This is a genomic window from Allochromatium humboldtianum, assembly GCF_013385175.1.
Lineage (GTDB): Bacteria > Pseudomonadota > Gammaproteobacteria > Chromatiales > Chromatiaceae > Thermochromatium > Thermochromatium humboldtianum.
Map to the genome: position 1 here is coordinate 113,893 of NZ_JABZEO010000004.1, position 56,508 is coordinate 170,400.

The following is a 56,508-nucleotide window of genomic DNA, read 5'->3' on the forward strand; positions in this document are numbered from 1 at the left end:
GCCGGCACGGGGGCCGGTGTGACTTGAGCCGCCTGGGTGCTGCCGGCGGCGACCGGCGCGGGTTGGCCGGCGGGCGGCGTGCCGGAGTCCTCCCAGGCATCCCGCCAGCCCTCGGCGGGTGGCGTGGCGCGCGCCAGACGCTCACGATCGCGAATCCAGCGCTCACGCAGTGAGTCGAGCGACTGCATGAGCGGGTCGCGGAACTGATCGGTGTAATCGATGCGCTCGGCCGGACGTCCGGCATAGGCCGGCGTGACCACCTGGGCCAGAGTGGCGACCTCGATACCGCCGCCATAGTTCTTGAGCAGGGTCGTGACCTCGAGCATGGAGCCGGGCACGGCCGCCATGCCCGGCGCGGCCAGCGCCAGCACCGAGGCATCCGCCGGGCGCTCGACGACCAGACGCTCATCGGTCAGATCGACGTTTTTGACCGTCCAGCCGCGACTGCGCGCCGCGCCCAGGGCCAGGGATCTGACCTCGGCGGTAGTCGCCCCCGGCAGCATCAGGCGTGGCAGATAGGTGGTGTCGATCGGTGCGGGACCGTTCGATTGCATCGACTCCTCGGCGACCCTGGGGTTGCTCGCGCAAGCCGAGAGCAACAGGGACGACATCGCGATGCAGCAGGCAATGGCCTTCAAGCGCGGATTCACTTCGAGCCTCATGGATCCTCGGCCGGTGTCGGCCCGGATAGTCTAAAAAAATGGAGATGGATGTGCAGGGAGGTGTTCGGGACAGGAGTCGCCGCCACGAAGGCGGGAAACCCGATGAATATATAACGATTCGAGATGGGCTTACAATGGGCCGAACGAACGCCGGTCGGGCCAGTGCGTCGATAGTGCTCCGTATTTGCGGCCGCTGTGGTTATCATTGGCGCCATTGTCGATCGAGTCGAGAACTCCTCATAGTGCGGGCACTGATCAAATTCTTCGTCGAACTCTGTCTGCTGCGCCGTCCGCCCCAGGATCTGCCGGCCTCCGAGATGTTGCTGGGACTGGTGCTGGCGGCCGATCTGGTGGTCGGTGTCCTGGTCGGGATCACGGCGGGACTCTCCTGGCTGACGAGCCTGCTCCAGGGCGTCGCCGAGCTCCTGCTGATGCTGCTGGCGCTCTATGCGGCCCTGACGCAGCTCAAGCTGCGCGCCCGCTTCCTGCAGGCGGCCACGGCCCTGCTCGGCAGTGGCGCGGTGCTCGGTCTGGTGGCGATCCCGCCGCTGAGTCTCAACCCGACCGGCAGTCAGGAGAACGATCTGGCCGCGCTCGGCGCCTTCCTGCTGCTGGGCCTGGTGATCTGGGGCATCCTGGTCACGGGGCATATCCTGAGACACACCTTCTCCATCACACTCGGTCAGGGGTCGGCGATCGCGGTCGCCTTCCAGATCGTGGCGGTCACGCTCGTCACCAGTCTATTCAGCGGTCTTTGACGCGCTCGACGCCCTGGCGTCTCCAGCGTACCGATCTTCCCGGAAGCCATTCATGCATCTACACATCCTTGGAATCTGCGGCACCTTCATGGGCGGGATCGCGCTGCTGGCGCGCGCGCTGGGCCATCGGGTCACGGGGTCGGACGCCAATGTCTATCCGCCCATGAGCACCCAGCTGGAGGCGGCCGGGATCGAGCTCATGGAAGGCTATGACGCCGCGCATCTGGACCCGCCTCCCGACGTGGTGGTGGTCGGCAATGCCATGAAGCGCGGTATCCCGGCCGTCGAGGCCATGCTCGATCGCGACATGCGCTACTGCTCCGGCCCCGAGTGGCTGCGCGAGAACCTGCTGCGCGAGCGCTGGGTGCTGGCCGTGTCCGGCACGCACGGCAAGACGACCACGGCCAGTATGCTGGCCTGGGTGCTGGAGGACGCGGGTCTGGACCCGGGGTTCCTGATCGGCGGGGTGCCGCTCGACTTCGGCGTCTCGGCGCGTCTGGGATCGGCGCCCTTCTTCGTCGTCGAGGCCGACGAGTACGACACGGCCTTCTTCGACAAGCGCTCGAAGTTCGTCCACTACGGGCCGCGCACGCTCATCCTCAACAATCTGGAGTTCGATCACGCCGACATCTTCGATGATCTGGGGCAGATCCAGCGCCAGTTCCATCATCTGATCCGCACGGTTCCGGGCAGCGGGCTGATCGTGCATCCGGCCGGGGCGCCGGCGGTGGATACCGTCATCGGTCTGGGCTGCTGGACTCCGCGCGAGACCTTCGGCAACGCGGGCGATTGGCGCGCCGAGCTGATCGAGCCGGACGGTTCGTGCTTCCGGGTCCGGCTGCACGGCGCCGAGGCCGGTGTCGTCGACTGGGGACAGAGCGGATTGCACAATGTCGAGAACGCGCTCGCGGTCCTGGCCGCCGCGCGTCACGCCGGGGTGCCGGTCGGTGCGGCGGTCGAGGCGCTCGGGCGCTTCCAGGGCGTGAAGCGGCGACTGGAGTTGCGCGGCGAGGTCGCCGGCATCCGGGTCTTCGACGACTTCGCCCATCACCCGACCGCGATCGCCACTACGCTCGATGGACTGCGCCGTCGGGTCGGCGCCGAACAGCGGATTCTCGCGGTGCTGGAGCCGCGTTCCAACACCATGCGTCTGGGAACGCACAATGCTGAGCTGGCCGGTTCGCTGACGGCGGCGGATCGGGTCTATGTCCATGCGCCGAGCGATCTCGGCTGGGACGCGGCGGCGGTGCTCACCAGCTTGGGTGAGCGGCTGGCGGTGCATGACGCCATCGAACCGATCGTGACCCAGGTGATCGCCGACAGCCGGCCGGGCGATCATATCCTGGTCATGAGCAACGGCGGATTCGGCGGCATCCATCAACGGCTGCTGGAGGCGCTGCGTCTCAAACATGGCGCTTGAGTCGAAGTCCGTGGCCGATGCAAAGCGGGACTGGCCGCGCACGATCACGCTCGCCTTCACCGGGGCCTCCGGGGCGCACTATGGTCTGCGGCTGCTCGAATGTCTGATCCGCGCCGAGGTTCGGGTCTATCTGCTGATCTCGCAGGCGGCGCAGGTCGTCATCAAGATGGAGACCGGCTTGGATCTGCCGGCACGCTCCGGCGAGGCCGAGTCATTTCTGAGCGAGCGCTTCCAGGCCGCGCCGGGTCAGTTGCGGGTGTTCGGACGTCAGGAATGGACGGCGCCCGTCGCCAGCGGCAGTCATCCGGCCGAGGCGATGGTGGTCTGTCCCTGTACCGCCGGGACGCTGGGCCGTCTGGCCGCCGGGTTGTCGAGCTGTCTGATCGAGCGCGCGGCGGACGTCTCGCTCAAGGAGCGTCGCCCGCTGATCCTGGTCGTGCGCGAGACGCCGTTCTCGACCATCCATCTGGAGAACATGCTGCGGCTGGCTCAGGCCGGAGCGACCATCATGCCGGCCAATCCCGGCTTCTACGGCAACCCGAGCCGGATCGAGGACATCGTGGATTTCATGGTCGCCCGTGTCCTGGATCACCTGGGTGTGACGCACACGCTTGTAAAACGCTGGGGCGATCAAATTTGATTTGAGTTGTTGACAAGCCTCTCAGTACATAAGAAACTGTTGATGTACTGAAGCACTTGGCTCCAGTACACTCCTCCATCCTCCTTTGGTGGTAATTTTTCGAGCGCGACGCAACCCGTCGCGCTTTTTTTATGGTCGGATGGCCGGAAGGCGAGCGAAGAGTCGGCCGCACACTTGGCGGAGTCGCTCCAGCAGCGCCTCCCGGCCACGGGCTGCAAAACGTCGCGCCAGTCCGGTGAGCGGGTGATATTGCAGCACGGCCGCGACCAGCAGGGCGGACTCGCGTCGATCGATCCGCCCGGTTCTCAGGGCATCGGCCAGATGCCGACGTGTCAGGACCGACAGCAGCGGCAGACTGGCTTCCAGCGTTCGATGTCCCGCGACGAAGGACTCCAGCTCGAAGCGCCAGCCGTCCGAATCGGCGTGCGTTGCGCACTCGGCCGAGTCCGGCACGGGCAGGGCGCCGATGAGCATCGCGGCGATCTCGGGATCGAGTTCGCGCAGTGGACCGGCGAGCCAGACCGGCAGACTGGACGCGAGCCGTCGGTTGGCGTCTTCGAGCAGGCGCTCGCCCGCGTCCGAGATCGCCCGGAGCACGACCACGGCATGTTCGCCGCTGGCGGCATTGCGACTGGCGCCGATCTGAGCCGGCAGGAAACCGCAGGCCTGCCAGAATTCCAGTAGCTCGGTCGTGGCCCCGAAGCTGGCGCCCAAAAGGTCGATTCGCTCGGTTCGGGCCGCAGGCTCCAACTCGGCCAGCAGACGCCGCCCCAGCCCACGCCCCGTCAGAGCCGGGTGCACGACGATCCGGATCACGCGCCAATAGCGATGGACCGGCGCCTCCGGCAGACCGGCATGGGCCGAGAGCGTCTGGGGCAGGAGATGGCCGCGTGGGCGACGCCGTCCGCAGAAGATGGCCGCACGCAGTTCCGGGTCGAGCATCCCGCCTTCCTCGGCGACCAGCAGGGTGCCGACCAGATGTCCAGCCTGTCGCAGCACCAGAAGACGCACATTGGGGCCGTCGAGCAGCATTCGCAGATCCAGCGGACGGGTCTGATAGTGGGCGAGCACCAGCAGGCCGAAGAGTTCGCGCAATGTCGGCTCGTCCCGGAGCAGGGCGTCGCGGTCCAGCCACTGGGCGTTCAAGCCGGTTGGATCGACGGTGGCGGCCTCCAGGACGGCTTCGCGTGCAGCCGGTGCGGCATCGAGCAGAAGGGCGCGAAAGACCAGACATTCGAGTGGATCGTCGGCTGCCCAGCGGATCGGGGTGTCCAGGCCGATGGCACGCCAGTCGGGTGTCAGGCGCTCCAGGGTGTCGCGGAAGCGGATCTCGAAGCCGCGCCCGGTGCCCTCGTAGCCGTGCACGGTGCTGGCGAAGACGATGCGGCCATAGCGTTCGAGCAGGGCCGTCAGCAGTGGGGCCGGGATGCCGGCCGCCTCGTCGACCAGGAGCAGATCGGCTTCGGGCTGGTGTTCGAGGAGTTCGGCCGGTGCGTGGAAGACGAGCGACTGGAGTCCTGTCGAGACGTCACAGGTTCGTCCGGTGCTCCGTTCGGCCGCGCTCAATACCGCCTCGGCATGACGGTAGAGCGTCTCGACCGCCTCGCGCCTGGGCGCCGTCACCACCAGACGCCGTCCACCCTCGATCAGGAGACGACCGGCGGCCAGTCCGAGCGCGGCGCTCTTGCCGCGTCCGCGATGCGCGGTCAGGACCAGCGGGCGTCGCGCGCGACCATGCGCGGTCTTGAGGATGGCCGCGACGACTTGGGCCTGATCGGGTGTGGAGGGACAGGCCAGGTCATCGGGCATCGAGCGCTGGAGCCGGTCATGGGCAGATGCGCTCGGAACCGAACCTGTAGGGGCGGCGATCGACTCCAGGCCGCCCTGGTCGAGGCGCACGACATCCGGATCGGACTCCAGCACGGCGATGAGACGCGCGATGAAGCGCCGGCTCAATCCCGCCGGGTCGAATGGCCAGACCGCAATCCGCTCGGCCTGCGGGTCGGGCAGGCGCGACCACTCGGCCACGGGCGGCGTCAGGAGCACCAGGAGTCCGCCGCCGCGAATCGCTCCCGTGGCGGCGCCGAACCCATCGGGGTCGAATCCGCCATGCACGTCGAGAATCAATAGATCCAGATCCGAGCCCAGCAGACGTGTCGCCGAACGTAGCGGTCGGCTCGGTTCGGCGAGGATCGGACGCTCCGCGAGACAGATCCGATCGAGTTCGGGCAGGGCGGCGACGATCCGGCGCGCACCGTCCGCCGTCCATTCGGGCGATCCGCGCAACCAAAGAGTCAGACGATGACCACGGGCGCACGCCGATGCGTGCCGATCGCGCAACCAGCGAGCATCGGGGACGCTCGCCAAGCGCCGATGTTCCGTTTCAGACCTCGGCGAAATGCTCAAGGCTCCATCGCACCCGTGACCGGCACGAAACGCACCGGCAGCAGATCGCGCCGCACCAGCTCACCGCCTTCGTCGCGCGTGAAGACCGCCAGCCATTGCACGCGATCGGGCGCCCCCATGGGGATCACCAGCCGCCCATCGGGCGCGAGCTGCTCGACCAACCGACGCGGAATGTGCGGCGCCGCCGCCGTGACGATGATGGCGTCGAAGGGCGCGGCCTCCGGCCAGCCGAGCCAGCCGTCCCCGGCGCGCACCCGGACCCGGTCGTAGCCCAGCGACTCCAGCGTCCTCGCCGCCCGCTCGGCCAGCTCGGGCACGATCTCGACCGTATAGACCTCGACGTCCATGGCCGCCAGCACGGCGGCCTGATAACCCGACCCCGTGCCCAGTTCATAGACCCGATCGCCCGGGCCGACGTCGAGCAACTGACTCATGATGGCGACGATATAGGGTTGAGAGATGGTCTGTCCCTCGCCGATCGGCAGCGGCGAATCGAGATAGGCCAGCGCCCGCTCGGACTCAGGGACGAAGCGCTCACGCGGCACCGTGCGCAGTGCCTGCTCGACCCGTGGATCGAGTCGATCGAAACCCAGTTCGCCGGCCGTGGCGCGCACCCCGGCCTGAATCTGCTCCACCAGCTGATGACGTCGTTCAGCCATGACCGCCTCCTCCGATTCCGTCGCCTGGGCCGGAATGAACAACACGCCGAGACCGAGGATCGAGCAGGCGCGCGTGATCCGCTGCAATCGCTTTTGACGTGGCATGTGATGAACCTCCCGCCGGTATCGATCCACCGGATCGTTCGGCACAGAGGATAGCGCACAATGAAAAAGGGGCCATCCGGCCCCTTGAAGTCGAGATCCGGGGATCTCGCGTTCTCGTGCTTATCCGAAGGTATCGTGCACGATGTTGTTGTACCAGCTATAGGCGTACTGCACCTCGCGCTCCAGCACCCAGTCCGGCGCATCGACCGGGGTGACGCCGCCCGAATCCGGCACCGATTCGATGGCCGAACCGTCTGCGGCCGGTCGATAGACGGCCGCGACCGAGATCCCATAGGCCGGCGCCAGGATCGAGTAACAGGTGTTGATATAAGACGGCGTGCCCGGCTCCTCGCCCTTGAGCAGCGCCACCACGGCAGCGGCGGCGACCTTGCCCTGGCTGTTGGCCGAATAGCCCGACTTGGGCATGGCGGCGGCGATACAGGCGTCGCCGATCACGTGGATGCCGGCGTGGATCTTGGATTCGAAGGTTTTGATGTCGACCGGGCACCAGCCGGAGTCGTTGGTCAGCCCGGCGATCTGCGCGATCTTGCCCGCGCGCTGCGGCGGAATGAGGTTGATGACATCGGCCTTGAATTCGTCGCCGAAGGAGGTCTCGACCATCATCTCACCGCCGTCGACCTTGACCACGGCGGAGTCCGGTCCCGGATGCCACTCGATCAGGGCGTTCTCGGTGCCGAAACCATAGAGCCGCTCCCAACCCTTGGTGAATTGAGCCTGCTTGGAGAAGGCTTGACTGCTGTCGAGGATGATGACCTTTGACTTGGGCTTGTGGGCCTTGAGGTAATGCGCGACCTGACTGGCGCGCTCATAGGGTCCGGGCGGGCAGCGGAAGGGCGCGGCCGGGGGCGCGATGATCACGGTGCCGCCGTCCTTCATGTCTTCGAGCTGCTTGCGCAGGATGGCCGTCTGCTCGCCGGCTTTCCAGGCGTGAGGCAGCGTGGCGGCGGCCTCCTCGCTGTAGCCCTCGATCTTGTCGTAGATCAGCTCGATGCCGGGGGCGACCACGCAGCGGTCATAGCCGAACTCAGCCCCGCCGGCGGTTTTGACCAGCTTCTTGTCCGGATCGATGCCGGTGGCGCTGTCGTGCACCACCTGGATGCCGTGCGCCCGCAGTCCGTCATAGCCGTGCCTGATCGATTCGAGCTTGCGGTCGCCGCCGATGACCTCGTTGCTCAGATAGCAGGTGTAGTAGTTCTCGTTGGGCTCGATCAGGGTGACTTCGATGCTGGGATCGGCGAGCTTGATGTACTTGGCCGCCGTCGCTCCGCCCGTACCTCCGCCGATGACAACCACCTTGCGCCCGGCGCCGAAGGCCAGGTGCGGGAAACCCAGGATGCCGACCGCCGCCGCGGCCGCACCCGAGGTCTTGATGAAATCGCGTCTGTTAAACGTCATGTCCGTCTCCCCCGATCATTGCTGGCTGGCGTAGAAGGCATAGAGTGCGTCGAGTCCTTCATCGCCCTCGGCCTTGAGCAGTTCCCTGAGCTTGCTCGCCATCTTCTTTTCCATCGGCCGGCGCTCCTCGCGGAAGTCCGACATGGCGTACTGGAGATAGGGCGTCCACTGGCCGGCGAGGATGTGGTAGTCCTCCTCGTCGACGAGCGGCTTGCCGCCCTCGACATGGCACTTCTCGCAGTACTTGTCGTGCAGCTTGGCGCCTGTGTCGGCGAGCGCCGTGTCGAAGGACTGCTTGGCCGGTTGGTAGGTCTGCTGCTTGAAGTAGCCGGCCATTTTCTCGAAGTCCGCCGTCGAGTAGCCCTTGGCGATGCGGCCCATGATGGTCGAGGCGATCTCGCCGCTCTTGAAGCCTTCCATTACCTCGACGAAGACGATCGGGTCCATCTGAGCGATGGAGGGCGAGGCGGGACCGACGCTGTTGCCGTGGGTGCCGTGGCAGCCGGCGCAGTTGTTGGCCAGCATCTCGGCGGTGGGCTCGGCGCCGGCGTTGGACGCCAGTCCAAGCGCCAGCACACTGGCCGCGAGCATGAGTCTCGGGGTGCTTGGGGTCATGGTGTTGCTCCTCTCCTTCTTGGTTTGATTCAGTGATTCAACCGCTTTTTTTATGAGGTTATGGGTTGAATACAACGTGCTGCGTGAACCTGTTGGTCACCCGCGCACGACACGGGCGTGCCTTCAGGCCGGTCAGGCTCAAGGCGTCTTGGAAGCCTTGGGCGTCAGGCGCGCGATCGCCTGCCGATGGCCGAGTTGGACGGCGATATCGGCCGCCGTGCGACCGGCGTCGTCCTTGAGATCGGTTCGGGCGCCGGCCGCGATGAGCCGGTCGATGAGTTCGGCATGGTCGGTGGCGACGGCCTCCATCAGGGCGGTCGTGCCCTCCCGGTCCTGCCGGTTGGGATCGGCGCCCATGGCGAGCAGGCGCTCGACCATGGCGACATGGCCATGCCCGACGGCCAGGATGAGCGCGGTCGAGCCGAGCGCATCGACCGCGTCGAGTTGGGCGCCCAGCCCGGCGAGCGTCTCGACGGCGCCGACATGCCCCTGATCGGCGGCGATGAGCAGCGCCGTGGCGCCCTCCTTGTCGCGCGCCTCCAGATCCGCGCCGCCCCCGGCCAGCAGCGGCAGCACTCCGGTCTCGCCCTTGGACGCCGCCTGCATCAGCGCCGTGCGGCCTTCGCGATCGGCGGCCTTGGGATCGGCGCCCTTGAACAGCAGCTGCTCGACCATGTCGGTGATGCCGTGACGCGAGGCGATCATGAGCGCGTCCCAGCCGGAGCGGGTACGATCGTGGACATGGGCGCCGCGCTCCAGGAGCAGGGCGCTGATACCGATGTGCCCGGCCTCGGCGGCGAAGGTCAGCGGGGTGCAGCCGGCGACGGTGCGGGCGTTGACGTCGGCCCCTCGGGTCAGGAGCAGGGCGACGGTCTCCAGATCATCACCCTCGACGGCGAACATGAGCGCGGTCTTGCCGAACTGATTGGGCGCGTCGACGCGCACGCCCTGGTCGAGCAAGTCGGCGGCGGTCTCGGCGTCGCCGATCATGACGGTCAGCCGCAGTTCGGTCTCCAGATCCGTCTCGGCGGCCCAAACGACCGGAGCGGCCAGGAGCAGGGCGGAGACGAGCAGCGGGGCGCAAAGGCGGAATGTGCGATGTGGGTCCATGGCGGCCTCTTGGCTTGGGCGATGCCTCCCGGATCAGGAAGCGTCGTCGTCCGGCTCGGTTGGCTCGTGATGGGCCACGCCCTTGTGGCACTCGATACAGGTCTGGCCCTTGTCCTGGGCGGACGAATGGCGACTGCGCGCCGAGCGACTCTGCTCGGAGAGATCCATGTCGGCGTAATCGTGACAGCTACGGCATTCGCGCGAGTCGCTCGCCTCCATCCGTTTCCAGACCTGATTGGCCAGATACCAGCGACGGGCCTCGAACTTCTCGGGCGTGTCGATGGTGCCCATGATCTCGTGATAGACGTCCTTGGCGGCCACGATCTTGGTGACGAGCTTGGGGCCGAGTTCCTTGGGCACATGGCAGTCGGCACAGGTGGCCTGGACGCCCGATGTGTTCTTGTAGTGGAGCGATTCCTTGTACTCCTCGAAGTTCGTCTGCATCGTGTGGCAGGAGGTGCAGAATTCGAGGGTATTGGTGGTCTTGATGCCGAAGTCGACGGCCCAGACGAAGGCGATGCCTCCGACGAACATCAACCCCAGAGCAAGCAGTGAAAAGCGCTTGGCCGAAGAAGCCTCGGGCTTCGACATGCGAACGTCCTCCAAACGGCTGGCGGCTGTTGTTGGCGCCGCTCTGATCGGCCGTTCGAGGAGGCACTCGGCTCATCGAACGGCTCGTTGATTGACAATTGTCATGGATCTTAAAGCAAAGCTGGTCGGGATGTATAGTGTTCGATCGATCGCACGAGGCCGTCGCGGCCCGGCCTCGTGCGGGGGAGATCAGGTGCGTGCCGGCCGCCCGATGCCGCGTTCGCGGGCGAAGTCGAGCATACGCTGGATGGAGACGACGGCACGCTCGCGGATGGCCGGGTCGATGCGGATCTCCTGATCGCCGGTCAGCAGCACCTGCTCCAGATTCTGGAGCGCGTTCATCGCCATCCAGGGACAGTGGGCGCAGCTCTCGCAGGTCGCGCCCTCGCCGGCGGTGGGGGCGGGGATGAGGATCTTGTCCGGGGCGATCTGGCGCATCTTCCAGAAGATGCCGGCATCTGTGGCGACGATGAACTCGCGGTTCGGCAGTTCAGCCACTGCGCGGATCAACTGAGTGGTCGAGCCGACCACGTCGGCCTGATCGACCACCTCGTCGGGCGATTCGGGATGCACCAGCACGGCCGCGTCCGGATGCAGCTTGCGCACCCGCTCCAGGGCGAACGACTTGAACTCCTCGTGCACCACGCAGGCGCCGTTCCACAGCAGCATCTCGGCCCCGGTCACGCGCTCGATGTAGTGCCCGAGATGCTTGTCGGGCGCCCAGAGGATCTTCTCGCCGCGCGCGGCCAGATGCTCGACCACCGGCAGGGCGATGCTGGAGGTCACGACCCAGTCGGCGCGCGCCTTGACCGCCGCGCTGGTGTTGGCATAGACGACGACGGTGTGATCCGGATGGGCGTCGCAGAAGGCGGTGAACTCATCCGCCGGACAGCCCTCGTCGAGCGAGCAGGTCGCGCGCAGATCCGGCATCAGCACCCGCTTCTCGGGATTGAGGATCTTGGCCGTCTCGCCCATGAAGCGCACGCCGCAGACGACTAGGGTCTCGGCGTCGGTCTCGGTGCCGAAGCGCGCCATCTCCAGCGAATCGGCGACGTATCCTCCTGTTTCTTCAGCCAGCGACTGGAGCTCGGGGTCGGTGTAGTAATGCGCCACCAGAACCGCGTTTTGCGCCTGGAGCAACCGGCGGATGCGCGATCGGAGCTGGGTGCGCTCGTCGTCGCTCAACGTCGGCCACTGAGGATGCGGCGGAACCTCGATCGAACGGATCGGCAGCGTCTCGGATGAGGGATTGGCCATGCGCGTGCTCCGCCTTCAACCCTTCGAGCGGTTGGGATTGGTGAACCGCTCGTTCAGGGTCTGGATATAACTCTCACAGCTCTGCAAGACCTCGTCGAGTTCGGTGCGCGTCTTGCGGCCCCAGCCGAACGGACGACCCAGGATCACGGGTCGCCAGAAGCGGGTGTTGTTCTTGAAGGCGGCGACGACGTTGCCGGGCGGATTGATTTTCTCGACCCGCTTGCGCAGCCAGTGCATCAGACTGAGCGCGGCCAGATGCCGAATCGCGAAGTGGATCAGGATCGCCAGCACCAGCAGGGCGCCTTCCAGGCCCATCACACCCCAGGGGATGCTCTTGACCAGTTCCAGCCATTCGGCGTGATAGGTCATGCCCTGCCAGTGGTTGGCCTGGAGGCTCCAGGTCATGAAGCCGGCGACGGCGCCGATCAGCAGCACGGATTCTGTGACCAGGGTCCGCCGGCGCCAGCGGCGCATCGTCTCCTGGAGCAGGGGCACGGAATCCCGGGTGAATTCGGTCACGCTCTTGCGCAGCGCGGCGATGATGCGATAGGCGCGCTCGACCTCGACATGCTCCATGCGCCGATAGATGTCGTTGAGATCCTCGTCGCGCTTCTTCTCGAAGCGCTTGCGCCGGTGCTCGTCGGCGATGTGGATCGCGACCTCGGGGCAGTAGATGGTGTAGAAGCGTCCGGCGGTCAGACCCGCCTCGCCGATCGAGCGCAGCCAGGCGGCGACCACGTCTTCCGGATTGTCCTCGCCGGCGGCCGAGTCGAGCTGGTTGAGGATGTAGAGGAACTTGCCGGCGTCGGCGCGCTTGATGGTGTCCGAGACCAGATGCTTGAGGGTGTCGCGCATGGCGCCCGGCTCGGGATGGCGCGCGTCGAAGAACACCAGCACCAGGTCCGAGAGGTCGATCATGTGATCCGTGATGCGCAGCACGCCGGTGCGCTGGGCGTCGGCGTCGAATCCGGGCGAGTCGATGATGATCTTGCCGCGCAGACGCTCACTGTTGCAGGTCTTGAGCTGGAGATAGGTGTCGATGCGGCTGCCCTCGCCGCCGGCGACCTCCTCGATGGCGTGCGACATGCGGAAGAAGGGGAAGCGCGGGTCGGAGTCGAGCGCCACGCCGGGCAGGGTATGGCTGATGTCCTCGGGGCTGTAGACGATGACGGTGAAGCGGTCGTCGACGGCCTGGTTGCCGGAGCGCTGGAGCTTGTGGCCGAGGTAGTAGTTGATGAAGGTCGACTTGCCGGCCGAGAAGGTGCCCAGGATCGAGATCAGCGGCCACCAGGGGATCTGGGTCGCGAAGGACTGATTCGGCGCCATCAGGCCCATGCGATAGGCGACGCGATCGAGCACCCGAAAGCTCTGCACCGCGCTCAGGAGCACGGGGTTCTCCTGCTCCAGATGGGATTCGAGCTCGGACAGGCGTTGCTGGAGGGCGTCGGCCGTGGACGTCATCGGGAAATTCCTCGGTTGCTTGATGGGTTGAGCGGGCACGGTCGCGGATGTTGCGACGAGTCGGCAGGGGCGGGGGCTCGGGTGCCACGGAAAATAGGACGAAATAGTACACCCAACATGGGGTTAGACGGTAGCCATGCCTGGATGTCGGTGTCGCGTTGCTTGAATGTCCCATCGCGCTACAGGCATACTGCGCAATCCTTATGTTCCGACCACATCCTCGCCCCTCGGGCGACCCTGATTACAATCATAAAACGATTGGTGCGCGATCCGATGGGAAGCAAGACTCCGAATCCTTTGAACGCCTGTCTGCTGGCTTGCATGGTGGCCGTCACGTCCGTGACGGCCGCCGCCGAGACAGGTGAGACCTTCGTCGTCCAACAGGCCCAGGGCGCGCCCACGGTCTCGCTGGGCGGAACCGTCATCCCTTACAAGGAGGTCACGCTCGCCGCCCAGCTCCCAGGGCGCGTGACCTTCATCGCCGGGCGCGAAGGCGACAGCTTCGAGCAGGACAAGCTCCTGGTCGCCATCGGCGACGAGGAACTGGTCGCCAAGCGCCGCGCCCTGCTGGCGCAGATGGCCGCCGCCGATGCCCAGCTGCGCAATGCCGGCGTCCAGTACAGCCGCGAACTCTATTCGCCCCAGTCGCGCACCGCGCCCGGCGGCATGGGCCTGCCCAATCTGTTTGACCAGATGTTCACGCGCCCGATGGAGAGCTTCGTCGGTGAGCGCAACCAGAGCGCCGAGCGCTCGGCCGACATCTTCGCCTCGGGCATCCAGATCCAGGAGGCCCAGAGCGCCATGATGCGCCTGCAGGCCGAGTTGCAGGCGCTCGACTCCAAGATCCGCGACGCGCGCGGCATCGCGCCCTTCGCCGGCGTGATCGTCAAGAAGCACGTCGAGGTCGGCGACACCGTCCAGCCCGGTCAGCCGCTCTTGAATTTCGCCGACATCGAGTATCTCCAGGTCGAGGTCGATGTCCCGGCGCGACTGCGCCCCGGTCTGCGCGAGGGCCAGATGGTCCAGGCCGAGATCGAGCCGGGCAACCAGCACGTCCCGGTGCGCGTGGCCCAGATCTTCCCCATGGCCGATCCGCAGCGCCATACCATCAAGATCAAGTTCGACGTGCCGCAGGGCGTCTCCGAGCCAGGCATGTACGCCAAGGTGCTGGTGCCGGACGAGAGCGCCCCGGCCCGTTCCAACCCGGTCATCCCGCTCAGCGCCGTGCGCTACAACGGCAGTCTGCCCGGCGTCTATGTCGTCAACGAACAGGGCGAACCCCAGTTGCGCCTGATCCGGGTCGGCGAGGAATTGAGCGGCGGCTTCGTCACGGCCCTGAGCGGACTGCGCGCCGGCGAGCGCGTGCTGGCCAATCCGGGGCCGCAGATCAGCGCGGGCTGGGCCAAGGGCGCCACGCCGGATCGTTGAAGCGGATCTGAACTCCACTAACCTCTGGATCTTGGATCGCACATGAATCAAGAGCTCGACCCACCGATGGACGCCAAGGCGCCGCATGCGATGAATGCCGAGCATCTGGGCATCGCCGGACGCACGGCGCGGTTCTTCATCCGCTCGCCGCTCTCGCCGCTGTTCTATGCCGCCATGCTGATGATGGGCCTGCTCGGCCTGATCATGACGCCGCGGCAGGAAGACCCGCAGATCTCGGTGCCCATGATCGACATCATGGTGCAGTATCCGGGCGCCTCGGCGCAGCAGGTGGCCAATCTGGCCGTCCAGCCGCTCGAACGCCTGATGAGCGAGATCCCCGGCATCAAGCATGTCTATTCGGCCTCGCAGCGCAGTCAGGGCCTGGTGACGGTCGAGTTCGACGTCGGCGAGGACATGGGGCCGTCGCTGGTCAAGGTGAACGACAAGCTCGCCTCCAACATGGACAAGATCCCGCCCGGCGTGCTGCCGCCGCTGGTGCGCAGCAAGGGCATCGACGACGTGCCCATCGTCACTCTGACGCTGTGGTCGAAGGATCTCGACGGCGACGGCGCCTCCGATGTCGACGATGCCCAGCTGCGGCTACTGGCGCAGGACGTGCTCCAGGCGCTCAAGCAGGTCAAGGACACGGGCAACGCCTTCATCGTCGGCGGACGGCGCGAGCAGGTCACGATCAACGTCTCGCCCGAGCGGCTCTCGGGGTATCGCCTCAGTCTCGATCAGGTCGCCCAGACGCTCGAGAGCGCCAACGCCGAGGCCGTCGCCGGCGGGGTCGAGACCGGCGGGGCGCGCTTCTCGGTGACGACCGGCGCCTTCCTGACCGGGGTCGAGGACATCAAGCGGCTGGTGGTCGGCACCTACAACGATCTGCCGGTCTACATGCACGACATCGCCGATGTGCGGCTCGGTCCCGAGGACGATGCCTCGCAACTGGTGAGCTACTACACAGGCCCGGCGGCCGAGATCACAGAGCGCGCCGACGGTCGCCCGGCGGTCACGCTCGCCATCGCCAAGAAGGAACTGACCAACGGCGTGACCGTGGCCAACGCCATCATCGACAAGGTCGAGGAACTCAAGGGTTCGCGCATCCCCGACAACGTCGAGGTCAGCGTCACCCGCAACTATGGCGAGACCGCCAACGACAAGGTCAACGAGCTGATCTTCAAGCTGGTGGTCGCCACCTTCTTCGTCTTCATCCTGGTGCTGGTCGCCTTCCGCGCCCTGCGTCCGGCGATCGTGGTCATGCTGGTCATTCCGGTCGTGCTGTTCATGACCGTGTTCACCGCCTGGATCTGGGGCATGACCATCGACCGGGTGAGTCTGTTTGCGCTCATCTTCTCGATCGGCATCCTGGTCGACGACGCCATCGTGGTGGTCGAGAACATCTACCGCCGCTGGCTGGAGCAGGGGCGCACGGATGACGCAACCGCCATCGACGCGGTACGCGAGGTCGGCAATCCGACGATCCTGGCGACCTTCACCGTCATCGCCGCCCTGCTGCCGATGGGCTTCGTCAGCGGCATGATGGGACCGTACATGGCGCCGATCCCCAAGCTCGGCTCGGTGGCCATGTTCATCTCGCTGTTTGCCGCTTTCGTGTTCACACCCTATCTGGCCATCTCCAAGTGGCTGCGGCCGACGATGAGCTATCTGCGCGCGGCCGAGAAACGCGAGCACAAGGGTTCTGAACGGCTGGAGCGTTTCTTCCGGCGCGTGCTCACGCCGCTGATGGAGAATCCGCGCAAACGCACACTGTTCAAGCTCGTGCTCTGGGGGTCGTTCCTCTTCACCTGCTCGTTCTTCTATTTCCACTGGGTGGCGGTCAAGATGATGCCACTCGACAACAAGCCTGAGTTCTCGGTCGTGATCGACCTGCCCGAGGGCACGGCGCTGCCGGTGACGGCCAATCTGGCCCATCGCATGGCCGAGGAAGTGCGGAAGATCGAGGAAGTCACGGCGGTGCAGCTCTATGCCGGCACCTCGCGGCCGTTCGACTTCAACGGCATGGTGCGTCACTACTATCTGCGCTCCGAACCCTGGCAGGCGGAGCTTCAGGTCCAGCTCACGCACAAGACCGAGCGTGAGCGCAGCAGCCATGAGATCGCGGTCGCGGCGCGCGAGAGGCTCGAACAGCTCAAGGAAGGCACGGGGGCGCGGATCGCCGTGGTCGAGATGCCGCCCGGACCGCCGGTGCTGCAATCCGTGGTCGCCGAGATCTACGGCCCCTCGCCCGAGACGCGCCGCCAGTTCGCGCGCGATCTGACCGCCGTCTTCGAGCAGGCCGAGAGCACGCGCGACGTCGACAACTATCTGCGCGATCCATTCGACTACTGGCGCTTCGAGGTCGACACCGAGAAGGCGATCCGGCGCGGGATCTCGGTCGAGACCATCAACCGCAATCTGTCGATGGCGCTCGGCGGCACGACGCTCGGCGACATCAAACCGCAGTCGGGCCGACAGAGCGGACACGAGCCGATCCGAATCCAGCTCCAGGTGCCGCTGGCGGAGCGCTCGCAGATCCAGCGCCTCGGCGATCTGCCGATCCAGTCGAGCTTCGGCTATACGGTGCCGCTGAGCGAGCTGGGCGAGTTCCAGCGCGCCGCCGAGGACGATCTGATCTATCACAAGGATCTGCGCCCGGTCGAATACGTGGTCGCGGATGTCGGCGGGCGTCTGGCCGCGCCCGTCTATGCCATGTTCCAGATCCAGGATCTGATGGCCGAGACCGATTACAGGGCGCCGGACGGCAGCCGACCGGCCGGGATCGCCGGTTTCGGCGATGCCTTCTACTGGCTCGGCCCGCCGCCCGATGACAGCCGATCGGCCTGGGAATGGGGCGGCGAGTGGACCGTCACCTATGAGACCTTCCGCGACATGGGCGCGGCCTTCATGGTGGCCCTGCTGCTGATCTATGTCCTGGTGGTCTGGGAGTTCGGCAACTTCCGCATCCCGCTGGTGATCATGGCGCCGATTCCGCTGACCCTGCTCGGCATCATCCCGGCCCATGCGGTGATGTTCGCGTTGGGGCAGGGCGGTGAGTTCACCGCGACCTCGATGATCGGCTGGATCGCGCTCGCCGGCATCATCGTGCGCAACTCGATCCTGCTGGTCGATTTCGCCGTGCACGAGATCCAGAAGGGCGTGCCCGTGGCCGAGGCCATGATCCGCTCGTGCAAGATCCGCACGCGCCCGATCCTGATCACGGCGCTGGCGCTGGTGGCCGGATCGAGCGTCATCATCACCGATCCGATCTTCCAGGGTATGGCGATTTCACTGCTCTCGGGCGTCCTGGTGTCGACGCTGCTGACGCTGATCGTGATTCCGCTCGGCTGTGTAGCGGCCAAGGAGGATATGTGCAAGGTCGCGGCCGCCTCGATGCCGGCCGGGGTCGATATCCCCTGTCTGATGGAGCGCGAAAATCAGGCCGCGACGGCGGCACGGGCGGCCCCCAAGAAAGCGACCAAGCCCCGAGGACTGATCGGGCGTCTGTGGGGCGGTCTAGTCGAGGCCGTAGTACTGGTTTTCTATATGGTGCGCGGTATCTTTCTGCTGCTCGGTGAAGCGTTCAAGGGCTTGACGGGTAAGAAGAAGCCCAAGCCGGCGCCGCGTCGTCCGGTCGCGCCGAGCGCTGAGCGTTCGGCAGCTTCGACGCCGACGGCTGAGCCGGTCGCGGATTCGACCGCTTCGACGCCCGCCGGCGAGCCTGAGCCGACGGACGAGACGAATCACGCGACGCCGAGTCCCGAGGTCGAGACTCCGACCAAAAAGACCACGGCCAAGCGCACGACCAAACCCAAGTCGACCACGGGCGAAACCCGGAAGACCGCCACGACACTGCGTAAGACGACCAGACGCGGGATTCGCCTCAAGGACGACACGCCGTCCGACTCGAATTGAGGCGGGCCGGGCGTGTTCCCGCGCGGACACGCCCGGCGGATCTCTGTCGGCCGACGTTGATTCCGGGACGATTTAAGTATTCAATTCAAACAATTCAAACCACGTCTGCGCTGGACGTTCGTCGTGATGGCCAGACGCTGGGCCGTTGCAGGGCGAGACGTTTGGAGTCCGGCGTGCCGTTTGATGGGTGGTGCCATGTATTGGCTCATGTTGCTCGCGGGGATCGCGGCGCCGGCCATGGCGTCGGCCCAGTCTCGCTTTCAGGCGCTGGAACCCGACTATACGCAAGGCTACGAGCGGCCCGATTCCGAGCGCACGGACTGGCCCTGGATGGATCCCGGACTGCGCCCGTTGCCCGATGAAACACGCGCTGAGCCGGTCAGGCCGGAGGCGCCCCGGTTCGGCCGACCGCCCGCGACGGAGGCCGGCACGACGTCTGAGTATCGCTTTCGCGGTGATCCGCCGCCGTCGGCGGGTGCAACCCAGGCCGTCGATCCGGACTCGGACTTGAGATTCCGACCACTCACGCCCAGGGAGCGCGAGCGTCTGGGACCGACCACGCGCTGGCGTCCCACGGACGAGGAACGTCACGGCGAGCCGACCGAGCGCTCGACACTGTTCGATACCCTGGTGCCGGATGGGCCGCCGTCGCCCGGACCCTGGAGCCGACCGCGCTGAGTCCGGAAATCACCTGAGTGCGAACCGAATCGAGGGATCGAAACCGAACGATCTGTATGATCTGGAACCAATAGAAGATGATGAGAGGGGAACAGGCAATATGAGACTCCATAAGCACGCGCCTTGGGCGATCCTCGGCGGACTGCTCCTGACTGCTTCGGTTCAGGCCGAGATCGCCGGCGTCCAGTTCTCGGCGGAGACGGTCAGTCGCGGCCCCGACGGCCAGACGAGCACCGGCAAGATGTATGTCGGCGCCAACCGAATGCGGGTCGAGATGTCCCACCTGGGCCAGGAGATGATCCGCATCCACGATCAGAACCGGCAGATGGAGTGGATGCTCCTGCCCGATCGCCAGGCGTACATGGAGCGCTCGGCGCCGATGGGCGGCACGGCTCCCGGATCGATGCCGGCACCCTCGGCCGAGACCAATCCCTGTCAGGGCATCGAGGGTTTGAACTGCACCCGGACCGGCGAGGAGGACGTCGCCGGGCGACGGGCGGTCAAGTGGGAGATGTCGATGACGCACGAGGGCAAGACCCTGACCGGCGCGCAGTGGCTCGACGTCGAGCGCGGCCTGCCGCTCAAGTATCAGATGCCCGACGGTCAAGCCATGGAGTTGCGGATGCTCGGCACCGAGTCGATCGCCGGACGCGCGGTCGAGAAGTGGGAGATGACGACCACCGTGCCCAACGAACAGCCGGTGCAGTCGCTGCAATGGTACGACCCTGAATTGAAACTCGCGGTGCGCGAGGAGTTTCCCGGCGGTTTCGTGCGCGAACTGACCAATATCCAGGTCGGCCCGCAGCCGGACGAGCTCTTCACCGTGCCGGCCGGTTACTCCAAGATGGAGCCGCCGCCCGCGCCGCCGCGCTGAACCCCCTCGATCGATGGGCGGCGGCTCGGCCACGGCATCGGATCGAGCCGCCGCCCAAGTCTTCGACCGAACAACACACAACCTCTAGGCGTTCCGGACACGACTTCACTATGATCACGATCGTTGGCAGTCTGAAGGGCGGATCGGGCAAGAGTACCCTGACCTTCAATCTGGCCGTCTGGCTCGTCATGGCCGAGGTCGGCGTGACGCTCGTCGACGCCGACCCCCAGGCCACCCTGACCGACGTGGTCGATGTGCGCGGCGAGGAAGGGTTCAAGCCCAAGATCGCTGTCCTCGACAAGGACGCTCTGGACGAGTCGCGTCTGCGCGAGGCCGACGAGACGCTGATCGACGTCGGCACCTCGGACATGGAGAGCCTGCGCCGGGCGCTCGCGCTCTGCGACCGGGTCGTGGTGCCGGTGCCGCCCTCGCAGGCCGACATCTGGTCGACCCAACGCTTCATCCAGATGATCCAGACGGTCGAACGCGAGACCCCGCCCGAGATCATCGGCTTCATCAATCGCGGCGACACCCATCACGCCGTGCAGGAGACCAACGAGACGGCCGCCGCGCTCGTCTCGCTGCCCGGACTGCGCTTCATCAAGCCACGGCTCTCGCAGCGCACGGTCTTCCGGCGCTCCTTCAGCGAGGGACTGGCGGTCTTCGAGCTGGAGCCGCGCGGCAAGGGCGCGCGCGAGTTCATGAGTCTGACGGCGGCGCTCTATCCGCGTCTCGTCGGTTGATGTGTGTACCGACCACTGGCCAGACTGAGAATCCATCATGCGCGACAACGAGACTCCAGGTGACAGTCGTGACGCCGTCGTCCAGGCCGAGGCGCCGGGACCGGAATCCACGGATACTCAGGTCAACGCCTATGCGATCGACCGCCTGTCGCAGGCCTTCGAGACCAGCGCCAAGCGCTGGGAACTCATCGTCTATCCCTCGCTGTTCGCTTTCATCATTCTGGCGGCCTATGGCTTCTATCTGGTCTTCAGTCTGGCCAAGGACGTGCATTATCTGGCCATCAGCGTCGACACCAACATGACGGTGATGGCCAGCAACATGCAGTCGATGTCCGACAACGTCGCCCAGATGAGCCGCAACGTGCGCGTCATGACGGCAAGCGTCGAGTCCATGGCACAGGACGTCAATACCCTTCAGCCCATGCTGACCAGCATCCAGGAGATGGATCGCTCGATGCGCGTCATGACCCAGTCGACCGCCGCCATGGGGCGTGACATGGCGGTGATGAATCAGAGCATCAGCCGGCCGATGCAGTTCATGAACGGGTTCATGCCCTGGTAGTCGGACCCGGACGCAACCAAACGACCCCGAGTATCTAGCCAAACGACACTCTCGGTGTTGTAATCTCGGGCCGGATCATTCTTGGAGACGAGGTGTCAGGATCATGTCATCGACGCTACGCAACGCCCTGGACTCCCGAGTCGTGAAACCGCTCGCGCTCGTGCTGCTTCTGTTCGTCGGGCTGTCCCCCCTCGGTCTCACGCTGGCCGAAACCCTGCCGCCGGCCGGTTATCGACTCCAGGCCGGCGACATCGTCGCCGTGTCCGTCTGGCAGGAGCCGGGACTCGAACAACTGGTTCTGGTGCGGCCCGATGGCGGCATCTCCTTTCCCTTGGCCGGTGACTTGCCGGCGGCCGGTCTGACGATCGACGAACTCAGCGACCAATTGCGTGAGCGCCTCAAGAAATACATCTCGGATCCCGTCGTCACGGTCACGCTCCAGGAGATCCCGGGCAATCGGGTCTATGTGCTGGGCCGTGTCAACAAACCGGGTGACTTTCCGCTGGTCACGCGCGACATCACCGTGATCCAGGCGCTGGCCATGGCCGGTGGACTCACGCCCTTCGCCGACGAGAAGAAGATCCAGGTACTGCGCACGACCGACGGCAAGCCGCAGTCCATCACCTTCGATTACAGGCGTATCCGCCGCGGCGAGGGGCTGGAGCAGAACATCCCGCTCCGCGCGGGCGACGTGATCCTGGTTCCCTGAGCCGTTACGACGCCTTCAAGCCAACGTCACGCGCCACGTCGGTATCGCGACCATGAACGCCATCGACACGAAACGGACTCCCAACCCCGTGCCCGGATGCCTGATCGGGTGTCTGGCGCTCCTCGCTCCAGCTCTAGTGCAGGCGGAACGTTGGTATGTCGAGCCGCGTGCCTCGCTGCGGGCCTTCTACGACGACAACGTGCGTCTGAGCATCGCCGATCCGGTCAGCACCCTTGGAGGGACGCTGTCGGCACAGGTCGAGTCCGGACGCCGCACCGAGGTCTCGGAGATCGGGCTACAGGGCAGAATCAACTCGTCGCATCATGCCGATGCCTCGGACCTGGACGAAACCGACTTCGCGTTCGGCTTCACCAGCGCCTATCAGCTCGGCCGCAGCCGCTTCAAGTTCGATGGCCAGCTCGATTACGACTCGACACTGACCAGCGAGATCTCCACGTCGGGCTATGTCCAGGCCAACAAGCGACGCGAACGCTTTCAACTGAGCCCCTCCTGGCTCTATACGCTCTCGCCGCGCACCCAGCTCGAGACGACGCTCAGTTACGAGGACGTCTCCTATGAGGACGTGGACGTCATCCCCTTGTTCGACTACAGCTTCGCACGTGCCGGCCTGACCCTGACCCATGCGCTGAGCGAGCGCGCCCAGGCGATGAGTCGTCTGAGCTTCGATCGCTATGATGCCAGTCAGGTCGACACCATCTCGGACAGTTATGGATTCGAACTCGGCGCCAGCTATATGCTCTCCGAGACCACGACGCTCACCGGCTTTGCCGGGGTGCGTCATTCGCGCTCGGAGACGCCGACCTGGTTCGGCATCGAGGAGTCGGACAACACCGGACCGCTGTTCCAGCTCACCCTGAATCGCCGCTTCGAGGTCGGGCAACTCAGGCTCACCGCCGCCCGTTCCATGCTGCCGAGCAGTAGTGGAACCCTGCTCGACACCACCTCGCTCGGCGTCGGCTTCGAGTATCCTCTCGGTCCGCGCTGGACCTTTTCACTGGACGCGAGCGGCTATCGCAATCGCAGCCCTGACGGCGAGCAGTCGACCAATGATCGCGACTATCTGTCGTTCTCGCCCAAGCTCAGTCATCGTCTCTCCAGATCCCTGTCGCTGGATCTCAGCTATCGCTATCGCTGGCAAAAATATGACTGGCGTGAGGATGATGCCGACTCCAACGCCGTCTATCTCGGGCTGCAATACAGCTTCGTCCGGGAGCCGCTGGGCCGAGCCTCAGTGATCCGTTGATACGGCCCGGCAGGGAGACGCCCGCGTTCACAAAGCCTCGTCGTTCGTCTCGATCAGATCGATCTCGACACGACGGTTGATCCAACTGCCGAGCCGCTGCTCCTCCTCGCGGCTGAATTTCGGCTCGGACATCCCCTTGCCTTCATGGGTGATGCGGGACTCAGAGACTCCGTTCAGGCGCAGGATCAGGGCGATGTCGGCGGCACGCCGCTCCGACAGGACTTGGTTGTTGCTCGCCAAGCCCCGGCTGTCGGTGTGAGTGACGACATGGATCCGGAGGCGCTCATCGTCTTTCAGGCGTTCGGCGAACCGGGCGAGCAGGGCGCGCGCGTCGTCGTCCAGGGCCACGCTGCCGTCGCGGAACTGGATGAGACGCGAGAAATCGGCGCGCAGATGGTTGGGCGCGAGGCGTTCGACCTGGATGGACAGTGCGGCGAGATCGGATTCGAGCCGGTTCAGTCCGGCGCTGTCGGTCGAGGGCGCGGCGGGCGCGCTGGGCGCCTTAGGCTGGGCTTCGGGCACGGCCGTCGGATCGACCGAGGGTTCCGTTTCGATTTCGGTCGGCACATCCTCCGCCTCCAGGGTCTGCGGGGGTGGCGCTGTGTCGCCGCCCGATTCGGTCTCGTGCGGCTCCTCGGCGACGGGTTCCGTCACGATCGGCTCGGCGTTCGGACCACTGGGTTCCTGAGCCAGTCTGACCAGGACATCGAATGGCGATGCCTCGGATGCAGGCTCTGAGGAGGGGGATGAGGGACCGGCCAGGGTTGGTGATTCCGTGAGATCCGTGTCAGGCACGGCGGGCGATTCGGGCCTTTCAGCCGCCGGCGGGGGGGGCGGCATGGACGTCTCCCGACCGAGGATCTCATGTTCGGTCGGACTCGCGATGGGTGCCAGACCTGAGTCGTGGATGTACCAGCCCACCAGTCCGACGCCGGTCAGGACGCCGACCGACATGGCGGCGATCTCCCAGCCCCAGCGCCGACCGCTCCGCTTAGAGTCGATCGCGGCGCTATCGAACTCATGCAGTCGTTCGGTCGCGCTCCAGCCCGCGTAGTCGAGGCCGACCAGGGTGCTGCCCGACACAGGGGGCGCGGTCGGCGTATGGAGTCGGGGCGCCGTGGCTTCGTTCCCGGTCTCGGTCGGCGGCTGTCGTGGCCTCTCGGGCACGGCGGACGGTTCGTCCGGGGGCGGCTCGACAGCCTCGTGCTCCGGTTCGATCCCGCGCTCGGTCGGAGTCGTCCGGATCGGGCGCGCCCGTGCCTGCCGCTCATCGAATTCGCGGATCTCCTCTTCCAGCTCATCGGCCAGGATCGGCCGATACTCGGGCAGCGGCTCGATCTGCTGGCCGTCGATCGCGAACAGGAGGTGCGAGCCGTCGGAGCGCACGAAGGTATCGATGGCGCGTCCGTCGATCCGCGACTCGCCTGCACCATAAGCGAAGACGAGTGCCGTGTCGCAGATCAGGTTGATGAGCCTGGGGATGCCCTGGCTGTAGTGGTAGATGGCATGGCAGGCGTCGGGCGTGAAGATGTCGGGACGACCGCCGGCGCTCCTGAGACGATGCCGGACGTAACGGCAACTGTCCTCCAGGCTCAGGCGCCCGAGATGATAGGACGCCGAGATGCGCTGGATGAACTGTTCGAGCCCCGACTGACGCAGTTGATCGCGCAGTTCCGGCTGGCCGAGCAGCAGGAGCTGGAGCAGGATGTCGTGCTCGGAGTTGACGTTGGACAACAGCCGGATCTCTTCGAGCGTGTCGCGGTCGAGATTCTGCGCCTCGTCGATGATGAGCAGTGTCTTGCGCCCCTTGGCGTACTGGGCGACCAGGAAGTCGACGAAGGCTTGATGCTGGGCGATGTGGTCGTTGCGCGGCGCCTGGATGTCGAAGGCGGCGCAGATCCAGTCCATGATCCGGCCGAGCGACTGATGGGTGTGCGAGATGAGTCCGACGGTCATGTCCTGTTCGAGCCGGTCGAGCAGATAGCGCATCAGGGTCGTCTTGCCCGACCCGATCTCGCCCGTGATCACGGTGAACCCGGCCTGGTTGTAGAGACCGTATTCGAGGAGCGTCAGCGCCTCCCGATGGATCTGACTGGGGTAGAAGAGGCTGGGATCGGGCAGGAGCGAGAAGGGCTTGTCTTTGAAGCCGAAAAAGGATTCATACATCGTTCAGGTTCCCTAAACCGCGTCGGAGTGCTTGGCGTCGCCCCTGGGTCTGCGCTGCACCCATGCCGGCGAACAGGAATGATCGACTCGACGTGCTAGTCTAACGTACATGGCAAACATCACCCCAAGTCGATACAGGTCGGACCATGCATCCCAGTCGAATGCTCCTGCCCACCCTGTCGTTGCTGATCCTGCCGTTCGCCCAGGCGGCCGAAGATCCCGGCACGCCCAGTCCGCCGCCCGCCGCGCCGGTCGAGGAGGCGCGACCGGCCGTTCGGGACGTCGCTCCCGCGCCTGAGCCGCCGACCGCGGACATCGCGCGTCCGTCGTTGCCGCGTCCACCCGAGGGGCCGGTGCCCTCCGAGGCGACCATCAAGACCCTGATCGATCGTCTCGCGCGCGACCATGGACTCGACCTGGTGCTGGTCCATGCGCTCATCCGCGCCGAATCCGGCTATGACCCGCACGCCGTCTCGCCGATGGGCGCGGTCGGCCTGATGCAGGTGATGCCTGCGACGGCCGCCGACTATGGCGTCGAGAATGTCGAACGCCTGTTCGATCCCGAGGTCAATCTGCGCACCGGGATGCGTCATCTGAAGCGTCTGCTCGGAAAATACGGCGCCATCGGCCCGGCCGTGATGGCCTACAACGCTGGAGAGGGGGCACTCGAACGCAGCGAGGGCTTCGTTCCCTATCCGGAGACCCAGCGCTATACGCATCGCGTCCTGGTCGAATACCTGATTCGCAAGGGGCTGCAACCCTATTCGCAACAGGCGCGCGACCACATCGGACTGGATCTGCGCCCCGAGATGGCCTTCGTCGGCGCCACAGGGACGGTGGATGCGGCCATGATCCGGCGCCTGCTCGACCAGGGCGTCTGGTCGTCACAGTCCAATGTCGGCGCGCTCAAGGAACAGGCGCCGCGTCCCATGCCGCAAGGTCGCCGACTGTTGTCGAGCCGTCTGTCGAGCCGACTGGACAACGCGTCCAATTCGTTGCTCAAGAGCCGCTTGATGAAACCCAAGCGCACCCAGTCCGCAGACGCACCGCGACAGCCCCCGTCCAAGCTCTCCACCTCCGGACTCTCGATGCGCCGCCCCTGAGCCGACCGGCTCAGGCCTGGACCTCGAGTGTGGTCGAGGGGCGCTGGAGGAAGTTCCCCTGCACATAGTCGACGCCCGCCGTCCAGAGCACGGTCAGGGCACGCGCGTCCTCGACGCCGGTGACCACGCTCTTGACGTTGCACTCACGCGCCAGGGTCGCAAGCTGCAAGAGCCGCTGCTGTTTGGCGCCGTCGTCGGCCAGCCCCTGCGCCAGTCCCGGCCGGATGAGCACGAAATCGAGCGCGAGCGCCTGGAGCAGCATCTCGGGGCGCTCGGTGGCGCCGAAACGGTTGATGGCCACGCGGCACTTGATCTTGCGCAGCGTCTCGACCAGCTTGCTGATGCTGGCCAGATTGCCGACGACGACGTCCTCCTGGAACTGGATCGTCAACCAGTTGCCGCGCACGTCGAACTCGCGCAGACAGTCGCAGATCCAGAGCACGATGTTCGGATTGCGCAGGGTGTCCTCGGACAGGGTGATGAACAGACTCAGGCCATGACCCGCGCGCCGCTGTTGGCCGATGACCTCGATGGCTGAGCGGATGGTCCACTTGTCGAGTTCTTCGATCAGACCGCGACGGATCGCCGTGCCGATGAAATCCTTGGCCTCGAGCAGGTTCTCGTCCTCGTCGAACAGCCGCAGCAGGACGCTGTAGTTCTCCTGGCTGTCGCCCATGAGACTGATGATGGGCTGATAGACCAGCTTGAGTTGATCGTTGCGTAGCGCGTACTCGATCTTGCGCGCGATCGCCGCTTCCTCGTCCTCGGCGGGGGCGGTCTCGCGCTCGCCCGCCGCGCCGTCGCTCGCATAACGATGGCCGATACAGAGCCGGTGCGCGGCGTTGATGATGTCCTCGGGCGCCGAGGCCCGATCGCTCACCAGGAAATAGCCGATCTGACAATCGGGCGCCGTGGCGTCCTGCACGGCTGCTCGTGCGGGTAGCCGTGCCTGGGCGGTCAGCTCGGCGGCCAGGGCCTGGGCGCCGAGTTCGTCGAGTCCGTCGACGACGAGTCCGAATCCGTCCTCGCTCACGCGCGACAGGAAGCCGCGCCCGCCGACGATGCCGCTCAGGATGTCACTGAACTCGTCGAGCAGTTCGAGCCCGATCGAGAGTCCCATGTCGTGCATCACATCGGCGATCTTGGCGACGCGAATGAAGAAGATGGCGAAGGGGCGGGTGACGAGGCGCTGTTCGTCGATGTGGGACTCGATCTCGGTGATCAGGGCCGTCAGTCCGGCGGGCGGCGGGGCCGTGTCCGCGCGGGCGGCGGCGACCGCGCAGGTGGGCGCGGTCTCGATCGGCTGGAGGATCAGGCGCAGACAGGGCTCGCCCTCGAACTCGCTCGGCGAGGCGAGCAGGCGTGCCTCGAAGCGTGTCGCGTCGGGGCGCATGCAGCCGACATCGAGCAGAGTGATTGTCTCTGGGGCGGATGGATCACTCGACTTGAGCAGGTCACGAATCGCGGCGTGATGCTCGGGTGCGAAGAGGTCGAGCAGAGGCGTGGCCAGCACGTCCTCAGGCGAGACCTGCCCGAAGAGTCGGGCATAGGCCGGGTTGACCTCGATGTGCAGACCATCCTGGACGAAGGCCACGCCTGCGCGCGTGACCTCCGTGAGGCGCAGGGCGCTCTGTTCGCACTGACGCAGACGGGCGTTCAGCCCCTCGGCCGCGCGCCTGGCCTTCAGATCGGCCAGCTCGCGCGCCACGCTCAGCCGCAGATGCTCGGGGTCGGCGCGGCGCACGATGTCTCGCGCACCGGCACGCCGTGCCTTGGCCGCCTGTGTCTCCCACTGGTCCGGATCCGCGAGCAGGATCAGGGGGACATCCGTCTTCAGGCGCTTGTAAGCCGTCAGAACCTTGTCGACCTCCACGTCTCTGTCATAGCCGCAGCAGAGGATGAGATCGCAACCGCGCTCGGCGATCACCTTGTCGAGGTGTTCGGCGCCGGGGATCGAGAGGCTGCGCTCGGCCAGCCGCGCCTCGCGGAGCGTCGCCATCAATCGCTCGGCCTCGCTGGTCTCGGATGTGATGATGAGCAGCGTCGGTTGTTGACTGTGCGTAGGCATACGGATGTCGTTCGAGTCGGGTCCATCGCTGAGGGTCGATTATCGGTCTTCCCGGCCACAAAGGGAAAGCTTCGGATGCGCTTTATTCGAACGGCTGCTTGGCGGGCGCGCCTGGGATCTCGCGGACCAGGCGCGGCACCAGATAGCCGGGCAGACGTGCGCGCATCCCATCCAGCAGGCGTTTGGCCTCGGCGTCGCCGACCTGGAAATGGGCGCTGCCGGCGACCGGATCCAGTCCATGCAGATAATAGGGCAACACGCCGCACGCGAAGAGCCGTTCGCTCAACTCGGCCAGGATCTCGACCCGATCGTTCACGCCACGCAGCAGGACGCTCTGGTTGAGCAGGGTGACACCTGTGGTGCGCCAGTCGAGCAGGGCCGAGCGCACCGAGTCGTCCAGTTCATGCGGGTGATTGGCATGGATCACCAGGAGGCTCGTCAGCCGACCGCTGGTCAGGCGTGTTGCCAGTCGCGTGGTCAGACGCGCGGGCGACACGACCGCCAGGCGGCTGTGCAGGCGCAAACGCACGAGGTGGCCGATGTGCTCCAGCCCCTGGATCAGGGCATCGAGTCGGTCGTCGCCGAGCATCAGCGGATCGCCGCCGCTCAGGACCACCTCGGTCAGGCTGGGGTCGCGGGCGATCTCGTCCAGGGCGCGCTCCAGACGCGACTGGCTCGGTCCCAGATCCTGGTAGGGAAAGTGGCGACGAAAACAGTAACGACAATGGACGGCGCAGGCGCCCGTCACCATCAGCAACGCCCGTCCCGCGTACTTCACCAGCAGTCCGGGGGCGCGTTCGGCCGCGGCGTCTCCGACCGGGTCGGCGACATAGCCGGCGACTGGTTGACGTTCGGCGATCAGCGGCAGCACCTGGCGCAGCAGCGGATCCTCGGGATCGCCGGGGCGCATGCGTTCGGCGAAGGTGCGTGGAACGCGCAGACCGAAGGACTCGGGTTCATCGTCCAGATCTGGTATCCGGGTGCGATCCAGATCCAGAAAGGCGAGCAGGTCATCGACCCGAGTGAAGGCATCGAGCCGTTCGCGCCGCCAAGCCGGTGGTTGCGCGCCGTGGTTTTTGCATTTCGTGTTCATGCGGTTTGCCAGAGCAGACCCAGGCTGACATCGTCGCGGGCGTCCTGCTGCAAGCCGGACTCGTCTTGGATCGTATATTGTATCCCGAACGCAAAAACGCCTCGGCTCGGGAGCGCGAGGCGTCTTTGGGATGGCCGCAATCGCTCGCGGCCAGGCCGATCACCCTAGACGGGCGGGACTCAGCGGCTCGGAGCCGCCTGTGGCTGAGCGGGAGCGGCCGGCATCTGGGGCGGCATCGCGCCATAGGGCATGGCGCCGTAAGGTGCGCCGTAACCATAGGGAGCGCCGTAGCCGTAGGGGGCGCCGTAACCATAGGGCGCGCCATAGCCGTAGGGAGCGCCATAACCATAGCCGTTACCGCGACCATAGCCACGGCCGTAACCGCGACCGCCGCCGCCCATGTTCATGTTGAAGTCGCCATAGCCATCGCCGAACATGTCACCCATGTTGTCCCAGAGGCCGTTGCCGTAGCCGGGACCGCCCCACCAGGCGCTTGCGGAGAAGGAGGCGCCGGCGAAGAGTGCGGCGAGGGCGCAAGCGGCGATCCGGTTGGATTCGATCATTGTGTCTTCCTCATGTTGTGGAGCCGGAATGGCCGAGCCAGTATAGGGGCCGACATGGGCATCCACAATGCACCTGAAAAAATTTTAACGGCGTCGACCGGCGAAACCTGCAAACCTATAGGCATCGATCGGCCATCCACCATCCACGTCGATCGGAGGCGTATGAGATCTTTGCGAGGAGGCGAGCCTTGGAACAGAGCCGAAACCTGGACTTGAACAAGGGGCCGGAGACCCGGACGGACGACACAGCCGCGCTCGCCCAGCGTTTCGCGGCACTGCGCGATCAGGTCGGGCGTGCCATCCTCGGGCAGCACGGCCTGATCGAGCGGTTGCTGATCGCGCTGCTGGCCGACGGGCATCTGCTGGTCGAGGGCGCTCCGGGTCTGGCCAAGACCACGGCGGTCAAGCAGCTGGCGGCCGGTCTGGAGGGCGACTTCCACCGCATCCAGTTCACGCCCGACCTGCTGCCGGCCGATCTCACCGGCACCGAGATCTATCGCCCGCACGACGGCAGTTTCCGCTTCGATCGCGGTCCCATCTTCCATAACCTGCTGCTGGCCGACGAGGTCAACCGCGCCCCGGCCAAGGTGCAGTCGGCACTGCTGGAGGCCATGGGCGAACGTCAGGTCACGGTCGGGCGCGAGACCTATCCGCTGCCCGAACTCTTTCTGGTCATGGCGACCCAGAACCCGATCGAGCAGGAGGGCACCTATCCGCTGCCCGAGGCCCAGCTCGATCGCTTCCTGCTGCATGTGCGCGTCGATTACCCCGATCTGGAGACCGAGCGCGCCATCCTGCGGCTCAACCGCGAGCAGGCGCGGCGCGAGCCGGACGACGCGCCGCAACTGGTCCTGACTCAGGCCGAGGTCTTCGCGGCGCGGCGGGCGATCCTGGACCTCTACATGGCCCCCGAGGTCGAGGACTATCTGGTGCATCTGGTGATGGCCACGCGCCGCCCCGGCGCCTATGCGCGCGATCTCGACGGCTGGCTGCGGTTCGGCGCCAGTCCGCGCGCCACCATCGCGCTCGACCGCTGCGCGCGCGCCCGTGCCTGGCTAGCGGGGCGCGATTTCGTCTCGCCCGAGGACGTCCAGGCGCTCGCGCCCGACGTCCTGCGCCATCGGGTGCTGCTGTCGTATGAAGCCGAGGCCGAGGGGCGCTGTGCGGATGATTTCGTCACGGCGCTGCTGGCGCGCGTTCCGGCGCCCTGAGTGAGGCCGGGACATGGCGGATTCGAACGATCGGACTCAAGCAGGCGTTCGCGCTGATCTCAAGGAGCTCATCGCGCTCCGTGCTCAGGCGCGACGGCTGGACCTGGCCCCGCGCGGGCGGGTGCTGGCCACGCGCAGCGGCGGTCATCTGTCGCGCTTTCGCGGTCGCGGCATGGAGTTCGACGAGTCGCGCGTCTATCTGCCGGGCGACGATCCGCGCAACATGGACTGGCGCGTGACCGCGCGCGCCGGGACGCCGCATGTGAAGCTGTTTCGCGAGGAGCGCGAGCGTCCGGTGTGGCTGCTGGTCGATCAGGGGCCGTCGATGCGGTTCGGGACGCGCGTGGCCTTCAAATCCGTGGTGGCGGCGCGGGCGGCGGCGCTTCTCGGCTGGGCGGCGGTGGATCGCGGCGATCGGGTCGGCGGGCTGGTATTCGACGAGGCGCGTCATCTGGAGCGGCGACCGGCGGCGCGCGGCGCGGGTCTGCTGTCGCTGCTCGAACGGCTGGCCGCGCCCGTGGAGCCGGCGATGGGGGAGGGTGGTTGGAGCAGTCTGGCCGCCGCCGCATCGCATCTGGCCGCGTTGGTACGTCCGGGGAGCCTGATCGCGCTCGTCAGCGACTTCGCCGATCTGGACGAACCGGGTGGGGCCTGGATCGCACGTCTGGCCGCGAGTAGCGAACTGCTGCTGGTGCTGGTCCATGATCCGATCGAAGCCAGTGCGCCGCCCGCCGGCCGCTATCCGGTGCTGATGGGCGGGCGACGCGGAATCCTGGATCTGACTGGCGCCGGTTCGCAGACACGCTATCAGGCGGCGTTCGAGAAGCGGCTGGCATTACTGGAGCGATTGGCGCGGTTGCATGGCGCGCATTGGCTGCGGCTGTCGGCCGTCGATCCAGTCGGCCCAGCCTTGGCGCTGGCGCTCGGTGCACGACGGGTGTTGCCTACAGCGAGGCGAGTGTCATGACGACGGATCCGCTGGCCGAGCTGCGTGACTGGCATCTGCCCGATCCGGTGTCCTGGTGGCCGCCGGCGCCGGGCTGGTGGATTGTAGCGGCTGGGGTTCTGATCGCGCTGGCTCTGGTCGTGCATCTTTGGTTGCGCCGACGAGGCCGGATCTCGTTCAGGCGAGCGGCGCGGCGCGAACTCGAACGACTGGGGCGCAAGCTGGCGACCGATGGCGATCGGCGGCGTTATCTGGCCGAGTTGTCGCGTCTGTTGCGCCGCCTGGCGCTGGCGCGATATCCACGCGACCAAGTCGCGGGCTTGACCGGGGATGACTGGCTGACCTTTCTGGACGCGACAGGCGGTGCCGGCGACTTCAGCGACGGCGTCGGGCGTGTGCTGATCGAGTCGGCCTATCGCCCTGCCGACCAGATCGACTTCGATCCCGAGCGGATCGCGACATTGGTCGTGCAGTGGATCGAGTTCAACGCCACTTTAAGGGGCGAGCGATGATCACGCTTGCCTGGCCCTGGGTGTTGTTGGCACTGCCATTACCCGTGCTGACGCGCTGGCTGCCGCCCGCGCGCGACGAGGACGGCGCAGCCCTGCGTTTTCCGATCCACGTCGGCCTCGGAACCGAGGCGGTCGGGCGTCGACTGCGGCCGTCCGGGTGGCGCCGCCGACGCTTGCTGATCGGGCTGCTCGCCTGGGGATTGCTGGTGCTCGCGGCGGCGCGTCCGCAATGGATCGGCGAGCCGATCCCCTTGCCGCTGGCCGGACGCGACCTGATGCTGGCGATCGATGTCTCGGGGAGCATGGAGCAGGAGGACTATGAACTCGACGGACGCGCGGTCTCGCGTCTGGCCGTGGTGCGGACGGTCGCCTCGGCCTTCGTCGAACGCCGCGCGGGCGACCGGCTCGGACTCATCCTCTTCGGCACCCGCGCCTATCTCCAGACGCCCCTGACCTTCGACGGCGCCACGGTCGCCGCCATGTTGCGTGATTCCGTCGTCGGGCTGGCCGGGCGAGAGACGGCGATCGGCGATGCCATCGGGCTGGCGGTCAAGCGTCTGCGCGAGCAACCCGAGGGTCAGCGCGTCCTGATCCTGCTGACTGACGGCGACAACACCGCCGGCGCGCTCGATCCACTGGAGGCCGCCGAACTGGCCGCTCAAGCCGGAGTGCGCATCTACACCATCGGCATCGGCGGCGGCGAACTAGGCGTGCGCTCGCTGTTCGGAATGCGTCTGCTGCGCCAGGCCAGCGACTTCGACCCGGCGACGCTCGAACGTATCGCCGAGATCACAGGCGGTCGCTATTTCGCCGCCGGCAGCCGGCAGGAACTGGAGGCCGTCTATGCCGAACTGGACCGGCTGGAACCGAGCGAGCGTGAGCAGCGCACCTATCGCCCGCAACGCGCGCTCTTCGTCTGGCCCGCCGCGCTGGCCCTGATCCTGTCGATCCTGCTGATCGTCCTCGACACTGGAATCCTGGAACGTCTTCCGGGACGCTCCAGCGCCGACCGAACGCCCTGAACATCGCCATGCTGTTTCTGCGTCCACTCTGGTTCCTGACCCTGATCCCGCTCGCCTGGCTGCTGTGGCGGCTCTGGCGCCGTCGGACGGGCGCCGACACCTGGTCGGCGCTCGTCGATCCGCATCTGCTGCCGCATCTGCTGGTCGGCGGGAACGAGCGTGCGCGCCGCTGGCCGTTCGTCCTGCTTGGTGTGGGCTGGCTGATCCTGGTGGTCGCGCTCGCCGGGCCGGTCTGGCGTCAGCTCCCGCAGCCGGTCTTCAGCCTGGACGGACGCTCCGTGATCCTGCTCGATCTCTCGCCGAGCCTGGACGCCGCCGATGTCTCGCCCTCGCGTCTGGCGCGCGCGCGCTTCGAGACCCTGGATCTGCTCAAGGCCATGCGCGAGGGGCAGGTCGGCCTGATCGCCTTCGGTCCGGAACCCTTCCTGGTCTCGCCATTGAGCGCCGATGCCAACACCATCGCCGCCCAGGCGCCGATGCTCTCGACCGATCTCATCCCCGTGCCCGGCGCGCGCCGCACCGATCGCGCGCTGGAGATGGCCGCCGGGATGCTGGAGCGCGCGGGCGGTGGGGCCGGTCATGTCATCCTGATCACGGATGGTGTCGGGAATCTGGCCGGATCACTGGAGTCGGCACGCCATCTGGCCGACGCCGGGCATCGGCTCTCGGTGCTGGCGATCGGTACCTTGGAGGGGGCGCCCGTGCCGCGTCGCGGCGGCGGCTTCGAGCAGGATGATAGTGGGGCGCTCCAGATCGCCCGTCTGGAGCGCGACCGACTGCGCGAGCTGGCGCGGGCCGGCAAAGGACGTTATCTGGAGGCCGGCGTGGGCGAGGCCGATACTCAGGCCCTGATCGCGGCCGCGCCCCGACCCGAGACCACGATCGAGGCATCCCAACTGACGGCGGACCGCTGGCGCGAGGAGGGCCCCTGGCTGATCCTGCTGTTGCTGCCGCCGGCGGCGCTGGCCTTCCGACGCGGCTGGCTGGTTCCGGCACTGGCGGCGGTGCTGCTCTTGCCGCCCGATCGGGCACTGGCGTTCGACTGGGCCGATCTGTGGTGGAGTGCCGATCAACAGGGGGCGCGCGAACTGGCCGCCGGACGTCCGGACACGGCCGCCGAGCAGTTCAGCGACCCTGCCTGGCGCGCGGCGGCCAACTATCGGGCCGGAGAATTCGATCAGGCGCTCGAAGCGCTCGAAGGACTGACTGGAGCCACACCCGAGTACAATCGCGGCAATGCGCTCGCGCGTCTGGGGCGGCTCGAAGAAGCGGCGGCAGCCTATGAACGGGTGCTCGAACAAGACCCCGACCATGCCGACGCGCGCCACAACCTGGAACTGGTACGCCGTCTTCTCGACCAGTCACCTCCTCAGAACGACCAGTCTCAGGACGAACAGTCCGGAGACGGCCAGGCGTCCTCGTCGCCGTCCGAGTCTTCGGAATCGGAATCCGACTCAGGCAATGCCTCGAAGCCGGAAACCTCTGAATCAGGTACCCAGGAATCCGATGCCGTAAAGCCTGATGACTCTGAATCTGGTACGACGGAACCCAATGGGTCTCAGGGGGCGAGTCAGGATCAAGCATCCAAACCTGACGCCGGCGCCGATTCCAGTCCAGATCAGGAACAGGCCAGACAGCCGGGCACGAAATCGGAAGCCGCTGAACCGTCGGCGGAAGACATCGCCGTCGATGATCGCCCATCGGCGCCGGATTCCGAGTCGAGTCGGCCGGCGAGCGCCGAGCCGACCAAGGCTGAGGCGGATGAGTCGCGAGACGGGCCAAGTTCCGTGACCGAAGAAGCCCTGGACGAACGCTCGCCCGAGGAACGCGAGCGCGAACAGGCCATGGAAGCCCGTCTGCGTCAGGTACCGGACGACCCGGCCGGACTGCTGCGTCAGCGTTTTCTCCTGCAACATCTGCGTCGCGAGGGCCAGTTACAGTGATGGCACAAAGATACGGACAGGCGATCCTGCTCGCGCTTCTATGGCTGACGCTGTCGTCGCCAACCCTGGCGGCTGACTTGAGCGTTCAGGTGGATCGTCAGCGTCTGGAGTTGGGCGAGGTGCTGGAACTGCGGCTCATCGCCGAGGGCGACCTGGACGCCGAGCCGGATTTCGCGCCTCTGGAGGCGGACTTCGACATCCTGCGTCGCGGTCAGAGTCAGATGACCAGCATCATCAACGGACGCATCTCGCACAGCCGTCAGTGGAGCCTGCAACTGGCGCCCAGGCGCGCGGGTCGTCTGACCATCCCGGCCATCCAGGCCGGCGGCGACAACAGCCGACCGCTGAGCATCGAGGTGGTCGCATCGGGCGGAACCTCGGCCCGATCCGGTCAGTCGGATCAGTCCGGCCCCAAGGCGCTTTTCGTCGAGTCCGAGGTTGAGACGACCACGCCCTATGTCCTGCAACCCATCGAGTACCGGATCAAGGTCTACTACCGCCAGCCGCCGCAGCGCGCGGTGCTCTCCGAGCCCGAGGTCGAGGGCGCCACGGTGCAGCGTCTGGGCGAGGATCGCGCCTATGACGAGACGCGCGATGGTCAGGTCTATCGCGTCATCGAGCGACGCTACCGGCTCACACCCCAGCACAGCGGACCGATCACCGTTCAGTCGCCGCGCCTGGAAGCCATGCTGGAGGATCCGCGCCAAGGCGCGCGTCAGGATCCCTTCGCCGAACTGGATCAAGCCTTCGGCGGGCGGCTGTTCCAGGGCTTTCCCGCGATGCCGGGCGTCACCCATCCCGGACGGCGCGTGGTCGAGCGTGCGCGCGACATCGAACTCCAGGTTCGACCCCAGCCGCCGGCGCATTCAGGCACGAACTGGCTGCCCGCCACCTCGCTCCAGCTCACCGACGAGTGGACACCCAGTCCGCCGGTCTTCCAGGTCGGCGAGCCGATCACCCGTACCCTCACCATCACCGCCGAGGGGACGACAGCGGCGCAACTGCCGGATCTCGGGTTGGGTGCGCTCGACGGCGTCCAGGTCTATCCCGACCAGCCGCGCGGCGAGGATCTGACCGATGGCCCGTCTCCGGCGGCGATCAAGACCCTCAAGTTCGCGCTCGTCCCGACACGCCCCGGTACCCTGACCCTCCCCGAGATCCGGCTCGACTGGTGGGATACACGCACGGATCGGGCGCGGGTCGCCGTGATCCCGGCGCGGACCATCGAGGTCACGCCCGCGCCCGGCGGGGCGTCCAGCCCGAGCACGCCGATGGCGAGTACGGCATCGCCCGTCCCAGCATCCACGCCGGAACCCGTGTCCGCGCCCGAATCCAAACCGCGCCCGATGTCCGAGACTGACCGAGGCTGGGGACTCTGGCCCTGGCTGGCGCTGATCGTCGTGCTCGCCGGCGGTTGGGGAGCGACGCTCTATCTCTGGCAACGGGAGCGCCGTGCCCGGACGGCCAATCGGTCAACCGATACCAGCGTCCGTGGCGCTCCATCCGAACCGCCGCCGGCCGCGCCCGGACTCGACCCGGCACGCCGCGCCTTCCGCGCCGCCTGTCTCGCCCGAGATCCACGCGCTGCCCGTACCGCCCTCATCGACTGGGCGCGCGCCCGCTGGCCCGATCGGAACCCGACCGGACTGGAGGCGCTCGACACCGGCTTCGACGATCCCGAGGTTCACGCCATCCTGCGTGCCATCGACCGCGCCATCTATGCCCCGCCCGGCGAGACCTGGGACGGCGAGACAGCCTGGAAGCGTCTGGAACCGCATCTCGGCGCGGCTCGGGCGAACGCACCGGACGACCGCGAATCACCGATTCCCGAACTCTATCCGCGAACCTGAGACCGATCCGGAATCCGATCGATGATTTGCCGGTAACAAATCTCGTCCGTCAGCTCGGCGATCGGACGTCCGCGCTCGGGATGCATGACCTCGGGCGCGATCTCCATCAAGGGAATCAGCATGAAGTCTCGCAGCAGCAGCCCCGGATGCGGCAGCCTTAGCTCCGGTGTGTCCTCGATCCGTTCGCCATACAGCAGGATGTCGAGATCGAGCGTGCGCGGACCATTGACCTGCGCGCGCACCCGTCCGAGCCGAGTCTCGATCCCCTGGGTCGCGGCCAACAGCGCCGTCGGCGTCAGCCGCGTCCGGACCTCCGCCACCAGATTGATGAACTCCGCCTGCGCCTCCAGCCCCCAGGGACGGGTGCGGTACCAGGACGAGACCGCCCCGATCCGGGTCGACCGGACCCCAGTCAACGCCTCCAGTCCGAGCGCGATGTGGTACTCGGGTTCGATATTCGAGCCGATGGCGATGAAGGCGCGCGTCTCCCGACTCATGTGTCCAAGCCCTGGGGCCGGGGCGCACCGGTCGTCGATGTCCAACCGGGAGCCGATATCCGGTTGATCGCCGCCGGGATCGTCCGCATCTGCTGTAGCCGAATCGAACCGATCAACGGTCGTTTCATACAGAAAACCAACATGCTATACGTAGTTTCACCTGGAAGCGGTTTAGAGGATAGTTGGCGGATGCGCGCTTTTGCTCTGGATAGGCCTTGGGATCATGACTGAAGTCCAAACCGTATTTTTGGTCGATGACGATCAGGGAATGCGCGACTCGTTGACACTGATCCTGGAACTGGCTGGCCATCGTGTCCGCAGCTTCCCCACGCCGGCCGACTTTCTCGCAACCTTCTCGCCCGAGGAGCGCGGCTGTCTGGTGCTCGATCAGCGTATGCCGGACATGACGGGACTGGATCTGCAGGGCGAGCTACTGGAGCGCGGCGCCCTGCTGCCGATCATCTTTCTCTCGGCCTTCGGCGATGTGCCGACCACGGTGCGCGCCATCCAGGGCGGAGCGATCGACTTCCTCGAAAAGCCCGCCAGCACCGAGCGTCTGTTGCAGCGCATCGAGGATGCCTTCGCCGAGGATCGGCGGCGGCGCGAGGAGGCGGCCACCGAGCACGACATCCGCGAGCGTTTCCGTCAACTGACCCCGCGCGAACACGAGGTTCTGACCCTGACCACGCGCGGCCTGACCAACAAGGACATCGCTCGCCAGCTCGGCATCAGTCCACGCACCGTCGAGAATCACCGCGCACGCATGATGGAGAAGATGAGGGCCGGCAATCTCGCCGAACTCTGCCGGATGTCGGTCGTGTGCCAGACACTCGAACCGCGTTCGGGCGCCTGAGACGGTAGCGGGCGGATCGGGCCGTGCTCGGCGGGCTTGGAGTCGAATTGAGTGATCCTACGGATATCTCCTTTCGATCGCTTCGTCTATTCTAATTCTTCAATGCAGGCGATTGAAATTGCAGAGATCGTCGCCGGCTCGTAGACAAAGAGAAGAAGACGAGGAGATACCTCGGTCGGATTCGCGACCCGTCCGAGGGCTGACACACGAAATCGCGCGCCATGACAGGGCCGGCGTCCGGTCGGACCGAGTTCGGGACAGAGCGCGTTCATCCACTCGCATACCCTCGCTGCCTCCGTCGACTTCGGTCCGCTGGGGCGACGGGGGAATTTTTTGTGCGTTGCTTCAGGATTTCCAGAGTTCATGTGATTGACGGCGATCTTGGCCATCGGTTAGGCTTGCGCGCTTATGTCGACCGTCCTGCCTGATCATATCGACCCCTGGCGCGCCGCCAAGAGCGGCTTGTCGTTCGCGGGTGAGTTGCCCTTGACGCGCTTTCCCAGACTGTTGGAGGTCGGGAGCGTCGACGAGGACGAGACGCCGGCGCAGGTCAGCTACCGACTCGACTTCGGACGCGACGCACAGCGAGGTCTAGTCCTCGAAGGCTGGGCGCGGGTGCAGTTGCGCCTGCTCTGTCAGCGCTGTCTGAGCGACCTGTGGCTCGACCTGGACGCGCCCCTGGCGCTGCGTCTGGCAAGGGTCGAACCGAACGCCAAGGCGTCCGAAGGCGACTATGAGACGCTGGTGGTGGCGGACGACAGTCTCGATCCGTTCGAACTCATCGAGGACGAACTCCTGCTCGCAATCCCGCCGTTTCCACGGCATCCGGTCGGCGAGTGTCAGGCGCCCGAGCCGGCGAGCGGCGATGGGAGCGCGGCGTCCGAGCCGGATCGCCCGTCCGTCGAGGAGCCGGAGCGAGCGCCCAATCCATTCGCCGTCCTCGAGCGTCTGAAGCAACAATAGATTTTTGACACACGACCGGGAGGCGGCCGGGTTCCGCGCACCTCCCACACTGGAGACTACCAATGGCCGTCCAACAGAATCGCAAGACTCCTTCCAAGCGCGGCATGCGTCGTTCGCACGATGCCCTGACCAAGCCGACCCTGTCGGTCGATCCGACCAGCGGCGAGACCCATCGCCGTCATCACATCACGGCCGACGGTTTCTATCGCGGCCGCAAGGTTCTGGATCGGGCCGAGTGATGTCGGCGCCGGGCCGCTTCAGCGTCGTGCAATCCAAGAGCGAGCGCGCCAAATCCGGCGCCGCAAAACCTCGTTGCTCGATCGCCCTGGACGCCATGGGCGGGGATCACGGCCCCCAGGTCGTGGTTCCGGCGGCCCTGCGCTATCTGGCCGACAATCCGCATGTCGATCTGATCCTGGTCGGCGACGAGACACGCCTCGCCTCCCATCTCGGCGATGCTCCGCGCGAGCGGCTGCGCATTCGTCATGCGACTCAGGAAGTCGGGATGGACGAGTCGCCCTCCAAGGCGCTGCGCGGCAAGAAAGATTCCTCGATGCGGGTGGCCATCGATCTGGTCAAGGACGGCGAGGCCCAGGCCTGTGTCAGCGCCGGCAACACCGGCGCCCTCATGGCCACGGCGCGTTTCGTGCTCAAGACCCTGCCGCACATCGACCGGCCGGCCATCTGCACCGCCGTGCCATCGCTGCACGGGCACACCCACATGCTCGATCTCGGCGCCAACGTCGATTGCACTGCCGAGCATCTGTTTCAGTTCGCCGTCATGGGCAGTGAGCTGGTCTCGGCCGTCGATGGCATCGAACGTCCAAAGGTTGCGCTGCTCAACATCGGGCAGGAAGAGATCAAGGGCAACGAGCAGGTCAAGCAGGCCCACGAATGGCTGGCACGCAGTAATCTCAACTATGTCGGCTATGTCGAGGGCAACGGCATCTACCTCGACGATCTCGACGTCGTGGTCAGCGACGGCTTCGTCGGCAATGTCGCGCTCAAGAGCAGCGAGGGCGTGGCCAAGTTCATCGGTCAGTCGCTGTCGGCGCAGTTCAAGCGCAACCTGCTGACCCGTCTGGCCGGTCTGATCGCACTGCCGATCCTCAAGAAATTCCGCCGCGACATGGACCCGCGCCGCTACAACGGAGCGAGTCTGCTGGGTCTGCGCGGCATCGTGGTCAAGAGTCACGGCGGGGCCGACGAGGTCGCCTTCGAGAACGCGATCTATATCGCCGAGAAGGAGATCCACGCCAACATCCCACAACGCATCGGCGATCAAGTCGGGCGCCATCTCGACACTGAGCAGTACAGGGAATCGGCCTGATGAAGTTCTCCCGCATCCTCGGCACCGGGGGCTATCTGCCCAGCCGGGTCATGACCAACGCCGAGCTGGAAGCGATCGTCGATACCACGGATAGCTGGATTCGTGAACGCACCGGCATCGAAAAGCGCCATCTGGTGTCCGAGGGTGAGACCTGCTGTGATCTGGCCGAGATCGCCGCACAACGGGCACTGGAGGCCGCCGGCCTTCAGCCCATCGACCTGGATCTGATCCTGGTCGCGACCACCACGCCCGATCAATTCTTCCCAAGTACCGCGTGCCTGCTCCAGCAGCGTCTCGGTGCGCACGGCTGTCCGGCCTTCGATCTGCAGGCCGTTTGCGCCGGCTTCGTCTACGCCATGGACGTGGCCGATAAATATATCCGCATCGGCGCGGCTCGGCATGTCCTGGTCGTCGGCGCCGAGACCCTCTCACGCCTCCTCGACTGGAGCGACCGCACCACCTGCGTGCTCTTCGGCGATGGCGCCGGCGCCGTGGTGCTGGGCGCGGCCGATGAACCCGGAATTCTCTCCACCCATATCCATGCCGACGGCACTTACAAGGATCTGCTCCAGGTTCCGGGCGGTCACGGCAATGGCCGACCCGATCTGGCCTATCTGGAGATGAAGGGTAATGAGGTTTTCCGCTTCGCCGTCACCACGCTCGGACGCATCGCCGAACGGACACTCGAGGTCCATGGTCTGGCCAAGTCCGATCTCGACTGGCTGATCCCGCACCAGGCCAACATCCGCATCATCCAGGCCACGGCGCGCAAGCTCGATCTACCGATGGAGCGCGTGATCGTGACCGTCGCCGAGCATGGCAACACCTCCTCGGCCTCGATCCCGCTGGCCTTCGATCAGGCGGTGCGCGATGGGCGCATCCAGCGCGGCCAGACGCTGTTGATGGAGGCCTTCGGCGGCGGATTCACCTGGGGTTCGGTGCTCGTCCAGTATTGAGCGAACACGATTTTCCAATGATCGAACCGCCAAGGCGCAAAGATCGCAAAGACTGTTTGTGTCGCTCCGTTCACAAGTTATTCTTCGTGTCCTTCGCGCCTTTGCGGTTCCAAAACAACGACATCGCCTAGCCCCATGACGCAACAACTCGCTGTCTTCTTTCCCGGTCAGGGTTCGCAAGCGGTCGGCATGCTCGACGCGCTCGCCGAGTCCCATCCGACCGTCAAACAGACCTTCGAGGAGGCCTCGGACGCGCTCGGGCGCGATCTCTGGTCGCTGGTCGGTCAGGGTCCGAAGGAGGATCTGGATCGCACCGAGAACACCCAGCCGGCGATGCTCGCCGCCGGTGTCGCCGTGTGGCGCGTCTGGCAGCAGTCGGGCGGACGTCCGGCGACCGTGATGGCCGGGCACAGTCTCGGCGAGTACGCGGCACTGGTCGCGGCGGGTGCGCTGGGCTTCGCCGACGGCATCCGGCTCGCCGCCGATCGCGCGCGCTTCATGCAGGAGGCCGTGCCGGCAGGCGAGGGCGCCATGGCCGCCGTGCTCGGACTGGAGGATGCGCAGGTCGTGGTCCTTTGTGCCGAGCAGGCCCAGGGCGACGTGCTGTCCGCCGTCAATTTCAACTCGCCCGGTCAGGTCGTGATCGCTGGTTCGGCGGCTGCCGTCGCGCGTGCCATCGACGCCGCCAAGGCCGCCGGGGCCAAGCGCGCGCTGCCGCTGCCGGTGAGCGTGCCCTCGCACTGCGCCCTGATGCGCCCGGCGGCGGATCGCCTGGCCGAACGTCTGGCCGATGTGGCGCTGGCCGTGCCGAGCGTGCCTGTGATTCACAATGTCGACGTCGCTCCGGCCGAGGATGTCGAGTCGCTGCGCCGCCTACTGGTCGAGCAGCTCCATAGCCCGGTGCGCTGGGTCGAGACCGTCGCCTCGGTGGCCGCGCAGGGCGTGACCACCGCACTCGAATGCGGTCCGGGCAAGGTACTGACCGGACTGAACAAACGCATCGCTGACAATCTGACGACGCTGCCGGTCTTCGATCCGAAGACGCTGGAGGCGGCACTGGAGGCAACCTCGAATGCTTAAGGGTGAAATCGCGCTGGTCACTGGCGCTTCGCGTGGAATCGGACGGGCCATCGCCATGGCGCTGGCCGAACAGGGTGCAACGGTCGTCGGCACGGCGACGACCGAATCCGGCGCTCAGGCCATCGAACAGGCACTGACCAGCGCTGGTCATCAGGGTATGGGGCTGGTGCTGAACGTCTCCGATTCCGCCTCGGTGGATGCGGCTCTGGCCCAGATCACCGAGCGTCTCGGCGCCCCGAGCATCCTGGTCAACAACGCCGGCATCACCCGCGACAACCTGCTGATGCGCATGAAGGACGACGAGTGGGACGCGGTCATCGACACCAACCTGACCTCGCTCTACCGGCTCTCCAAAGGCTGTCTGCGCGCCATGACCAAGGCGCGCAAGGGTCGCATCATCAATATCGCCTCGGTCGTCGGGTCGATGGGCAACGCCGGTCAGACCAACTATGCCGCCGCCAAGGCCGGTATGATGGGCTTCACCAAGTCGCTGGCACGCGAGGTCGGCTCGCGCGGGATCACGGTCAACTGTGTCGCGCCCGGCTTCATCGACACCGATATGACCAAGGAACTGCCCGAGGCGCACCGTCAGACCCTGCTCGGCGCCATCCCGCTCGGGCGGCTCGGTCAGCCGGAAGAGATCGCCAGCGCTGTGGTCTTCCTGGCCTCGCCGGGCGGCGCGTACATCACCGGCGAGACCCTGCATGTCAACGGCGGCATGCACATGGCGTGAAGGTTTGTCGGCCTTCGACCGTTAATCGTTTCAAAACAAGATGTTGAGCGCGGCTGATCGATGGATATCTCAGCTTTCATCGCATCTGGTTTATCACTAGAATACGCCGTGGCCCAATGGGGCCAATTTTTGTCATTCGAGAGGAATCAATCCTATGAGCAGCGTTGAAGATCGAGTTCGCAAAATCGTGGTGGACCAGCTGGGTGTGAAGGAAGAAGAAGTCACCCCAGAGGCGTCCTTCGTCGACGATCTGGGAGCGGACTCGCTCGACACCGTGGAACTGGTCATGGCCCTCGAAGAGGAGTTCGAGACCGAGATTCCGGACGAAGACGCCGAGAAGATCACCACGGTCCAACAGGCCATCGACTACATCAACGCGCATCAGGCCTGAGATCGGGCCGAGCGGATAGATTTAACGCCAGGCGCCAGGCTTCGGCCTTGTAAAACAGGGCGCGGCATGGGCTCGTCGAACGTGGCGTTCTGAACGACGATAGAGGTAAGTGATGGCAGGCAGAAGGGTAGTAGTCACCGGATTGGGCCTTGTGGCGCCGGTTGGTCTGGACGTCAAGTCCGCGTGGGACAACATCCTCGCCGGAAAGAGCGGCATCAAACCGATCACCCACTTCGATATCGCCCCGTTCAGTACCCGCTTCGGCGGTCCGATCTATGGCTTCGATCCGAGTCCCTATGTCTCGGAAAAAGACGCCAAGAAGATGGATAAGTTCATCCATTACGGCTTGGCGGCCGGCTCTCAGGCCCTCGCCGATTCCGGACTGGAGGTCACGGAGTCCAACTGTCGGCGTATCGGTGTGGCCGTGGGTTCCGGCATCGGCGGCATCACCGGCATCGAGAACAATTACCAGGTCTATCGCGACAAGGGGCCGCGTCGGATCTCGCCCTTCTTCGTGCCCGCCAACATCGTCAACATGGTGGCCGGCAATCTCTCGATCAAGTTCGGCCTCAAAGGCCCCAATTATTCCATCGTCTCGGCCTGCGCGACCGGCACGCACAACATCGGCGAGGCGGCGCTCATGATCCGTCACGGCTATGTCGACGTGATGCTGGCCGGCGGCGCCGAGATGGCGACCTCGCCGGTCGGTCTCGGTGGCTTTGCCGCCGCGCGCGCCCTCTCGACCCGCAACGACGATCCCGAGGCCGCCAGCCGTCCGTTCGACAAGGACCGTGACGGCTTCGTGCTCAGCGACGGCGCCGGTGTCGTGGTGCTCGAAGAGTACGAGCACGCCAAGGCGCGCGGCGCGACCATCTATGCCGAACTGGTCGGTGTCGGCATGAACTCCGACGCCTATCACATGACCGCGCCCTCCGAGGACGGCACAGGCGCCGCCGAGTGCATGCACATCGCGCTGAACGACGCCGGTCTGAATACGGATCAGGTCCAGTACATCAATGCGCACGGCACCTCGACGCCGGCTGGCGACGTGGCTGAGACACGCGCCGTCAAGCGCGCTTTCGGCGATCACGCCTACAAGCTCGCGGTCAGCTCGACCAAGTCCATGACCGGGCACATGCTGGGCGCGGCCGGTGGCGCCGAGGCCATCTTCACCATCCTGGCCATCCGTGATCAGGTCGCGCCGCCGACCATCAACTATCACACCCCGGACCCGGACTGCGATCTGGATTGCGTGCCCAACACCGCGCGTCAGATGACGATCGACGTGGCGCTCTCCAACTCGTTCGGCTTCGGCGGAACCAACGGGACGCTGATCTTCCGGCGCCTCTGATCCGGTCTCCATCTGGAGATCGGGACCAGGGATACCGGTCGAGCAGGACGCGGCATGGCCACAACGCCAGGAATCGGCGCTCCGTCACGGGTCTTGATCGATGGCCGGCCCGGTGATCGGCTTTCGATTCTCGACCGGGCGCTGCACTACGGGGATGGTCTGTTCGAGACCATCCGTCTCGCCGCCGGCTATCCCTGTCAGTGGCAGCGCCACATGGATCGGCTGATCCTGGGCGCGGAGCGTCTCGGCATCGACATGCCCGACACCGCGCTGCTCGCGGCCGAGGCCGCCGAAGTGACCTGGGGGCAGCGTGAGGGCATCCTCAAGCTGATCCTCTCGCGCGGCGAGGGCGGACGCGGTTATGCGCCACCTGTGCCAGCCGTGCCCCGGCGTTTGTTCCTGACCTATCCCTTGTCGTCCGCGCAGGGGCGTGACTGGCGTCAGGGCGTGGCCGTGCGCTACTGTCAGACACCCGTCTCGATCAATCCGGTGCTCGCCGGCATCAAGCATCTCAACCGCCTGGACTCGGTCCTGGCGCGCGCCGAATGGAATGATCCGTCCGTCGCCGAGGGGCTCATGTTCGAGTCCACCGGCGAACTGGTCAGCGGCACCATGACCAATGTCTTTCTCTGGGATGGTCGCTGTCTGATGACGCCGCCGGTCGATCGCGGCGGCATCGCCGGCACCGTGCGCGGTCTGACACTGGAACTCGCGGCGCGTCTGGGGATCGATTGTCTGGTCACGCGCCTCGATCGTGCCGCGCTCGATCAGGCGCGCGGACTCTTTCTGACCAATTCGATCGTCGGCGTCTGGCCCGTGCGCGAGCTGGGCGGACGCCGGTTCGATTTGGCTCAACTTCCTTGGAATCTGCTCGATCGGCTGTATCAGGCCGCCTGTACGCCGGGGTGATCGACCTGATGTCGAAACGTATCGTTGCACTGCTCATGCTCGTCGTCCTCGTCGCCGGTTTCCTGGCCGGGGCGCTGTGGCGCGACTATCGCTGCTTCCTGTCGATGCCGATCCAGCTGGGGGAGGAGCGTGTCCTGTTCGACGTGCCGCGCGGGACGTCCTTGCGCACCCTGGCCAGGCGTCTGCACGAGCAGGGACTGATCGAGCGTCCGACCTATTTCATCGCGCTGGCCTATCTCCAGGGTGATCAGGGGCGGCTCAAGGCGGGTGAATATGCCCTCACGCGCGACATGACACCGCCCCGCGTCCTGGAACTGCTCACCTCGGGCCGGGTGGTCGAATACAGTCTCACCCTGGTCGAAGGCTGGACCTTCCGGCAGGCGCTGGCGGCGCTCGACGGTCATGAGGTCTTTGCCGGCGGCTCCAAGCTCTCTGAGCTGTCCGATGCCGAGATCATGGCCCAACTCGGGCGTCCCGATGCGCATCCGGAGGGCCTGTTCTTCCCGGATACCTATCGTTTCCCGCGCCGGACCGGCGCGCTCGACATCCTCAAGCGCTCGCTCGCTCGGATGGATCAAATTCTGGCCGAGGAATGGGAGAAGCGCGCGCCGAACCTGCCGATCTCGACGCCCTATGAGGCGTTGATCCTGGCCTCGATCATCGAGAAGGAGACCGGTCTGGCCAGTGAGCGCGCGCGGATCGCCGGTGTCTTCACCCGCCGTCTCCAGCGCGGGATGCGGCTCCAGACCGATCCGACCGTCATCTACGGCATGGGCGAGCGCTACGACGGCAACATCCGCCGCGCCGATCTGCGCGAGGCCACGCCCTACAATACCTATGTCATCAATGGTCTGCCGCCGACGCCCATCGCCCTGGTCGGGCGCGAAGCGATCCGCGCGGCGCTCAATCCGGAGGCGGGCGAGGAACTCTATTTCGTCGCCAAGGGCGATGGCAGCCATGTCTTCTCGCGCACGCTCGACGAGCACAATCAGGCTGTGCGCCGCTATATCCTGAACCGGAACGACTGATGGCCAAACGCGGACGCTTCATCACGCTCGAAGGCATCGAGGGCGCGGGCAAATCGACCCAGATCGCGCCCCTGGCCGAGCTGTTGCGCGCGCGTGGTCTGGAGGTGCTCACCACCCGCGAGCCGGGCGGTTCGCCGCTGGCCGAGCGTCTGCGCGCGTTGTTGCTCGACCCGGACAGCCAGGGCATGAGCGAGACGACCGAGCTGCTGCTGATGTTCGCCGCGCGTTCCGATCATCTGGAACGCCGCATCCGACCGGCGCTCAAGGTCGGACACTGGGTGCTCTGCGACCGCTTCACCGATGCCACCTATGCCTATCAGGGCGGCGGGCGCGGGATCGATCCGGCGCGGATCGGTCTGCTCGAAACGCTGGTACAGGACGAGCTGCGCCCGGATCTGACGCTCGTCTTCGATCTGCCGACCGAACTCGGACTTGGGCGCGCCAAGTCACGCGCGGGCCAGGCCGATCGGTTCGAGTCCGAGACTCAACGCTTCTTCGAGGCGGCGCGGGCGGTCTATCTCGAACGGGCGAGGGGCAATCCGAAGCGCTATCGGGTGATCGACGCCACGGCATCGCTCGAAGCGGTGACGCTTGCCGTCGCGGCTGAACTGAACGCTTTCGTCGACTCACTGGAGTCGCGCTCATGAGTCCGACGCGCGCCGAATCCGCTCCGTCGAAATCGGCCTCGCCGTCGCCACGACCGTTCGAGGTTCCCTTGCCCTGGACGGAGTCGATCTGGTCGCGTCTGCAAGCCTCGCGTGCGGCCGATCGGCTGGCGCATGGGCTACTGATCTCAGGGCCGAGCGGAGTGGGCAAACGCGCCCTGGCGCATGCGCTGGCGCAGTCGCTGCTGTGTCAGACCCCGAACGCACAGGGCTTGGCCTGTGGTCAGTGCGCCGACTGCCGGCTGCTGGCCGCCGGCAGCCATCCCGACCTGATCGAAGTCGGCCCGGACCCGGAGAGTAAATCGGGCGAGATCCCCATCGATGCGGTACGACAGTTCGCCGAGCGCGAATCCCTGACCCCGAGCCGTGCCCCCTTCAAGGTCGCCCTGATCGATCCGGCCGACCGGCTCAATCAGGCCGCCGCCAATGCACTGCTCAAGACGTTGGAAGAGCCGACCGGACACAGCGTCCTCTGTCTGATCGGCGAGCGCATCGGACGCCTGCCGGCGACCATCCGCAGTCGCTGTCTTCTGATCCCGGTGCCGATTCCAGACGAGGCGGCGGCGCTGAGCTGGTTGGCGTCACGCGAACCACGTCAAGATTGGCCATTGCGTCTGCGTCTGGCCCATGGCGCCCCACTGCGCGCCCTGGCCGAAAGCGCCGACGACACCCGGCTGGAGCAGCGCGGCCAGTGTCTGAACGGATTCCTGGAGATCGCGCGCGGACGCGGCGATCCGGTCACGGTCGCCGGACGCTGGAACGAGATCGGCGCCGGGCGTATCCTCGACTGGCTCGTCGGCGTCATGGGCGATCTGCTGCGGCTGAGCGTCTGCGTCACACCGCCCCGGCTCGATCATCCGGATCGACGGGACGAACTGGCGGCGCTGGCGCAACGGCTCGACCCGGCGGCGGGGCATCGCTTCCTCAAGCGCATCCTGGAAGCACGCGCCCTGGGCGAGAGCAATCTCAATCAACAGTTGCTGCTGGAATCCCTGGCCATCGACTGGTCGCGGATCGGCCGGTCGGCACGCACCTGAACTGGAGGATCGAGCGGATGGGCACCCCCAATCCCATGGGCGGACTCGGTGGTCAACAACGCATCCTGAGCTTCGCCATCAAGGACAAGAGCAACCTCTACGCCTCCTACATGCCCTTCATCAAGAATGGCGGACTCTTCATCCCCACCAACAAGAGCTATCAGCTCGGCGACGAGATCTTTCTGCTGCTCCAGTTGATGGAGGAACCCGACCGCATCCCGGTCGCCGGACGTGTGGTCTGGATCACGCCCGCCGGGGCCGAGGGCAACCGCGCCGTCGGGGTCGGCGTGCAGTTCAACGATCAGGACAAGGGGGCGACCCGACGCAAGATCGAAGACTATCTGGCCGGCTCGCTCGCCTCCGAGCGTCCGACCCATACTCTGTGAGTCGAGGATCGCTCTCAAGCTCAGAGCGTACTGATTCGCACCTCGTACACCCCGCCGATCACCACATATTCGTCCTCGCCCCTGAGCAGTCCCGGCAGGAGCTGGTTGTAGAAGAACACCTTGGCCAGGGGCACCTCGACTTCCAGGATGTAGTCGCCGAACTCGTCGGCGCGCTCGCGCTCGCGGGTGAAACTGTTGAGGTTGTTCATCAGCACCCGATAGCGGGAGCGCTCGGCGCGTTCCAGGATCTCATGCTCGTCGATGCGGTTGATGCCGCGATAGAGCCGGACATGGCTCTGTTCAGGATGCGCGCGCGCCAGTTCGTACTGGCAGTAGGCATAGAGCAGATCGAGCTGTGACTCCAGCGCATTGGTCGCATAGAGACCGCGCGATCCTTCATACAGATACCGCTGATAACACTCCCCGCCGCGATCCAGCAGCGAGCCGGCATGATGGCGCGCCAGCAGCCCAAAGCGGCTCTCCACCCAGCGCTTGAGCACCGCGCCCTCGCGTCCATCCGAATCGAACGACCAGCCGCGCACCAGACGCCGATAGTTGGCCTTGATCCGTGCCGGTTTCTTACGGCCCGGCATCGATCCAGCTTCCTCCGGCTCTTCGAGCAGGAACCACACCGTCATGTAGTCCATGAAGCGCTGGGCGCGCTCGGCCGTGTCCGGCAGGCCGTCGAGCATCTGAAACAGCCCGGCGTGCAGATCGCGGATGCCGTCGATCTCCAGCGCCACCGGATGACGCTGGAAGCTGAGACTGCCGAGGATCACCGCCGGCAGGTTGCAGCGGTTGATCGGCTGACGGGCATTGGGCGGAAGCGTGGGCGGCGGCGGCTCGCCGTGTCGGGTTTGTCTGTCGTTCTCCATACAGCCCCTAAGGCTTTGTCGTGGATGCGACCATCGCGCACCACGGAGATCGCGCCAAAAAAGCGCAATCGAATCAGATGGATAAATAGATTTTTAGTGTTGGCACGTTGTCTGCATTTATCACTGGTGAGTGAGTCAATCATTCGATCTCAGCCACAGCGAACCAACAGGAGAATCACCATGGCAATGCGTCAATGCGCGATCTACGGCAAGGGCGGCATCGGCAAGTCTACCACCACCCAGAATCTGGTGGCGGGCCTGGCCGAGGCCGGTAAGAAGGTCATGATCGTCGGCTGTGACCCCAAGGCCGACTCGACCCGTCTGATCCTGCACTCCAAGGCCCAGGAGACCATCATGCAGATGGCCGCCGACGCCGGTTCGGTCGAGGATCTGGAGCTGGAGGACGTGCTCAAGGTCGGTTACGCCGGCATCAAGTGCGTCGAGTCCGGCGGTCCCGAGCCGGGTGTCGGTTGCGCCGGTCGCGGCGTCATCACCGCCATCAACTTCCTGGAAGAAGAGGGCGCCTATGAGGACGATCTCGACTTCGTCTTCTACGACGTGCTCGGCGACGTGGTCTGCGGCGGTTTCGCCATGCCGATCCGCGAGAACAAGGCCCAGGAGATCTACATCGTCTGCTCCGGCGAGATGATGGCCATGTTCGCCGCCAACAACATCGCCAAGGGCATCGTCAAGTACGCCAGCTCCGGCGGCGTGCGTCTGGCCGGTCTGATCTGCAACAGCCGCAACACGGCCCGCGAGGACGAGCTGATCATGGAGCTGGCCCGTCAGCTCGGCACCCAGATGATCCACTTCGTGCCGCGCGACAACGTTGTGCAGCGCGCCGAGATCCGCCGCATGACGGTCATCGAGTACGACCCCAAGGCCAAGCAGGCCGACGAGTACCGTGCCCTGGCCCAGAAGATCATCGACAACAAGATGTTCGTGGTGCCCACGCCGATCTCGATGGATGCGCTCGAAGACCTGCTGATGGAATTCGGCCTCATGGATGGCGAAGACGAGAGCATCGTCGGCAAGACCGCCGCCGAGGAAGCCGCCGCCGCTTGAGGCGAGACGCGCGAACAGTGGGCGGTCCAGTCAGCACGACCCGCCGACCACTGAACCCTGACGATTGAATTTCATGCCGGGAGTCCGCGAATTGGCGGCACGGCGGGAGAATCCACAATGGCGACATTGACTCGCGACGAGGCTCAGGCACTCATCCAGGAAGTGCTCGAAGCCTATCCGGAAAAGGCGAAGAAGGATCGCGCCAAGCACTTGGCCGTCAACGATCCTTCGGTCGAGCAGTCCAAGAAGTGCATCATCTCCAACCGCAAGTCCCAGCCGGGCGTCATGACCATTCGCGGTTGTGCCTACGCCGGTTCCAAGGGCGTGGTCTGGGGTCCGATCAAGGACATGGTCCACATCTCGCACGGTCCGGTCGGCTGCGGCGCCTACTCGCGCGCCGGACGCCGCAACTATTACGTCGGTCACACCGGCGTCAACGTCTTCGGCACCATGAACTTCACCTCGGACTTCCAGGAGAAGGACATCGTCTTCGGCGGCGACAAGAAGCTCGAAAAGCTCATCGACGAGATCAACGCGCTCTTCCCGCTGGTCAAGGGCATCAGCGTCCAGTCCGAGTGCCCCATCGGTCTGATCGGCGACGACATCGAAGCCGTGTCCAAGAAGAAGGGCAAGGAACTCGACAAGCCAATCGTGCCGGTGCGTTGCGAAGGCTTCCGCGGCGTCTCCCAGTCGCTCGGCCATCACATCGCCAACGACGCTGTCCGTGACTGGGTCATCGGCAACCGCGACGGTGATACCTCGTTCGAGGCCGGTCCCTACGACGTGGCCGTGATCGGCGACTACAACATCGGCGGCGACGCCTGGGCTTCGCGCATCCTGCTCGAAGAGATGGGTCTGCGCGTGGTCGCCCAGTGGTCCGGCGACGGCACCCTGTCTGAGATGGAGCTGACCCCCAAGGTCAAACTCAACCTCATCCACTGCTACCGCTCGATGAACTACATCAGCCGCTTCATGGAAGAGAAGTACGGGATTCCGTGGATGGAATACAACTTCTTCGGCCCGACCAAGATCGCCGAGTCGCTGCGCAAGATCGCCGCCTTCTTCGACGAGACCATCCAGGCCAACGCCGAGAAGGTCATCGAGAAGTACAAGGCCGAGTACGACGCCATCATCGCCAAGTACCGTCCGCGCCTGGAAGGCAAGAAGGTGATGCTCTACGTCGGTGGACTGCGTCCGCGTCACGTCGTCGGCGCCTACGAAGACCTGGGCATGGAAGTGGTCGGCACCGGCTACGAGTTCGCGCACAACGACGACTACGACCGCACCATGAAGGAAATGGGCGAGGCGACGCTGCTCTACGACGACGTCACCGGCTACGAGTTCGAGGAATTCGTCAAGAAGGTCAAGCCCGACCTGATCGGCTCCGGCATCAAGGAGAAGTACATCTTCCAGAAGATGGGCGTGCCTTTCCGCCAGATGCACTCCTGGGATTACTCCGGCCCCTATCACGGCTATGACGGCTTCGCCATCTTCGCTCGTGACATGGACATGACCGTGAACAATCCCTGCTGGAACAGCATGCAGGCCCCCTGGCTGAAGTCAGCCGCCTGAGCCTGATTCGGAAATATGAACCGCCAGGGCGCGAAGGACTGAGAGCCATCGAAAGCCCAGCGCCTGAGCGGTTCCAAAAACCAATTTCCAGGATTCCCAACTTGATGTCGTCGTCCGCGGATTAGCGGCGCGGCAGGAGCACCCCCATGAGCCAGACCGTCGATAAGATCAAGCCTTGCTACCCGCTGTTCCGTGACGCGGACTATGTCGAGAACCTCGCCAAGAAGCGCGAGCTGGTCGAAGAAGCGCCCTCGATGGACAAGATCGAGGAGACCTTCGCCTGGACCACCACCAAGGAATACCAGGAGCTGAACTTCAAGCGCGAAGCGCTGACCATCAACCCGGCCAAGGCTTGTCAGCCGCTCGGTGCGGTGCTGTGCGCGCTCGGCTTCGAGAAGACCCTGCCCTATGTGCATGGTTCGCAGGGCTGCGTGGCCTATTTCCGCACCTACTTCAACCGCCACTTCAAAGAGCCGGTCGCCTGTGTGTCGGACTCCATGACCGAAGACGCGGCGGTGTTCGGCGGTCAGAAGAACATGTTCGACGGTCTGGAGAACGCCAAGGCGCTCTACAAGCCCGAGTGCATCGCGGTCTCGACCACCTGTATGGCCGAGGTCATCGGTGACGACCTCAACGCCTTCATCGGCAACGCCAAGAAGGAAGGGCACATTCCCGAGGAATTCCCGACCCCGTTCGCGCACACCCCGAGCTTCGTCGGCAGCCACACCACCGGCTGGGACAACATGTTCGAGGGCTTCCAGCGCTATTTCACGCTCAACGAGATGGACGACAAGGTCGTCGGCTCCAACGGCAAGATCAACATCGTGCCCGGATTCGAGACCTATCTCGGCAACTACCGCGTCATGCACCGCATGATGCAGGAGATGGGCGTCGGCTACAGCCTGCTGTGCGACCCGACCGAGGTGCTCGACACCCCGGCCGACGGCGAGTTCCGCATGTATGCCGGCGGCACCCCGATCGCCGACATGAAGGACGCGCCCAACGCGATCGACACCCTGCTGCTCCAGCCCTGGCAGTTGCCCAAGACCAAGAAGTTCGCCGAGATCACCTGGAAGCACCCGGTCAGCCACATCAACATCCCGATGGGTCTAGAGTGGACCGACGAGTTCCTGATGACCGTTTCGCGTCTGACCGGCAAGGAGATCCCCGAGTCGCTGGCCAAGGAGCGCGGTCGTCTGGTCGACATGATGACCGACAGCCACACCTGGCTGCACGGCAAGAAGTTCGCGCTCTACGGTGACGCTGACTTCGTGCTGGGTCTGACCAAGTTCCTGCTGGAGCTGGGCGCCGAGCCGACCCACATCCTCTGCAACCACGCCAACAAGCGCTGGAAGAAGGAAGTGGAAAAGGTGCTGGCTTCCTCGCCCTACGGCGCCGGCGGCACCGTCTACATCGGCGCTGACCTCTGGCACCTGCGTTCGCTGTGCTTCACCGACAAGCCGGATTTCCTGATCGGCAACAGCTACGGCAAGTTCATCCAGCGCGACACCCTCCACAAGGGCAAGGAGTTCGAGGTGCCGCTGATCCGTCTCGGCTTCCCGATCTTCGACCGTCATCACCTGCATCGCATGACGACCCTGGGCTACGAGGGCGCCATGTACATGCTGACGACCATCGTCAACGCGGTGCTGGAGCGTCTGGACGAAGAGACCCGCGAGATGGGCGTGACCGACTTCAACTACGACCTGGTGCGCTAGTCGGGAGTCTGGAACCTGAAGCGTCCTCCCGACGCTTCGGGTTCCCGTGTCCGAACCGAGAAACGAGGCGAGATCCCGATGCCCAACGTGATGATTCGCAAGAACGACGCCGGAGACCTGCTCTTCTACGTCGCCAAGAAGGACATGGAGGAGACCATCGCCTCCGTGGAGACCGATACATCCGAGACCTGGGGCGGCGAGGTGGTGCTGACCGACGGATCGCGCTGGTACATCGATCCGATCAGCCCGCCGCCCAGCTTTCCGACCACCCTGCGCTTCAAGCGCGGGGACGAGTGAACCGAACACAGGAGACATCCCATGGCCCTGAAGATCGTCAAGGAACTCTGCACCGCCTGCGGCGACTGCGAACCCGTGTGCCCGACCATGTCCATCACGCCCTTCAAGGGCGTCTACAAGATCGACGCCAGCACTTGCAGCGAATGCGAGGGTGACGGCGAGCCCGGCACCCCGCAGTGCATGGAAGCCTGCATGGAAGACGACTGCATCGTTCCGGCCTGAGCCGGATGCCCCTCTCCCCAACCCCTCTACCACAAGGGGAGAGAGGCTCAAGACCACTGATCCAACGCCACCAGCAGGGGACACGACATGGCCACCACCACGCTCACCGAGGACATGGCACTGCGCATCGGCCTGGCCGCGCGGACGCTGCCGGACACCGATCCAGCGCGACTGCTGCGGGTGCTGGCCGAACTCGTCGGATTGCCGCCGAGCGCCGAGCGGCTGGCTACGGTCAGGGTCAAGGATCTGAAGCAGGCCGGTGACGGCGAATTCGCCCATCTCGATCAGAGCGAACTCAGGGCGGCGCTGGCCATCCTCCAGGGCGAGGGCGTCGAGCAGCCCGACCCACCGCCCGCCGTCGAACCCTATGCCGAAGGCGACATGCCCGACTCAATCCGCGTGGCCTGTGCCTCGGATCACGGCGAGGAACTCGACGGGCACTTCGGCGCCGCGCGCCGCTTCCTGATCTATCAGGTCTCGGCGAGCGAGATCCGCCTGATCGATGTGCGCACGGTCGACGAGTCCCAGGCCGGCTATGACCGCAACGCCTATCGCGCCGGACTGATCGCCGACTGTCAGGTGCTCTATGTCGCTTCCATCGGCGGTCCGGCGGCGGCCAAGGTGGTCAAGCGCGACATCCATCCGATCAAGGACACGCTGGGTGGCCCGATCCGCGAGCGCTTGCAGGCGCTGCAAGGCATCCTCGCCGGCAAGGCGCCGCCCTGGCTGGCCAAGGTCATGGGCCATGCGCCCGAGGCACGGGTGCGGTTCGAGCGCGAAGAGGCCGAGGCATGATCGAGTCCATCCAGATCCAGCAGATCGCCGAGATC

Annotated in this window: 54 protein-coding genes (2 of these 54 cut by a window edge); 39 read left to right on the top strand and 15 right to left on the bottom strand. The window is 65.7% G+C overall.

What is annotated here, in order from left to right; genetic code table 11:
• Positions 1–662 carry the 5' portion of a hypothetical protein gene (locus HW932_RS07270; RefSeq protein WP_176975832.1) on the bottom strand. It extends 493 nt beyond the left edge of the window, so 662 of the gene's 1,155 nt are visible here — the first part of the coding sequence; it begins with the start codon at positions 660–662; its stop codon lies off the left edge, out of view.
• Between the two features lie 242 nt (positions 663–904).
• Between HW932_RS07270 and HW932_RS07275 the strand changes: the two genes are divergently transcribed.
• The 3 genes from HW932_RS07275 to HW932_RS07285 are packed head-to-tail and all read left to right on the top strand — an operon-like array spanning position 905 to position 3,480.
• On the top strand, positions 905–1,420 hold the full coding sequence (locus tag HW932_RS07275) for a hypothetical protein (RefSeq protein WP_176975833.1): 516 nt from the start codon (positions 905–907) through the stop codon (positions 1,418–1,420).
• Positions 1,421–1,472: 52 nt separating this feature from the next.
• Positions 1,473–2,840: a UDP-N-acetylmuramate:L-alanyl-gamma-D-glutamyl-meso-diaminopimelate ligase gene (gene mpl / locus HW932_RS07280; RefSeq protein ID WP_176975834.1), complete on the top strand. Its 1,368-nt coding sequence runs from the start codon at positions 1,473–1,475 to the stop codon at positions 2,838–2,840.
• Between the two features lie 10 nt (positions 2,841–2,850).
• Positions 2,851–3,480, top strand: coding sequence for a flavin prenyltransferase UbiX (locus HW932_RS07285; RefSeq protein WP_343046971.1), 630 nt, complete (start codon positions 2,851–2,853; stop codon positions 3,478–3,480).
• A gap of 129 nt (positions 3,481–3,609) precedes the next feature.
• On the opposite strand, the gene HW932_RS07290 is transcribed toward HW932_RS07285, so the two are convergent.
• The 8 genes from HW932_RS07290 to HW932_RS07325 form a co-directional block, all read right to left on the bottom strand.
• Positions 3,610–5,847, bottom strand: a complete 2,238-nt coding sequence (locus tag HW932_RS07290) for a tRNA(Met) cytidine acetyltransferase TmcA (RefSeq protein WP_176975836.1) — start codon at positions 5,845–5,847, stop codon at positions 3,610–3,612.
• Positions 5,848–5,882: 35 nt separating this feature from the next.
• On the bottom strand, positions 5,883–6,650 hold the full coding sequence (locus tag HW932_RS07295) for a protein-L-isoaspartate(D-aspartate) O-methyltransferase (protein ID WP_176975837.1): 768 nt from the start codon (positions 6,648–6,650) through the stop codon (positions 5,883–5,885).
• 120 nt (positions 6,651–6,770) lie between these two features.
• On the bottom strand, positions 6,771–8,066 hold the full coding sequence (fccB, locus tag HW932_RS07300) for a sulfide-cytochrome-c reductase (protein WP_176975838.1): 1,296 nt from the start codon (positions 8,064–8,066) through the stop codon (positions 6,771–6,773).
• Between the two features lie 15 nt (positions 8,067–8,081).
• Positions 8,082–8,681 (bottom strand): c-type cytochrome, encoded by a 600-nt coding sequence (locus HW932_RS07305; protein WP_176975839.1) that lies wholly within the window; start codon positions 8,679–8,681, stop codon positions 8,082–8,084.
• A gap of 138 nt (positions 8,682–8,819) precedes the next feature.
• Positions 8,820–9,791 (bottom strand): ankyrin repeat domain-containing protein, encoded by a 972-nt coding sequence (locus HW932_RS07310; protein WP_176975840.1) that lies wholly within the window; start codon positions 9,789–9,791, stop codon positions 8,820–8,822.
• A 33-nt stretch (positions 9,792–9,824) separates the two neighbouring features.
• Complete coding sequence (locus HW932_RS07315; RefSeq protein WP_176975841.1) at positions 9,825–10,382, bottom strand: NapC/NirT family cytochrome c; 558 nt, start codon at positions 10,380–10,382, stop codon at positions 9,825–9,827.
• Between the two features lie 189 nt (positions 10,383–10,571).
• Complete coding sequence (gene nadA / locus HW932_RS07320; RefSeq protein WP_176975842.1) at positions 10,572–11,639, bottom strand: quinolinate synthase NadA; 1,068 nt, start codon at positions 11,637–11,639, stop codon at positions 10,572–10,574.
• 15 nt (positions 11,640–11,654) lie between these two features.
• On the bottom strand, positions 11,655–13,100 hold the full coding sequence (locus tag HW932_RS07325) for a dynamin family protein (protein ID WP_176975843.1): 1,446 nt from the start codon (positions 13,098–13,100) through the stop codon (positions 11,655–11,657).
• A 321-nt stretch (positions 13,101–13,421) separates the two neighbouring features.
• Between HW932_RS07325 and HW932_RS07330 the strand changes: the two genes are divergently transcribed.
• The 8 genes from HW932_RS07330 to HW932_RS07365 all read left to right on the top strand — a co-directional run bounded on the left by HW932_RS07330 (position 13,422) and on the right by HW932_RS07365 (position 23,273).
• Complete coding sequence (locus HW932_RS07330) at positions 13,422–14,528, top strand: efflux RND transporter periplasmic adaptor subunit (RefSeq protein ID WP_176976071.1); 1,107 nt, start codon at positions 13,422–13,424, stop codon at positions 14,526–14,528.
• A gap of 42 nt (positions 14,529–14,570) precedes the next feature.
• Positions 14,571–18,443, top strand: a complete 3,873-nt coding sequence (locus HW932_RS07335; RefSeq protein WP_246296712.1) for an efflux RND transporter permease subunit — start codon at positions 14,571–14,573, stop codon at positions 18,441–18,443.
• Between the two features lie 195 nt (positions 18,444–18,638).
• Positions 18,639–19,121, top strand: a complete 483-nt coding sequence (locus HW932_RS07340) for a hypothetical protein (RefSeq protein ID WP_176975844.1) — start codon at positions 18,639–18,641, stop codon at positions 19,119–19,121.
• Between the two features lie 100 nt (positions 19,122–19,221).
• Positions 19,222–19,995, top strand: coding sequence for a hypothetical protein (locus HW932_RS07345; protein WP_176975845.1), 774 nt, complete (start codon positions 19,222–19,224; stop codon positions 19,993–19,995).
• 110 nt (positions 19,996–20,105) lie between these two features.
• Entirely contained in the window at positions 20,106–20,738 is a 633-nt protein-coding gene (locus tag HW932_RS07350; RefSeq protein ID WP_176975846.1) for a ParA family protein, read from the top strand.
• Positions 20,739–20,775: 37 nt separating this feature from the next.
• On the top strand, positions 20,776–21,300 hold the full coding sequence (locus HW932_RS07355) for a hypothetical protein (RefSeq protein WP_176975847.1): 525 nt from the start codon (positions 20,776–20,778) through the stop codon (positions 21,298–21,300).
• Positions 21,301–21,403: 103 nt separating this feature from the next.
• Positions 21,404–22,009: a polysaccharide biosynthesis/export family protein gene (locus HW932_RS07360; RefSeq protein ID WP_176975848.1), complete on the top strand. Its 606-nt coding sequence runs from the start codon at positions 21,404–21,406 to the stop codon at positions 22,007–22,009.
• Between the two features lie 52 nt (positions 22,010–22,061).
• On the top strand, positions 22,062–23,273 hold the full coding sequence (locus HW932_RS07365; RefSeq protein ID WP_176975849.1) for a porin family protein: 1,212 nt from the start codon (positions 22,062–22,064) through the stop codon (positions 23,271–23,273).
• Between the two features lie 27 nt (positions 23,274–23,300).
• On the opposite strand, the gene HW932_RS07370 is transcribed toward HW932_RS07365, so the two are convergent.
• A complete protein-coding gene (locus HW932_RS07370) occupies positions 23,301–25,439 on the bottom strand; it encodes an AAA family ATPase (RefSeq protein ID WP_176975850.1) in 2,139 nt (712 codons plus the stop codon).
• A gap of 146 nt (positions 25,440–25,585) precedes the next feature.
• On the opposite strand from HW932_RS07370, the gene HW932_RS07375 reads away from it, so the two are divergent.
• Positions 25,586–26,542 carry a lytic transglycosylase domain-containing protein gene (locus HW932_RS07375; protein ID WP_222932268.1) on the top strand — a complete coding sequence of 319 codons (957 nt, stop codon included), beginning with the start codon at positions 25,586–25,588 and terminating at the stop codon, positions 26,540–26,542.
• A gap of 10 nt (positions 26,543–26,552) precedes the next feature.
• On the opposite strand, the gene HW932_RS07380 is transcribed toward HW932_RS07375, so the two are convergent.
• From HW932_RS07380 to sgpA, 3 genes are all read right to left on the bottom strand, one after another.
• Complete coding sequence (locus tag HW932_RS07380) at positions 26,553–28,610, bottom strand: EAL domain-containing protein (protein WP_176975851.1); 2,058 nt, start codon at positions 28,608–28,610, stop codon at positions 26,553–26,555.
• A gap of 82 nt (positions 28,611–28,692) precedes the next feature.
• Positions 28,693–29,703 carry an EF-P beta-lysylation protein EpmB gene (gene epmB, locus HW932_RS07385; RefSeq protein WP_176975852.1) on the bottom strand — a complete coding sequence of 337 codons (1,011 nt, stop codon included), beginning with the start codon at positions 29,701–29,703 and terminating at the stop codon, positions 28,693–28,695.
• 179 nt (positions 29,704–29,882) lie between these two features.
• A complete protein-coding gene (gene sgpA, locus HW932_RS07390) occupies positions 29,883–30,266 on the bottom strand; it encodes a sulfur globule structural protein SgpA (protein ID WP_176975853.1) in 384 nt (127 codons plus the stop codon).
• A gap of 188 nt (positions 30,267–30,454) precedes the next feature.
• On the opposite strand from sgpA, the gene HW932_RS07395 reads away from it, so the two are divergent.
• The 6 genes from HW932_RS07395 to HW932_RS07420 are packed head-to-tail and all read left to right on the top strand — an operon-like array spanning position 30,455 to position 37,750.
• Entirely contained in the window at positions 30,455–31,477 is a 1,023-nt protein-coding gene (locus HW932_RS07395) for an AAA family ATPase (RefSeq protein ID WP_425485113.1), read from the top strand.
• A 13-nt stretch (positions 31,478–31,490) separates the two neighbouring features.
• Entirely contained in the window at positions 31,491–32,444 is a 954-nt protein-coding gene (locus HW932_RS07400; protein WP_176975854.1) for a DUF58 domain-containing protein, read from the top strand.
• Positions 32,441–32,935, top strand: coding sequence for a DUF4381 domain-containing protein (locus tag HW932_RS07405; protein ID WP_176975855.1), 495 nt, complete (start codon positions 32,441–32,443; stop codon positions 32,933–32,935). The genes HW932_RS07400 and HW932_RS07405 overlap by 4 nt, the downstream gene beginning before the upstream one ends.
• A complete protein-coding gene (locus tag HW932_RS07410; protein WP_176975856.1) occupies positions 32,932–33,957 on the top strand; it encodes a VWA domain-containing protein in 1,026 nt (341 codons plus the stop codon). The genes HW932_RS07405 and HW932_RS07410 overlap by 4 nt, the downstream gene beginning before the upstream one ends.
• 8 nt (positions 33,958–33,965) lie before the next feature.
• Positions 33,966–35,900, top strand: a complete 1,935-nt coding sequence (locus tag HW932_RS07415) for a VWA domain-containing protein (protein ID WP_222932269.1) — start codon at positions 33,966–33,968, stop codon at positions 35,898–35,900.
• Positions 35,900–37,750, top strand: coding sequence for a BatD family protein (locus HW932_RS07420; protein ID WP_176975857.1), 1,851 nt, complete (start codon positions 35,900–35,902; stop codon positions 37,748–37,750). The genes HW932_RS07415 and HW932_RS07420 overlap by 1 nt, the downstream gene beginning before the upstream one ends.
• On the opposite strand, the gene folK is transcribed toward HW932_RS07420, so the two are convergent.
• A complete protein-coding gene (gene folK, locus HW932_RS07425) occupies positions 37,735–38,247 on the bottom strand; it encodes a 2-amino-4-hydroxy-6-hydroxymethyldihydropteridine diphosphokinase (RefSeq protein WP_176975858.1) in 513 nt (170 codons plus the stop codon). The two genes, HW932_RS07420 and folK, sit on opposite strands and share 16 nt — an antisense overlap.
• Positions 38,248–38,470: 223 nt before the next feature.
• Here folK and HW932_RS07430 point away from each other — a divergent pair, with 223 nt between their 5' ends.
• The 14 genes from HW932_RS07430 to HW932_RS07495 all read left to right on the top strand — a co-directional run bounded on the left by HW932_RS07430 (position 38,471) and on the right by HW932_RS07495 (position 49,929).
• Complete coding sequence (locus HW932_RS07430; protein ID WP_176975859.1) at positions 38,471–39,100, top strand: response regulator transcription factor; 630 nt, start codon at positions 38,471–38,473, stop codon at positions 39,098–39,100.
• A 408-nt stretch (positions 39,101–39,508) separates the two neighbouring features.
• Entirely contained in the window at positions 39,509–40,063 is a 555-nt protein-coding gene (locus HW932_RS07435; RefSeq protein WP_176975860.1) for a YceD family protein, read from the top strand.
• Between the two features lie 62 nt (positions 40,064–40,125).
• Complete coding sequence (rpmF, locus tag HW932_RS07440) at positions 40,126–40,302, top strand: 50S ribosomal protein L32 (RefSeq protein ID WP_155450439.1); 177 nt, start codon at positions 40,126–40,128, stop codon at positions 40,300–40,302.
• Complete coding sequence (gene plsX / locus HW932_RS07445) at positions 40,302–41,393, top strand: phosphate acyltransferase PlsX (RefSeq protein ID WP_176975861.1); 1,092 nt, start codon at positions 40,302–40,304, stop codon at positions 41,391–41,393. The genes rpmF and plsX overlap by 1 nt, the downstream gene beginning before the upstream one ends.
• Positions 41,393–42,349 (top strand): beta-ketoacyl-ACP synthase III, encoded by a 957-nt coding sequence (locus HW932_RS07450; protein WP_176975862.1) that lies wholly within the window; start codon positions 41,393–41,395, stop codon positions 42,347–42,349. The genes plsX and HW932_RS07450 overlap by 1 nt, the downstream gene beginning before the upstream one ends.
• Positions 42,350–42,484: 135 nt before the next feature.
• Entirely contained in the window at positions 42,485–43,429 is a 945-nt protein-coding gene (gene fabD / locus HW932_RS07455; protein WP_176975863.1) for an ACP S-malonyltransferase, read from the top strand.
• Positions 43,422–44,162 (top strand): 3-oxoacyl-ACP reductase FabG, encoded by a 741-nt coding sequence (fabG, locus tag HW932_RS07460; protein ID WP_176975864.1) that lies wholly within the window; start codon positions 43,422–43,424, stop codon positions 44,160–44,162. Before fabD ends, fabG begins: the two co-directional genes overlap by 8 nt.
• Before the next feature lie 154 nt (positions 44,163–44,316).
• On the top strand, positions 44,317–44,553 hold the full coding sequence (gene acpP / locus HW932_RS07465; RefSeq protein ID WP_176975865.1) for an acyl carrier protein: 237 nt from the start codon (positions 44,317–44,319) through the stop codon (positions 44,551–44,553).
• 112 nt (positions 44,554–44,665) lie between these two features.
• A complete protein-coding gene (fabF, locus tag HW932_RS07470; RefSeq protein ID WP_176975866.1) occupies positions 44,666–45,904 on the top strand; it encodes a beta-ketoacyl-ACP synthase II in 1,239 nt (412 codons plus the stop codon).
• 54 nt (positions 45,905–45,958) lie between these two features.
• The gene (pabC, locus tag HW932_RS07475) at positions 45,959–46,813 is read left to right on the top strand and encodes an aminodeoxychorismate lyase (RefSeq protein WP_176975867.1); all 855 of its coding nucleotides are present in this window, start codon (positions 45,959–45,961) and stop codon (positions 46,811–46,813) included.
• A gap of 8 nt (positions 46,814–46,821) precedes the next feature.
• On the top strand, positions 46,822–47,841 hold the full coding sequence (mltG, locus tag HW932_RS07480) for an endolytic transglycosylase MltG (protein ID WP_176975868.1): 1,020 nt from the start codon (positions 46,822–46,824) through the stop codon (positions 47,839–47,841).
• Positions 47,841–48,488: a dTMP kinase gene (gene tmk, locus HW932_RS07485; protein WP_176975869.1), complete on the top strand. Its 648-nt coding sequence runs from the start codon at positions 47,841–47,843 to the stop codon at positions 48,486–48,488. The genes mltG and tmk overlap by 1 nt, the downstream gene beginning before the upstream one ends.
• The gene (gene holB / locus HW932_RS07490) at positions 48,485–49,543 is read left to right on the top strand and encodes a DNA polymerase III subunit delta' (protein WP_176975870.1); all 1,059 of its coding nucleotides are present in this window, start codon (positions 48,485–48,487) and stop codon (positions 49,541–49,543) included. Before tmk ends, holB begins: the two co-directional genes overlap by 4 nt.
• A gap of 17 nt (positions 49,544–49,560) precedes the next feature.
• Positions 49,561–49,929 (top strand): PilZ domain-containing protein, encoded by a 369-nt coding sequence (locus HW932_RS07495; RefSeq protein WP_222932270.1) that lies wholly within the window; start codon positions 49,561–49,563, stop codon positions 49,927–49,929.
• Between the two features lie 20 nt (positions 49,930–49,949).
• On the opposite strand, the gene HW932_RS07500 is transcribed toward HW932_RS07495, so the two are convergent.
• Positions 49,950–50,804 carry an NAD(+)--dinitrogen-reductase ADP-D-ribosyltransferase gene (locus HW932_RS07500; RefSeq protein ID WP_176975871.1) on the bottom strand — a complete coding sequence of 285 codons (855 nt, stop codon included), beginning with the start codon at positions 50,802–50,804 and terminating at the stop codon, positions 49,950–49,952.
• A 180-nt stretch (positions 50,805–50,984) separates the two neighbouring features.
• Between HW932_RS07500 and nifH the strand changes: the two genes are divergently transcribed.
• The 7 genes from nifH to HW932_RS07535 all read left to right on the top strand — a co-directional run.
• A complete protein-coding gene (nifH, locus tag HW932_RS07505; protein ID WP_176975872.1) occupies positions 50,985–51,869 on the top strand; it encodes a nitrogenase iron protein in 885 nt (294 codons plus the stop codon).
• A gap of 117 nt (positions 51,870–51,986) precedes the next feature.
• Positions 51,987–53,441 carry a nitrogenase molybdenum-iron protein alpha chain gene (gene nifD / locus HW932_RS07510; RefSeq protein WP_176975873.1) on the top strand — a complete coding sequence of 485 codons (1,455 nt, stop codon included), beginning with the start codon at positions 51,987–51,989 and terminating at the stop codon, positions 53,439–53,441.
• Between the two features lie 146 nt (positions 53,442–53,587).
• Positions 53,588–55,159: a nitrogenase molybdenum-iron protein subunit beta gene (nifK, locus tag HW932_RS07515; protein WP_176975874.1), complete on the top strand. Its 1,572-nt coding sequence runs from the start codon at positions 53,588–53,590 to the stop codon at positions 55,157–55,159.
• A 78-nt stretch (positions 55,160–55,237) separates the two neighbouring features.
• The gene (gene nifT / locus HW932_RS07520) at positions 55,238–55,456 is read left to right on the top strand and encodes a putative nitrogen fixation protein NifT (protein WP_012971075.1); all 219 of its coding nucleotides are present in this window, start codon (positions 55,238–55,240) and stop codon (positions 55,454–55,456) included.
• Positions 55,457–55,477: 21 nt separating this feature from the next.
• Positions 55,478–55,678, top strand: a complete 201-nt coding sequence (locus HW932_RS07525) for a 4Fe-4S binding protein (RefSeq protein WP_176975875.1) — start codon at positions 55,478–55,480, stop codon at positions 55,676–55,678.
• An 87-nt stretch (positions 55,679–55,765) separates the two neighbouring features.
• On the top strand, positions 55,766–56,473 hold the full coding sequence (locus HW932_RS07530; RefSeq protein WP_176975876.1) for a dinitrogenase iron-molybdenum cofactor biosynthesis protein: 708 nt from the start codon (positions 55,766–55,768) through the stop codon (positions 56,471–56,473).
• On the top strand, positions 56,470–56,508 hold the 5' end (the start) of the coding sequence (locus tag HW932_RS07535) for a DUF6129 family protein (RefSeq protein ID WP_176975877.1). The gene runs 231 nt beyond the window's last position; only the first 39 of its 270 coding nucleotides appear in the window; its start codon is at positions 56,470–56,472; its stop codon lies beyond the right edge, outside the window. The genes HW932_RS07530 and HW932_RS07535 overlap by 4 nt, the downstream gene beginning before the upstream one ends.

What these genes read in the sequence shown, in the direction of transcription:
- mpl (WP_176975834.1), top strand. Translation starts at nt 1,473, where the DNA reads ATGCATCTACACATCCTTGGAATCTGCGGCACCTTCATGGGCGGGATC.
- HW932_RS07295 (WP_176975837.1), bottom strand. Translation starts at nt 6,650, where the DNA reads ATGCCACGTCAAAAGCGATTGCAGCGGATCACGCGCGCCTGCTCGATC.
- fccB (WP_176975838.1), bottom strand. Translation starts at nt 8,066, where the DNA reads ATGACGTTTAACAGACGCGATTTCATCAAGACCTCGGGTGCGGCCGCG.
- HW932_RS07305 (WP_176975839.1), bottom strand. Translation starts at nt 8,681, where the DNA reads ATGACCCCAAGCACCCCGAGACTCATGCTCGCGGCCAGTGTGCTGGCG.
- HW932_RS07310 (WP_176975840.1), bottom strand. Translation starts at nt 9,791, where the DNA reads ATGGACCCACATCGCACATTCCGCCTTTGCGCCCCGCTGCTCGTCTCC.
- HW932_RS07315 (WP_176975841.1), bottom strand. Translation starts at nt 10,382, where the DNA reads ATGTCGAAGCCCGAGGCTTCTTCGGCCAAGCGCTTTTCACTGCTTGCT.
- nadA (WP_176975842.1), bottom strand. Translation starts at nt 11,639, where the DNA reads ATGGCCAATCCCTCATCCGAGACGCTGCCGATCCGTTCGATCGAGGTT.
- HW932_RS07325 (WP_176975843.1), bottom strand. Translation starts at nt 13,100, where the DNA reads ATGACGTCCACGGCCGACGCCCTCCAGCAACGCCTGTCCGAGCTCGAA.
- HW932_RS07330 (WP_176976071.1), top strand. Translation starts at nt 13,422, where the DNA reads ATGGTGGCCGTCACGTCCGTGACGGCCGCCGCCGAGACAGGTGAGACC.
- HW932_RS07335 (WP_246296712.1), top strand. Translation starts at nt 14,571, where the DNA reads ATGAATCAAGAGCTCGACCCACCGATGGACGCCAAGGCGCCGCATGCG.
- HW932_RS07340 (WP_176975844.1), top strand. Translation starts at nt 18,639, where the DNA reads ATGTATTGGCTCATGTTGCTCGCGGGGATCGCGGCGCCGGCCATGGCG.
- HW932_RS07345 (WP_176975845.1), top strand. Translation starts at nt 19,222, where the DNA reads ATGAGACTCCATAAGCACGCGCCTTGGGCGATCCTCGGCGGACTGCTC.
- HW932_RS07350 (WP_176975846.1), top strand. Translation starts at nt 20,106, where the DNA reads ATGATCACGATCGTTGGCAGTCTGAAGGGCGGATCGGGCAAGAGTACC.
- HW932_RS07355 (WP_176975847.1), top strand. Translation starts at nt 20,776, where the DNA reads ATGCGCGACAACGAGACTCCAGGTGACAGTCGTGACGCCGTCGTCCAG.
- HW932_RS07360 (WP_176975848.1), top strand. Translation starts at nt 21,404, where the DNA reads ATGTCATCGACGCTACGCAACGCCCTGGACTCCCGAGTCGTGAAACCG.
- HW932_RS07365 (WP_176975849.1), top strand. Translation starts at nt 22,062, where the DNA reads ATGAACGCCATCGACACGAAACGGACTCCCAACCCCGTGCCCGGATGC.
- HW932_RS07370 (WP_176975850.1), bottom strand. Translation starts at nt 25,439, where the DNA reads ATGTATGAATCCTTTTTCGGCTTCAAAGACAAGCCCTTCTCGCTCCTG.
- HW932_RS07375 (WP_222932268.1), top strand. Translation starts at nt 25,586, where the DNA reads ATGCATCCCAGTCGAATGCTCCTGCCCACCCTGTCGTTGCTGATCCTG.
- HW932_RS07380 (WP_176975851.1), bottom strand. Translation starts at nt 28,610, where the DNA reads ATGCCTACGCACAGTCAACAACCGACGCTGCTCATCATCACATCCGAG.
- epmB (WP_176975852.1), bottom strand. Translation starts at nt 29,703, where the DNA reads ATGAACACGAAATGCAAAAACCACGGCGCGCAACCACCGGCTTGGCGG.
- sgpA (WP_176975853.1), bottom strand. Translation starts at nt 30,266, where the DNA reads ATGATCGAATCCAACCGGATCGCCGCTTGCGCCCTCGCCGCACTCTTC.
- HW932_RS07400 (WP_176975854.1), top strand. Translation starts at nt 31,491, where the DNA reads ATGGCGGATTCGAACGATCGGACTCAAGCAGGCGTTCGCGCTGATCTC.
- HW932_RS07405 (WP_176975855.1), top strand. Translation starts at nt 32,441, where the DNA reads ATGACGACGGATCCGCTGGCCGAGCTGCGTGACTGGCATCTGCCCGAT.
- HW932_RS07410 (WP_176975856.1), top strand. Translation starts at nt 32,932, where the DNA reads ATGATCACGCTTGCCTGGCCCTGGGTGTTGTTGGCACTGCCATTACCC.
- HW932_RS07415 (WP_222932269.1), top strand. Translation starts at nt 33,966, where the DNA reads ATGCTGTTTCTGCGTCCACTCTGGTTCCTGACCCTGATCCCGCTCGCC.
- HW932_RS07420 (WP_176975857.1), top strand. Translation starts at nt 35,900, where the DNA reads ATGGCACAAAGATACGGACAGGCGATCCTGCTCGCGCTTCTATGGCTG.
- folK (WP_176975858.1), bottom strand. Translation starts at nt 38,247, where the DNA reads ATGAGTCGGGAGACGCGCGCCTTCATCGCCATCGGCTCGAATATCGAA.
- HW932_RS07430 (WP_176975859.1), top strand. Translation starts at nt 38,471, where the DNA reads ATGACTGAAGTCCAAACCGTATTTTTGGTCGATGACGATCAGGGAATG.
- HW932_RS07435 (WP_176975860.1), top strand. Translation starts at nt 39,509, where the DNA reads ATGTCGACCGTCCTGCCTGATCATATCGACCCCTGGCGCGCCGCCAAG.
- rpmF (WP_155450439.1), top strand. Translation starts at nt 40,126, where the DNA reads ATGGCCGTCCAACAGAATCGCAAGACTCCTTCCAAGCGCGGCATGCGT.
- plsX (WP_176975861.1), top strand. Translation starts at nt 40,302, where the DNA reads ATGTCGGCGCCGGGCCGCTTCAGCGTCGTGCAATCCAAGAGCGAGCGC.
- HW932_RS07450 (WP_176975862.1), top strand. Translation starts at nt 41,393, where the DNA reads ATGAAGTTCTCCCGCATCCTCGGCACCGGGGGCTATCTGCCCAGCCGG.
- fabD (WP_176975863.1), top strand. Translation starts at nt 42,485, where the DNA reads ATGACGCAACAACTCGCTGTCTTCTTTCCCGGTCAGGGTTCGCAAGCG.
- fabG (WP_176975864.1), top strand. Translation starts at nt 43,422, where the DNA reads ATGCTTAAGGGTGAAATCGCGCTGGTCACTGGCGCTTCGCGTGGAATC.
- acpP (WP_176975865.1), top strand. Translation starts at nt 44,317, where the DNA reads ATGAGCAGCGTTGAAGATCGAGTTCGCAAAATCGTGGTGGACCAGCTG.
- fabF (WP_176975866.1), top strand. Translation starts at nt 44,666, where the DNA reads ATGGCAGGCAGAAGGGTAGTAGTCACCGGATTGGGCCTTGTGGCGCCG.
- pabC (WP_176975867.1), top strand. Translation starts at nt 45,959, where the DNA reads ATGGCCACAACGCCAGGAATCGGCGCTCCGTCACGGGTCTTGATCGAT.
- mltG (WP_176975868.1), top strand. Translation starts at nt 46,822, where the DNA reads ATGTCGAAACGTATCGTTGCACTGCTCATGCTCGTCGTCCTCGTCGCC.
- tmk (WP_176975869.1), top strand. Translation starts at nt 47,841, where the DNA reads ATGGCCAAACGCGGACGCTTCATCACGCTCGAAGGCATCGAGGGCGCG.
- holB (WP_176975870.1), top strand. Translation starts at nt 48,485, where the DNA reads ATGAGTCCGACGCGCGCCGAATCCGCTCCGTCGAAATCGGCCTCGCCG.
- HW932_RS07495 (WP_222932270.1), top strand. Translation starts at nt 49,561, where the DNA reads ATGGGCACCCCCAATCCCATGGGCGGACTCGGTGGTCAACAACGCATC.
- HW932_RS07500 (WP_176975871.1), bottom strand. Translation starts at nt 50,804, where the DNA reads ATGGAGAACGACAGACAAACCCGACACGGCGAGCCGCCGCCGCCCACG.
- nifH (WP_176975872.1), top strand. Translation starts at nt 50,985, where the DNA reads ATGGCAATGCGTCAATGCGCGATCTACGGCAAGGGCGGCATCGGCAAG.
- nifD (WP_176975873.1), top strand. Translation starts at nt 51,987, where the DNA reads ATGGCGACATTGACTCGCGACGAGGCTCAGGCACTCATCCAGGAAGTG.
- nifK (WP_176975874.1), top strand. Translation starts at nt 53,588, where the DNA reads ATGAGCCAGACCGTCGATAAGATCAAGCCTTGCTACCCGCTGTTCCGT.
- nifT (WP_012971075.1), top strand. Translation starts at nt 55,238, where the DNA reads ATGCCCAACGTGATGATTCGCAAGAACGACGCCGGAGACCTGCTCTTC.
- HW932_RS07525 (WP_176975875.1), top strand. Translation starts at nt 55,478, where the DNA reads ATGGCCCTGAAGATCGTCAAGGAACTCTGCACCGCCTGCGGCGACTGC.
- HW932_RS07530 (WP_176975876.1), top strand. Translation starts at nt 55,766, where the DNA reads ATGGCCACCACCACGCTCACCGAGGACATGGCACTGCGCATCGGCCTG.